The 57,671-nt window shown below is 70.4% G+C and carries 43 protein-coding genes (2 of these 43 running past the window's edge); 33 read left to right on the forward strand and 10 right to left on the reverse strand.

Annotated features, from left to right (window positions below; translation table 11 throughout):
- Both ACIQTO_RS02110 and ACIQTO_RS02115 read left to right on the forward strand, forming a co-directional pair.
- Nucleotides 1-35: the 3' end of a DUF4365 domain-containing protein gene (locus tag ACIQTO_RS02110; RefSeq protein ID WP_402381609.1), read on the forward strand. Its footprint begins 532 nt before the window's first position; only the last 35 of its 567 coding nucleotides appear in the window; its start codon lies off the left edge, out of view; its stop codon occupies nucleotides 33-35.
- Nucleotides 32-1,228: a hypothetical protein gene (locus tag ACIQTO_RS02115; protein WP_402381611.1), complete on the forward strand. Its 1,197-nt coding sequence runs from the start codon at nucleotides 32-34 to the stop codon at nucleotides 1,226-1,228. Before ACIQTO_RS02110 ends, ACIQTO_RS02115 begins: the two co-directional genes overlap by 4 nt.
- Nucleotides 1,229-1,373: 145 nt before the next feature.
- On the opposite strand, the gene ACIQTO_RS02120 is transcribed toward ACIQTO_RS02115, so the two are convergent.
- The 6 genes from ACIQTO_RS02120 to ACIQTO_RS02145 all read right to left on the reverse strand — a co-directional run bounded on the left by ACIQTO_RS02120 (nucleotide 1,374) and on the right by ACIQTO_RS02145 (nucleotide 9,882).
- A complete protein-coding gene (locus ACIQTO_RS02120) occupies nucleotides 1,374-3,350 on the reverse strand; it encodes a Druantia anti-phage system protein DruA (RefSeq protein WP_402381613.1) in 1,977 nt (658 codons plus the stop codon).
- Nucleotides 3,347-4,804: an ATP-binding protein gene (locus tag ACIQTO_RS02125; RefSeq protein ID WP_402381616.1), complete on the reverse strand. Its 1,458-nt coding sequence runs from the start codon at nucleotides 4,802-4,804 to the stop codon at nucleotides 3,347-3,349. The genes ACIQTO_RS02120 and ACIQTO_RS02125 overlap by 4 nt, the downstream gene beginning before the upstream one ends.
- An 88-nt stretch (nucleotides 4,805-4,892) precedes the next feature.
- Complete coding sequence (locus tag ACIQTO_RS02130; protein ID WP_402381617.1) at nucleotides 4,893-5,276, reverse strand: hypothetical protein; 384 nt, start codon at nucleotides 5,274-5,276, stop codon at nucleotides 4,893-4,895.
- A 1,198-nt stretch (nucleotides 5,277-6,474) separates the two neighbouring features.
- Nucleotides 6,475-7,593, reverse strand: a complete 1,119-nt coding sequence (locus tag ACIQTO_RS02135) for an NADH:flavin oxidoreductase (protein ID WP_402381620.1) — start codon at nucleotides 7,591-7,593, stop codon at nucleotides 6,475-6,477.
- Nucleotides 7,593-9,254 carry an MDR family MFS transporter gene (locus ACIQTO_RS02140; protein WP_402381623.1) on the reverse strand — a complete coding sequence of 554 codons (1,662 nt, stop codon included), beginning with the start codon at nucleotides 9,252-9,254 and terminating at the stop codon, nucleotides 7,593-7,595. Before ACIQTO_RS02140 ends, ACIQTO_RS02135 begins: the two co-directional genes overlap by 1 nt.
- Before the next feature lie 31 nt (nucleotides 9,255-9,285).
- Nucleotides 9,286-9,882 carry an NADPH-dependent FMN reductase gene (locus tag ACIQTO_RS02145; protein ID WP_402381626.1) on the reverse strand — a complete coding sequence of 199 codons (597 nt, stop codon included), beginning with the start codon at nucleotides 9,880-9,882 and terminating at the stop codon, nucleotides 9,286-9,288.
- Nucleotides 9,883-9,998: 116 nt separating this feature from the next.
- Here ACIQTO_RS02145 and ACIQTO_RS02150 point away from each other — a divergent pair, with 116 nt between their 5' ends.
- The 24 genes from ACIQTO_RS02150 to ACIQTO_RS02265 all read left to right on the forward strand — a co-directional run bounded on the left by ACIQTO_RS02150 (nucleotide 9,999) and on the right by ACIQTO_RS02265 (nucleotide 37,733).
- The gene (locus ACIQTO_RS02150; RefSeq protein ID WP_402381629.1) at nucleotides 9,999-10,757 is read left to right on the forward strand and encodes a TetR/AcrR family transcriptional regulator; all 759 of its coding nucleotides are present in this window, start codon (nucleotides 9,999-10,001) and stop codon (nucleotides 10,755-10,757) included.
- Nucleotides 10,758-11,166: 409 nt separating this feature from the next.
- A complete protein-coding gene (locus tag ACIQTO_RS02155) occupies nucleotides 11,167-11,802 on the forward strand; it encodes a hypothetical protein (RefSeq protein WP_402381632.1) in 636 nt (211 codons plus the stop codon).
- A 440-nt stretch (nucleotides 11,803-12,242) separates the two neighbouring features.
- On the forward strand, nucleotides 12,243-13,724 hold the full coding sequence (locus ACIQTO_RS02160; RefSeq protein WP_402381635.1) for an FAD-dependent monooxygenase: 1,482 nt from the start codon (nucleotides 12,243-12,245) through the stop codon (nucleotides 13,722-13,724).
- Nucleotides 13,725-13,743: 19 nt separating this feature from the next.
- Nucleotides 13,744-14,070 carry a TcmI family type II polyketide cyclase gene (locus ACIQTO_RS02165; RefSeq protein ID WP_402381638.1) on the forward strand — a complete coding sequence of 109 codons (327 nt, stop codon included), beginning with the start codon at nucleotides 13,744-13,746 and terminating at the stop codon, nucleotides 14,068-14,070.
- Nucleotides 14,067-15,347: a beta-ketoacyl-[acyl-carrier-protein] synthase family protein gene (locus tag ACIQTO_RS02170; protein WP_402381641.1), complete on the forward strand. Its 1,281-nt coding sequence runs from the start codon at nucleotides 14,067-14,069 to the stop codon at nucleotides 15,345-15,347. Before ACIQTO_RS02165 ends, ACIQTO_RS02170 begins: the two co-directional genes overlap by 4 nt.
- Nucleotides 15,344-16,567 carry a ketosynthase chain-length factor gene (locus ACIQTO_RS02175; protein WP_402381644.1) on the forward strand — a complete coding sequence of 408 codons (1,224 nt, stop codon included), beginning with the start codon at nucleotides 15,344-15,346 and terminating at the stop codon, nucleotides 16,565-16,567. The genes ACIQTO_RS02170 and ACIQTO_RS02175 overlap by 4 nt, the downstream gene beginning before the upstream one ends.
- 199 nt (nucleotides 16,568-16,766) lie before the next feature.
- Nucleotides 16,767-17,036 (forward strand): acyl carrier protein, encoded by a 270-nt coding sequence (locus ACIQTO_RS02180; protein WP_402381647.1) that lies wholly within the window; start codon nucleotides 16,767-16,769, stop codon nucleotides 17,034-17,036.
- A 182-nt stretch (nucleotides 17,037-17,218) separates the two neighbouring features.
- Nucleotides 17,219-18,004 (forward strand): 3-oxoacyl-ACP reductase FabG, encoded by a 786-nt coding sequence (fabG, locus tag ACIQTO_RS02185; protein ID WP_402381650.1) that lies wholly within the window; start codon nucleotides 17,219-17,221, stop codon nucleotides 18,002-18,004.
- Between the two features lie 22 nt (nucleotides 18,005-18,026).
- A complete protein-coding gene (locus ACIQTO_RS02190; RefSeq protein WP_402381653.1) occupies nucleotides 18,027-18,962 on the forward strand; it encodes an aromatase/cyclase in 936 nt (311 codons plus the stop codon).
- Between the two features lie 29 nt (nucleotides 18,963-18,991).
- Entirely contained in the window at nucleotides 18,992-20,968 is a 1,977-nt protein-coding gene (locus ACIQTO_RS02195) for an SDR family oxidoreductase (protein ID WP_402381656.1), read from the forward strand.
- Between the two features lie 8 nt (nucleotides 20,969-20,976).
- Nucleotides 20,977-22,224, forward strand: coding sequence for an MFS transporter (locus ACIQTO_RS02200; RefSeq protein WP_402381659.1), 1,248 nt, complete (start codon nucleotides 20,977-20,979; stop codon nucleotides 22,222-22,224).
- Between the two features lie 121 nt (nucleotides 22,225-22,345).
- Nucleotides 22,346-22,918 carry a dTDP-4-dehydrorhamnose 3,5-epimerase family protein gene (locus tag ACIQTO_RS02205; protein ID WP_402381662.1) on the forward strand — a complete coding sequence of 191 codons (573 nt, stop codon included), beginning with the start codon at nucleotides 22,346-22,348 and terminating at the stop codon, nucleotides 22,916-22,918.
- A gap of 107 nt (nucleotides 22,919-23,025) precedes the next feature.
- The gene (locus tag ACIQTO_RS02210; protein ID WP_402382717.1) at nucleotides 23,026-24,123 is read left to right on the forward strand and encodes a nucleotide disphospho-sugar-binding domain-containing protein; all 1,098 of its coding nucleotides are present in this window, start codon (nucleotides 23,026-23,028) and stop codon (nucleotides 24,121-24,123) included.
- A gap of 25 nt (nucleotides 24,124-24,148) precedes the next feature.
- Nucleotides 24,149-25,216: a glucose-1-phosphate thymidylyltransferase gene (locus tag ACIQTO_RS02215; RefSeq protein ID WP_402381665.1), complete on the forward strand. Its 1,068-nt coding sequence runs from the start codon at nucleotides 24,149-24,151 to the stop codon at nucleotides 25,214-25,216.
- On the forward strand, nucleotides 25,213-26,199 hold the full coding sequence (gene rfbB / locus ACIQTO_RS02220; RefSeq protein WP_402381668.1) for a dTDP-glucose 4,6-dehydratase: 987 nt from the start codon (nucleotides 25,213-25,215) through the stop codon (nucleotides 26,197-26,199). The genes ACIQTO_RS02215 and rfbB overlap by 4 nt, the downstream gene beginning before the upstream one ends.
- Nucleotides 26,186-27,226 carry an NAD-dependent epimerase/dehydratase family protein gene (locus ACIQTO_RS02225; RefSeq protein WP_402381670.1) on the forward strand — a complete coding sequence of 347 codons (1,041 nt, stop codon included), beginning with the start codon at nucleotides 26,186-26,188 and terminating at the stop codon, nucleotides 27,224-27,226. Before rfbB ends, ACIQTO_RS02225 begins: the two co-directional genes overlap by 14 nt.
- Nucleotides 27,223-28,527 carry a lipopolysaccharide biosynthesis protein RfbH gene (gene rfbH, locus ACIQTO_RS02230; RefSeq protein WP_402381672.1) on the forward strand — a complete coding sequence of 435 codons (1,305 nt, stop codon included), beginning with the start codon at nucleotides 27,223-27,225 and terminating at the stop codon, nucleotides 28,525-28,527. Before ACIQTO_RS02225 ends, rfbH begins: the two co-directional genes overlap by 4 nt.
- A gap of 35 nt (nucleotides 28,528-28,562) precedes the next feature.
- A complete protein-coding gene (locus ACIQTO_RS02235) occupies nucleotides 28,563-29,345 on the forward strand; it encodes an NAD-dependent epimerase/dehydratase family protein (RefSeq protein ID WP_402381675.1) in 783 nt (260 codons plus the stop codon).
- Nucleotides 29,345-30,757, forward strand: coding sequence for an NDP-hexose 2,3-dehydratase family protein (locus ACIQTO_RS02240; protein WP_402381678.1), 1,413 nt, complete (start codon nucleotides 29,345-29,347; stop codon nucleotides 30,755-30,757). Before ACIQTO_RS02235 ends, ACIQTO_RS02240 begins: the two co-directional genes overlap by 1 nt.
- Nucleotides 30,754-31,713: a Gfo/Idh/MocA family protein gene (locus ACIQTO_RS02245; RefSeq protein WP_402381681.1), complete on the forward strand. Its 960-nt coding sequence runs from the start codon at nucleotides 30,754-30,756 to the stop codon at nucleotides 31,711-31,713. The genes ACIQTO_RS02240 and ACIQTO_RS02245 overlap by 4 nt, the downstream gene beginning before the upstream one ends.
- 391 nt (nucleotides 31,714-32,104) lie before the next feature.
- On the forward strand, nucleotides 32,105-33,292 hold the full coding sequence (locus ACIQTO_RS02250) for a nucleotide disphospho-sugar-binding domain-containing protein (RefSeq protein ID WP_402381683.1): 1,188 nt from the start codon (nucleotides 32,105-32,107) through the stop codon (nucleotides 33,290-33,292).
- Between the two features lie 179 nt (nucleotides 33,293-33,471).
- The gene (locus tag ACIQTO_RS02255; protein ID WP_402381686.1) at nucleotides 33,472-35,058 is read left to right on the forward strand and encodes an FAD-binding oxidoreductase; all 1,587 of its coding nucleotides are present in this window, start codon (nucleotides 33,472-33,474) and stop codon (nucleotides 35,056-35,058) included.
- A gap of 104 nt (nucleotides 35,059-35,162) precedes the next feature.
- Entirely contained in the window at nucleotides 35,163-36,443 is a 1,281-nt protein-coding gene (locus tag ACIQTO_RS02260) for an activator-dependent family glycosyltransferase (RefSeq protein WP_402381689.1), read from the forward strand.
- 27 nt (nucleotides 36,444-36,470) lie between these two features.
- A complete protein-coding gene (locus ACIQTO_RS02265) occupies nucleotides 36,471-37,733 on the forward strand; it encodes a nucleotide disphospho-sugar-binding domain-containing protein (protein WP_402381691.1) in 1,263 nt (420 codons plus the stop codon).
- A gap of 262 nt (nucleotides 37,734-37,995) precedes the next feature.
- On the opposite strand, the gene ACIQTO_RS02270 is transcribed toward ACIQTO_RS02265, so the two are convergent.
- A complete protein-coding gene (locus tag ACIQTO_RS02270; protein WP_402381694.1) occupies nucleotides 37,996-38,682 on the reverse strand; it encodes a response regulator transcription factor in 687 nt (228 codons plus the stop codon).
- 905 nt (nucleotides 38,683-39,587) lie between these two features.
- On the opposite strand from ACIQTO_RS02270, the gene ACIQTO_RS02275 reads away from it, so the two are divergent.
- From ACIQTO_RS02275 to ACIQTO_RS02300, 6 genes are all read left to right on the forward strand, one after another.
- Complete coding sequence (locus tag ACIQTO_RS02275; RefSeq protein ID WP_402381696.1) at nucleotides 39,588-40,394, forward strand: thioesterase II family protein; 807 nt, start codon at nucleotides 39,588-39,590, stop codon at nucleotides 40,392-40,394.
- 299 nt (nucleotides 40,395-40,693) lie between these two features.
- Nucleotides 40,694-41,563 (forward strand): sterol desaturase family protein, encoded by an 870-nt coding sequence (locus ACIQTO_RS02280; protein WP_402381699.1) that lies wholly within the window; start codon nucleotides 40,694-40,696, stop codon nucleotides 41,561-41,563.
- 301 nt (nucleotides 41,564-41,864) lie between these two features.
- Entirely contained in the window at nucleotides 41,865-51,383 is a 9,519-nt protein-coding gene (locus ACIQTO_RS02285) for an amino acid adenylation domain-containing protein (RefSeq protein ID WP_402381702.1), read from the forward strand.
- Nucleotides 51,384-51,483: 100 nt separating this feature from the next.
- Nucleotides 51,484-52,674 carry a cytochrome P450 gene (locus tag ACIQTO_RS02290; RefSeq protein ID WP_402381705.1) on the forward strand — a complete coding sequence of 397 codons (1,191 nt, stop codon included), beginning with the start codon at nucleotides 51,484-51,486 and terminating at the stop codon, nucleotides 52,672-52,674.
- A 119-nt stretch (nucleotides 52,675-52,793) separates the two neighbouring features.
- Nucleotides 52,794-54,503 carry a phytoene desaturase family protein gene (locus tag ACIQTO_RS02295; protein ID WP_402381708.1) on the forward strand — a complete coding sequence of 570 codons (1,710 nt, stop codon included), beginning with the start codon at nucleotides 52,794-52,796 and terminating at the stop codon, nucleotides 54,501-54,503.
- Nucleotides 54,500-55,558, forward strand: a complete 1,059-nt coding sequence (locus tag ACIQTO_RS02300) for an MDR family NADP-dependent oxidoreductase (protein WP_402381710.1) — start codon at nucleotides 54,500-54,502, stop codon at nucleotides 55,556-55,558. Before ACIQTO_RS02295 ends, ACIQTO_RS02300 begins: the two co-directional genes overlap by 4 nt.
- A 45-nt stretch (nucleotides 55,559-55,603) precedes the next feature.
- On the opposite strand, the gene ACIQTO_RS02305 is transcribed toward ACIQTO_RS02300, so the two are convergent.
- Together ACIQTO_RS02305 and ACIQTO_RS02310 are read right to left on the reverse strand one after the other, a co-directional pair.
- Nucleotides 55,604-56,179: a TrmH family RNA methyltransferase gene (locus tag ACIQTO_RS02305; protein WP_402381712.1), complete on the reverse strand. Its 576-nt coding sequence runs from the start codon at nucleotides 56,177-56,179 to the stop codon at nucleotides 55,604-55,606.
- Entirely contained in the window at nucleotides 56,176-56,817 is a 642-nt protein-coding gene (locus tag ACIQTO_RS02310; protein ID WP_402381715.1) for a class I SAM-dependent methyltransferase, read from the reverse strand. Before ACIQTO_RS02310 ends, ACIQTO_RS02305 begins: the two co-directional genes overlap by 4 nt.
- Before the next feature lie 270 nt (nucleotides 56,818-57,087).
- Here ACIQTO_RS02310 and ACIQTO_RS02315 point away from each other — a divergent pair, with 270 nt between their 5' ends.
- Nucleotides 57,088-57,282 (forward strand): hypothetical protein, encoded by a 195-nt coding sequence (locus ACIQTO_RS02315; protein ID WP_402381718.1) that lies wholly within the window; start codon nucleotides 57,088-57,090, stop codon nucleotides 57,280-57,282.
- 79 nt (nucleotides 57,283-57,361) lie between these two features.
- Here ACIQTO_RS02315 and ACIQTO_RS02320 read toward each other — a convergent pair whose 3' ends face one another.
- Nucleotides 57,362-57,671, reverse strand: the 3' end of a protein-coding gene (locus ACIQTO_RS02320; protein ID WP_402381721.1) for a lysylphosphatidylglycerol synthase domain-containing protein. It continues 2,261 nt past the right edge of the window; only the last 310 of its 2,571 coding nucleotides appear in the window; its start codon lies beyond the right edge, outside the window; it ends in the stop codon at nucleotides 57,362-57,364.

Raw genomic sequence — 57,671 nt, forward strand, 5'->3', positions numbered from 1 at the left:
AGTCCATTGGCGATGCAGAGGAAGAGCAGAGGTGAGTCGGACGGCATTTGACGCGTACCGTGAGATCGCATCCTCGCTGACTCCGGCTGCAGTGTCTCAGTTTCTCGCTTCCCAAGATTGGGAACTGGAACAGCGTCAGTCGAAAGTCCGCGAAGTCTGGCGCTACCGCTCGGATGGTCCACTTCTGGCAGCGCCGCGGGTCATGATCCCTTTGGCTACGGATTTCGCCGACTTCACGCCGCGTTTCATCGATGCACTGGAATCGCTGGGGCACATCCACGACTGGGATGCAGGTCAACTTCTCGAGCATGTCCTGGCCACGCGCGCCGACCTGTTCTTCGTCCGCCTCGACCAGCGCATGACCGACGGCACGATCCCCTTCAAACAGGCCGAAAGGACCCTGCAGGGGATCCACAAGATGATGAAGGCATCGGCCACGACAGCCGCGGACCCCAACCACTCGCACAAGGGGCGCCGCCCGCAAGCGGTGGGAGAGTTCCTGGAGGAAGCTGTACGGCTCGGCCACACTAAGCGGGGCAGCTTTGTCTTCACCGTGGTGACGCGCCTGGGCGACGCCGATTCCCAGTCGGCGAATGGCCCCGAGCGGCTGACCACCACCTTCCCGCGGCGAGTAATGGAGACCCTAGCCAGAGGCCTGGAGGCCACAAGACTGTTGGCGCAAGCTGGGGGGCATCAATCCCTCATCTCTCCGGGCGGTTTGGGGCTCAGCGTGGGCCTCATCGAGTCGCTCGAAGACTTGTCGGCGCCGGAAAATCTGCAATCACTGGATTTGTCCTTTGAGTGGGCTGCTGCAGAACGAAGGCCGGACGTCGGGCTGGCAACGATTTCGTTCGACCGGGACTTGATTGTCGAATTCCCGCATATCCGGGAGCAACTCATCCGGAGGGATGAGCCCGTCCGCCGCGAAACGCTGGTGGGACTCGTTAAGTCCCTGGCACGAGACGAATCCACGCCTAGCGGCGAAGAGACGGCGATCGTCACCATCGCGGCGGAGGTGAATGGCAGGGCTCTGCGGGTTCAGGTTCCTCTTGCAGGGGACGACCACGGCTGGGCCATCATGTCGTACAAGCGTCAACTCCCCTTCACAGTCACCGGGGACTTGTCATACGAGCGCCGTGCTTGGCGCCTGACGGGCGACATCGTGGTCGATTCGAGTTTCCTGCGTCACATCTCAGGGTCTTCAGCTCCGGACTTGGGAGAAGCCTAGGGCTGGCGCGCGCATTGCCCGAACGGTTCCCGATCGATGCCCTCAGCACACCGATGCTCGCTGGCCGCTGGTTGCCGCACTATTGGAAGTTCGGGTGCGACAGCCAGCGACGAGGGCGATGCGCCGGCAACTGCGTGGACGCAAGCTAGTCGGCGAGAGGGAGCATCCCCTCGCCGACGGGCAGTTCTACGTCTCTGTGGGGGAGCGGCACGCGGGCACCGTGCTCAACTGGACGGACCAACCGGTGAGCGCGCATGGACTCAACGACTTCCTTGCGTCGTGCGCGTGGCCGACACCAGCGTTCGAGCCACCATTCGGCGACCTTGGCGTCAGCATCCGGGAGTTCTGGATCCAGCAGGTACTGCGGTTCTCCGTCGAGGCCGAGTGAGTAGTCGCGGAGGTTCTCGACCAGCGGAACACCGTAGAGGATGCGTTCCCGGCCGTGCCGGAGGAGTTCGTTGGCCGGCCATCCGAGTGCCGCGAGCCCCAGCCGCACCTTACGCAGACGAGGACTGACGCCCTCGCCGAAGAGGCTGTTCACGCGGACGAGCGAGCCGCGCAGCGCCGGCAGCCGGGTTAGGGCGTCGACGGTCTCCTCGGAGAAGTGGGAGGTTCCGAACGAGCGGGAACGTCCGAGTTCGTGGAAGCCCATCCGGGTAGTGCTGTCGCCCCCCATGACCTCGGCCGGCCAGAACAGCCGGTTGTACTGACTCGAGCCGGTGCCGTAGAGAGACGTGGTTCCAACAAAGGAGAGACGAGCCTCGCGCATGATCGGACGGCCTGCCATCGCGGATGCGATCTCACTCGGTCGCGCGTACTTCTCGCGGTATGCCGCGATCACAGGGGGTGAGACGGCCAACGCTCCTACCAGTTTGCCGGCGGCCAGTGCGCTGTACGGTGCCACGGCGCCACAGACCGTGAGGTCGGCGATGACAGTGCCAACTCGCTCTCCTCGTGCGCGACGGACCACACGACGCATCTGCGTACGCGCCTTCGGATCCGAGAAGGCCTTAGCGAGCCCTTCGGCGGTGGGCGGGGACAGGTAGGCCCCCAGCAGGGTCTCGATTTCCAGCGCATCTGCGAGGGCTGCCGAGCGCTTGCTCCGAAACAGGTCTGATTTGGCGCGCTCCACCCACGCATTGCGTCCGATATTGCGGACCTCACGGATCGTGGTTGTCTGGTGATGCCTCTGACGGTGCCGCTCAGCATCATCCCGCAGCCGCTTAACGGCCTCGGGGCCTGGTGCTACCAGGTCAGTGGGTTGGAGGACCCCGTCACGCAGGAGGTCGTCGAGGTAGATCTCACTTCGCTGAGCCTCAATCCGTTGAGCTAGCCATGAAGCGCCATCGTCCGTGGGCTCAGTGCGCAGGTGCTCAAGGAACTGATCGGTTTCCCAACCCATCCAATGGTCGCGCTCGGCAATCTGGACGATCGGGCTGGAGATCGCCGCCAGACCGATCACTGTATGAAATTCGGTGGCCGCGTCACGGATCAAGATCGGCATTGAGCGCCCGGGGACGGTGGCATAGGCGTTAGACCACGTGTGCCGGAAGTAGCGCCAGATGTCATGGAGCTTGAATCCGGTTCGTTCACACGTAGAGGAATCGACGACCTGCACGTAGGGCTTGATGGCGTCCGCGGCTGTAGCCGCGCCCTGAAGGGCGTCTGCCAACTCCCGGCCGTCTCGCATCAAGTTGAAAACGGAGACCAGCCGGTCGCCGTGCTCGTGCGCGCGCTCCATCCCCTCGACGAATCGTCGAACGCTACTTCTGCTGAGCTGTTCATCTCGACGGAGAAGTTCCTGGCGCCGGATCCGGGCCTTCTCCTTCGCGCGGTCAACATGTGCTGACGGGGGAGCGAAAACTGCCTTGGACCTCTCCACCTTGACCGTCCAGCCCTGGTCCACGAGATCGATGACGCAGTGAGCGGCCGCCGCGAGCATAGGCTGCTCATAGAGCTTGGTGATCTTGGCGGCTCGGATCCAGCGCTCATGGTCACCCACGTCCTTGCCGTCGGCCGCAACGCTCTCCAGCAGGGCGCAGAGGCGGGCGAAGCCTTGGTGTTCCTGGCGAGAGGCGTCGGTCGGCAGGCTGAGGGTAAGGAGTGCGGCCTTTTCTTTCATGACTTCTGGAGCATCCGTCCGTAGGTCCTGCTCCAAAGTTGCAGGAGAGTATCGCAGTTCTGGCCATCCCGGCCCAGGAGCGTCGTCGTGCGAGCGAACGACAAGAGGAAGAGTTCGAGGGCGACGCGCAGTTCTCCTGCCGCCTCGTCGCTCAGTGTCTGCAGCGGGTGGTAGAGCGCTGCAAAAGCAGGATGATCAACGTTCAGCGTCACGTCGAGCGTGCGCCGCTTCAAGGCCGAGGTGAACATGGTCCCGGCTGGGAGTTGCTGTGATCCAATCCGGTAGGACAAAGAGCCTGAACCCCTCCCTGTCCTCCGGATCACGGGCAGGTCGAGATCAGCGGCCTCGGCAATCCGGCACGACGTCTCCGTCGCCGCTCGGAACTTGACCTCCTCGAAGGCCTGACGTGCACGCGAGTTCAACAGTCGGGCAATCGACTCCAACTCCGGCGCGAGTGCTTCTTGGAGCACCTGGGAGGGCCGCACGCCTTGCTTGTTGATGGTGATGCCGAAGTGCTCATCGAGCACAGGGTCGAACTCGATCTCGCAGCGCCACCAGTCGTCATAGTTCTCCTTTCGCTTCCCGCCCATGAGGTGCCAGCCGCTTGCGATCTCGCGGCCAGCGCGGAGGATCGAGACACCAGCGCCGCCCACGATGCCGACACGTCGCTTGGTCATGTTGTCGAGGTGGTGCCAGTGATGAACTGGAAGCATGGCGAACCGAACTGTGACGAAGGCCGTTTCGCCTGAAGATGATGCGAGTTCGTAGCGGAGCGGCTCGAAGGCCATGCGTGCGCTGTGACCCTCGATATTGGCTGTGAGGAGCAGGGGGTCGACCGGGTCGACTTGCTTCCCGTTGATACTCAAGGTGACATCGCCGTTGCTGAGGAACCTTCGATACATGCGACCCAGGTCGCGGCGCAAGGCGCGCTCGAGCCAAGCGAGACGCTTGTACTCGATGCGGTCACAGTTCTGCCAGACTACAAGGCAGCCTGACCCCGTGGTGTCACCGCTCCGGCGGCGAGCACGAAGGTCGACCGGAGCGCCGGCGACGATCGCATCAACATCCAAGCAGACCTGGTGAGCGGCCTTGTTGCCTTGCCACGAGGTCACCTCGACTCGCCGAGCCTGGCTAAGGGACGCGGCAGGCAGGCCCATTCCGAACCGGCCGAACGACTTCCGCTCGTCGAAACGGGACGAACCGCCGAACCGTAGGCACGCCTCGAGTTCTGCGCGCGACATGCCCACCCCGTTGTCCTCGACCCGGATCTCCGGGAATCCGCCAGCCACGGGACGCGTGATTGTGACTGAGATCACCGTGGCGGCCGCCTGCAGGGAGTTGTCGACGAGTTCAGCGAGGGCCGTCGAGAGGCTGACGTAGCCCGACTCTCGGACTGCACGGATGAAGTTGTAGGAGACCAGGAGGTCGTCCTTGCGGTGGTTCTGCTGGGCCATGGCTCTCCCGATGACGTGCTCGATCCCTGCGTCGAGAGTAGCTGCACCGATGCCGCCTGGGAAGTTGATCGTTTCGATGCGGCGCAGATCATTCAGGCTGGGCTGAGATCGTGGCCGTGATCCGCTTCGTCTTCGCGGGCTCGGTGAGATCCAGGCCCGATCCGTCGTCCATGAGGAGGCGCACGGTGGGACGGGCGGTCCCGGCCACCAGACGAAATGGTTCCGCGGCCTCGTGCAGGATGACACGACCGGTCCGCTGAAGATCGAACGTGATGAGGTGGCCGGCAGTGTTGATGTTGATGGTTCGCTCGACGATCTCGACCGCCGTTACAACTTCACCAGCGAGTGCTTCTGGCGGCGGTGAAACGGACTTCAACGAGTTGATGCCGAGCACCTGCAGCGCTGTGATTGTCCGCCCCTTGAGGTGCGCCAAGAGGGGGTTGATCTCCGCTGCGGACTGGATGGTAGCCATGTGAGCATCATGGCTGAAGCCGGGGGACGTGTGCGCAACCCTCTGTGACAAATGGTGAAGATTCAGGCTCGCTGTTTGCTTTCGCAGGGAGTGGTCGGTGATGCGTCTCCTTCCGGTGGATGCCATCTGGCTCGGGGCGTTGCTGCACCAGAGGACCCGGGAGGGAGTGGGGGAGCGAAGTCGCGGGTGGGGTCGGCGCCGCCGGGCAGGGCGTAGTCGCGGGCGTCCAGGTAGCGGCCGGCGTAGTAGGCCTCCAGGACTGGGTGCCGCGGGTCCAGGCGGTCAGGTCGCTGGCGTCGATGGCGGCGGCGAGCGGGAGGGCTTCCTGGCTGTTGGTGCGGGCGACTGGCAGCCGTCCGGCGTCGACGGACATGTAAGCGAGTAAGCCCCGAGGTCTGCGGCGCGCGGTGGGGGTGAGGGAGGGCTGCCCCTCGGCCTCGTAGCAGGCGACGATGTCGTCGCAGCAGACGGCCAGTACGCCGAGGGCGGTGTCGTTGACGTTCTCGGCAACCAGGGTGCGAGCCTGACCAGCGACGCCGAGGGCGTTCTCCCGCCCGTTCACCGGCCGGAGTGGCTTGTGGGGGTCCCGCGGTCGGGGTAATGGGCGACAGGGGGAAGGGTGGCCCGCCGACGGTCTGCTGCCAATGAAGCTCAATTCAAGGTGCGTGCCTCGGACGCGGGCGTTTCTGCGTGAGCGATGCGTGAGCGGATGGGGCAGCATGTGCCGGTTCGGGCTGGATCGTGGATCACGGCGCAACGCTCTGACCTGCGGGTTCATCACCAAGTGATCTATAGCGGCAGCAGTCAGCATGATCACTCCCGGGCTCGTAATGCGTAGGTCATGGGTTCGAATCCCATAGGCGGCTCCGTGAAAGCCCCAGGACTCACTCGCCGTGACCTGGGGCTTTTGCCTTTGCCGCGGCCAGGGCGGGTTGGCCGTTCGCCCGGCCGGCGCCGGCGCCTCCGCCTGCCGGTGTTCCCACAGCACCGACTGACGTTGACCCAGGCTTCGGAGCCGTCGGGTTCGGCGTACCGGCAGGTGTGGAAGAGCCTCCGGGCCTGGGAGGGTCGAGCTGCGAGCGCGACCTGGTGGTTTGGCGCGTGCTCGGTTGGAGCGGGTCGGGCAGCAGTGCCTGAGCAGCCCCTCCCCGTGGGGGGAGGGGCTGCTTGCGCCGGAGCGTTCCGGTCCTCCGGGAGGTCAGTGCAGCGTGCCCAGTAGGCCCACGTGGAAGGGCTTGAGCTCGTCCGAACGGTCACTCAGGACCTTGGCCAGCCAGTCGGGGTCGCCCAGGAGCGCGCGACCGACCGCCGCCAGGTCGAACTCGTCGCGCTCCATGCGGTCCAGCAGCCCGTCGATGCCGGTGACGCTGCCCTGCTGGCCCTGGAAGACCTGGAGGAATTCGTTGTCGAGGCCGACCGAGCCGACGCTGATGGCGGGCTTGCCCGAGAGCTTCTTCGCCCATCCCGCGAGGTTGAGGCCGGAGCCCTCGAACTCGGTGAGGTGGAAGCGGCGGGTGGAGCAGTGGAAGGCGTCGACGCCCGCGTCGGCCAGCAGCCCGAGGATGATCTCCAGCTCCTGGGGCGTTTCGGCGATCTTCGCCTGGTAGTGGTGCATCTTCCACTGGGACATGCGAAAGAGGATCGGGAAGTCCTCGGACACGGCCTCCCGGCAGGCTCGGACGACGTCGGCGGCGAAGCGGGTGCGGGAGGCCGTGTCGCCGCCGTACGCGTCGGTGCGCCGGTTCGTGTGGGCCCAGAGGAACTGGTCGATGAGGTAGCCGTGGGCGCCGTGGATCTCGACGCCGTCGAATCCGAGCGCCTCGGCGGCCGAAGCGCCGGCGGCGAAGGCCCCGATCACGTCGTCGATGTCCGTCCGGGTCATCGACGTGCCCGGCGGTGAATCGTCGAGGGGGGTTCCGGAGGGACCGATTCGCGGGGCCCCGGGGACCGGCGGTGCGCCGGCGGCGCGGTCCATGCCCACGTGCCACAGCTGCGGAACGATCCTGCCGCCCGCCCGGTGGACCTCGTCCGCCACCGCGGACCAGCCCGCGAGCGCCTCGTCGCCGTGGAACCGGGGGACCCGGGCGCTGGTGCCCGCCGACGCGTGACCGACGTACGTTCCCTCGGTGATGATCAGACCGACACCGCCCGCCGCGCGACGGGCGTAGTACTGGGCGACATCGTTGCCGGGAACGCCGTCGGGGGAGCACTCACGCGTCATGGGTGCCATGACGACGCGGTTGGGCAGCGCGAGGCTCCCCAAGGCGAAGGGACGCAGCAGTATGTCCCGGGCGCGTTCGGCAGATTGTGCGGACATCAGGTATTCGCCTTCGGTAGGTGGCTGCGGCCGGCTTCGGGGCGCAGCTCGTCAGTCGGATCACGCAGGGTTCCCGGGGCAGCGGGGGCCCGTTCCACGGTGCCGTCCGCACCGCTGGCGGTGGTTCCGGAGCTCCCGGAGCCGTCGGCCGTCGGCTCGACGGCAGGGGTCGCACGCACGAACCACGCCGTGGCGAAGGCGACGACGGACAGGGCGGAGGCGCTGACGACGACCCCGTGCAGACCGCTGGTGATGGCTTCCTGGACGGCGTCGCGGACGGTCGAGGCCATGTCCTTCAGCAGCGCGGGGGTGAACTGGCCGCCGGAAGTGAGGCTCTGTTCGGCATCGGGACCGAGCCGATCGGCCAGCACCTCGCTCATGCGGCTGGTCTGGACGGCCCCGAGCAGGGCGACTCCCAGGGAGCCGCCGATGGTGCGGGTGAGGGTGACCGTCCCGGTGGCGGCACCCATGTGGCGCTTCGGGGCGTTGTTCATCGTGGTCAGCAGGGTGCTCTGCATCAGGACGCCGACGCCCACCCCCAGGACGGCGGTGAGACCCGAGGCGAGGGCGACCGGGGTGTCCGTACCGAGCAGGAGCAGCAGTAACGCGCCCAGGACCATGACGGCGCTGCCCGCGATCGGCAGGATGCGGTCGAGGCCACCCCGGTCCAGCATCCGTCCGGTGGCCAGCTGGGCCGCCAGCATGCCGATCATCATGGGCAGGATCAGCATGCCGCTGGCCGTGGACGAGGCGCCCTGGACGAACTGCATGTACTGCGGGAGGTAGTTGAGCACGGCGACCATGACGGCGCCGACCAGGAAGCTGATCACCTGGGCAAGGGTGAACTCCCTGTTGCGGAACAGCCCGAGAGGTGTGATCGGCTCCTCCGCGCGCCGTTCCACGCGGACGAACCAGGCCAGGGACGCGATGGCCAGTGCGCCGAGTCCGAGGATCTGGAGCGACAGCCAGGCGTAGGTGCCGCCGGCCCAGGTGCCCACCAGGGTGATGGCCAGGATGCCCGTGGTCAGCAGAGCCGTGCCGAGATAGTCGATCCGCCCCTTGGTGCGTTCGCTGTTCACGTGCACGCCCCGGGCGACGGCCAGCAGCACGATCGCGCCGACGGGGACGTTCACGTAGAACGCCCAGCGCCAGTGCAGGTAGTCGGTGATGAATCCGCCGAGCAGGGGCCCGCCGACGAAGGCGACCGGCAGCATCACGCCGATCATCGACTGGATGCGCCCCCGCTCGTTGGGGGCGGCCAGGGCGCCGATGACCGAGAGCGCCCCGACCATCAGGCCGCCCGCGCCGAGACCTTGGAGTGCCCGGAAGGCGATGAGCTGTGGCATGTCCTGGGCCAGGCCGCACAGGATCGACCCGGCCAGGAAGAGCCCCACGGACGCCATGAAGGCGCCCTTGCGGTTGTAGAGGTCGCCGATCTTTCCCCAGATCGGCGTGGCGGCGGACATCGCCAGCAGGTACGCCGTCACCACCCAGGAGAAGTGGTTCAGGCCGCCGAGATCGCCCACCACCGTGGGCAGCGCGGTACTGACGATCTGTCCGTCGAGCGTCGCCAGGACGATGCCGAGCATCAGCCCGAAGAGGCCCAGGCGCGGTAAGCCTTGGTGGGCGGGTTCGGCCGGCTCGGCCGCTTGGTCTTTCATCGCTGCCCCCAGAGGTGCGCGTGACGGGACGTCAGACGGTGTACGGGCGAACGCGCTTGGCGTCGCGCAGGGACTCGCCCCACCAGGCCAGCTGGTCGAGCATGCCCTTGGCCGCGACGTCGGACGCGGGATCGGTCGTCCGCCCCTCGGCGTCGAAGAGCTGACCGTAGTTGTGGAAGCTGACGGTGTTGCGAATCGTGGTGGCGTGCACCTCGGCGAGGACGACCCGCAGCTGCTCGACGGCGCGCAGGCCTCCGCTGAGGCCCCCGTAGGACACGAAGCCGACCGGCTTGGCGTGCCACTGCTCGTTGTGCCAGTCGATGATGTTCTTCAGCGGAGCCGGAAAGCTGTGGTTGTACTCCGGGGTGACGAGGACGAACGCGTCGGCCGCGGCGAGCCGGGGCGCCACGGCGCCGACCAGGGAGGTGACCTCCTCGGACGGCGGCTTGTCGAAGGCCGGGAACTGCGTCGGCAGGGGCGTCTCCACGAGGTCGACGAGGTCCGCCGTCATGTCCTCGCGCTGCGAGATGTGAGAGATCAGCCAGTTGGCGACGACAGGGCCGAACCTCCCGTTCCTCGTGCTGCCGATGATCACCGCGACCTGAAGGGGGCTGTTCTGTTCGGTCATTGGAGTGTCTCCAAGGTTATGGCTGCCACGTCTGTGTCGTACAATGTACACAGCAGTGTGTACGTCGTCCACTCTAGATACCTTGTATACAACAATGCGGAGTAAAGGAGTCCCTGATGACCGACCGGGACAAGCCGGAGCAGGACGAGGAGAAGGTGGGCGTCACGCTGTGGGAGCGGTTGGAACGCCCGGCGCCCGCGCCCCGCGCGCCGTTGAACCCACGGCGGATCGCCGAGGCCGCGGTGGCGATCGCCGACGCCGACGGCCTCGATGCCGTCACCATGCGGCGCCTGGCCTCGGCGCTGGGTGTCGCTCCGATGGCCGCGTACCGGTACGTCTCCTCCAAGGACGAACTCCTGGAGCTGATGGTCGACCATGTGTACGGCGAGCTGGAGCTTCCCACCGGCCGGTGCGACTGGCGGAAGGTCATGCGGGAGCTCGCCATGAGCCTCCTGGAGGTGGGGCGGAGGCACCAGTGGATGACCCGGGTGAACTGGTGCGGGCCGACCCCGAACCAACTCGCCGTGCCTGAGGCGGCGTTGGCCGCACTCGCCGGTGGCGATCTCGACGCCGACGCGGCCATGGCCGTGTACAGCACCGTCACCTCCTACGCGTGGGGCGCCGTCAGCTCGGAGATCAGCCTGACGCAGATGCTGCAGGCGCGGGGCTGGTCCAGCTTCGAGGAGGCGCGCTCCGGCTTGGCTCCGCAGATGACCTGGCTGGTGAAGACCGGCCGGTATCCGATGTACACGCGCTACCTGGGCGAGGCCACGCGCAAGGGCGATCTGCAATGGCAGTTCGAGATCGGCCTCGATTGCGTCCTCGACGGCATCGCCTGTCGGCTGAACATCGACTCCACGTCGACCGACGCGTGATGCGGGGCGCTTCGCGCCCGCTGATCGACATCCACGGGAAAGCTTCATCAGATGGACTGAATGTCCACTACAGAGAAACGACAGAGGCCGGACATTTCCTTGCCCGCCGCTGAATCCGCGAAATAGATTTGCCGCCTCCGAGACGGCGGGAAATATGACACGCGAATCCAGCGGCACGGCACGGATGATCGACGCGACAACGGATCTCGCGGTGTGCGAGGGCATCGCATGCCGCAGCGGCGAGGCGGCCGGGCGCCCCAGGCAGCTCGCGGTGGCGGGGACCAGGTTCTGTCCGGCCTCTCGCCTCCGCCTCACGAGCGGTCTGCTGCAGTTGCCCCGACTGTACGACGACTGCGGTCTGCTCCTCGGTGGGTCCGATCGGCCACGCGACCGTGCGTCCGGCGGGTCGTTGCCGGGGCTGCCCTTCAACACCGCGGCAGCCGAGGCCCGCTCCACGATCCTCGGCGTGCTGCGGGCCTGGGCAGGGCTGGTGGCCGGGGAACGGGCCTTCGCCGTCCCGCGGGACACGGCAGCCGGTATCGCCGAGTTCCTGCTACGCCACAGCGAGTGGCTCGTCGCCCACGAGGCCGCGGGCGAGCTGTCGGAGGAGGTGGCGCGAGCGGTACGCCGGGCGCAGCACGTGATCGATCCCTCCCAGCGCCGTCACCTGCGCGTCGGGACCTGTGTGGAGGCGGACTGCGGCGGCACTCTGACGGCCACGGTGCTGAGCGACCGGTCCCGCCCCGGGGTGGAGGTCGCCTGCGACGCCGACACCTCGCACCGCTGGTCCGCGCAGGAGTGGATGCGATCGAGCCGCGCCGTGCCGGTGTCCCGGACGGAGCCGGCCGGCCCCCTGCCCCTCACGTCGGCCGTGCGGTGGCTGGGGGTCCGCGACATCTCCCTGCTGTGGGGAATCGCCTCCGGCAGCGTCTACCGCCACGCCAGCCAACAGCGGTGGCGGCGCCGTACGGACAACGGCCGCGTCTCCTACCACGAGGAGGACGTCCTCCGGTCGCTCGGCGCAGGCGCCGTCGGCCGGGGCTGACGGTCGGCCGGGAGCGGCACTGCGCGGGAGGCGCCGCGTGCGGTGCCCGCCGGGTGGCGGGCACGGCGACGACGGGTGGGCACGGCCTGGAGGCCGTGCCCACCCGTGTTTTCGGTCCGGCCGCGTGCACGGACGGACCGGCACCCATCCGTGCCCTGATCTGGTGGGGCCTGCGATCCGAGGAGCGGTGTCTGACCATTCTCTGACTCGGCTCTGTCATTGCGTCGGAAAACTGACGTTGACATCTGCGGAGCCCTCGAAGAAGCTGTTCACTAACTTCCTCAGCACTGTGTCGACCGACCGGCAGGGGGCTCCAGAGAGAGCTTCACCCCCCCTGTCGAAGACAGAATCAATTCCTTCTTCAGCGGCGCACCGATGACGGATTCCGGTGCGCCGCTTTTGCGTACCGTCCCATTTCGATGTCCCCGGAGGACACATCCATGGACGCATCAGTCATCGTCGCCGGAGCGGGTCCGGCCGGTCTCATGCTCGCGGGGGAACTGCGACTCGCGGGGGTCGACGTCATCCTGCTGGATCGCCTGGCGCGGCGCACCGGCGAGTCCCGCGGGCTCGGCTTCACCACACGGACGATGGAGGTCTTCGACCAGCGCGGACTGCTGCACCGCTTCGGCGACATCGGCACCAGCAACGCGGGTCACTTCGGCGGCCTGCCGGTGGACTTCGGGGTGCTCGACAGCATCCACCAGGCGGCGAAGACCGTACCGCAGTCCGACACCGAGACCATGCTCGAGGCGTGGGTCCACGAGCTGGGGGTCGATCTCCGGCGCGGCCACGAGCTGGTCACCCTGGACGACTGCGGGGACCACGTGGAGGTCGGGGTACGCGGCCCGAGCGGCCAGGAGATCCGGCTGACGGCGTCGTACCTCGTGGGCTGTGACGGTGGCCGCAGCGTGGTGCGCAAGGCCGCCGGCTTCGACTTCCCCGGTACCGCGGCCACCCTGGAGATGTACCTGGCCGATATCAGGGGAGTGGACCTGGAACCGCGTCTCATCGGCGAGACGTTCCCCGGCGGCATGGTCATGTGCGGTCCGCTCGGCGACCGCGGTGTCACCCGCATCATCGTCTGCGAACGCGGCACCCCACCCCGCAGGCGCTCCGAGCCACCGACGTACGCCGAGGTCGCGGCGGCCTGGCAGCGGATCACCGGCATCGACATCTCGCACGCCGACCACGAGTGGGTCAGTGCCTTCGGCGACGCGACCCGGCTGGTCACCGAGTACCGCCGGGGCCGGGTGATCCTGGCAGGGGACTCCGCGCACATCCATCTGCCGGCCGGCGGCCAGGGGATGAACACCGGTATCCAGGACGCGGTCAACCTGGGCTGGAAGCTGGCCGCCGTCGTCAACCGCACCGCCCCGGAATCACTGCTCGACACCTACCACCTGGAGCGCCACGCAGTCGGGGAGCGGCTGATGATGAACACCAGGGCCCAGGGCCTGCTGTTCCTCAGCGGCGAGGAGGTGCAGCCGTTGCGCGATGTGCTGGCCGAACTCATCAGGTACGAGGAGGTCAGCCGTCACCTCGCCGGGATGGTGAGCGGTCTGGAGATCCGCTACGACGTCGGTGCCGGAAGCCACCCCCTGCTGGGTCTGCGCATGCCGCACGTGGAGTTGGTGACCGGTACCCGAAAGACCAGCAGCACCGAGGAGCTGCGCGCGGGGCGAGGCGTCCTGCTCGATCTGGAGGACAACGCCGTCCTCCGCGGCAGGGCATCCGGTTGGTCCGATCGCGTGGACATCGTGACCGCCGCCCCGCACGGCCTGCGGCCCGGCAGTCCGGTCGTGGGGACGTCGGCCGCCCTCGTACGTCCTGACGGGCACGTGGCCTGGGCGGCGCCCGGCAGCCACCACGACCTGCCCGCAGCACTCGAGCGCTGGTTCGGACCCTCCCGAAACCGTTAGTCCCGACAAGGAGATGTGGATGCACAGCACGTTGATCGTCGCTCGGATGGAAGCCCACTCGGCCACGGAGGTCGCCCACCTCTTCGAGGCGTTCGACGGCACGGAGATGCCCCATCGGATGGGAACCAGGCGCCGGCAGCTCTTCTCGTACCGCGGCCTCTACTTCCATCTGCAGGACTTCGAGGGTGAGGACGGCGGCGAGCGCATCGAGGGGGCCAAGACGGACCCCCGGTTCGTCGGCATCAGCCAGGACCTCAAGCCGTTCATCAGTGCCTACGACCCGACCACCTGGCGTTCTCCCGCCGACGCCATGGCGCAGCGCTTCTACCACTGGACAGCGCGGTGAGCGGCCCGACCGGCCGGCGGGTCGTCATCACCGGTATCGGGGTCACCGCTCCCGGCGGCGTGGGTGCCAAGAACTTCTGGTCCCTGCTGACCGACGGTCGGACCGCGACCCGGCGCATCAGCTTCTTCGATGCGAGCCAGTTCCGTTCGCAGGTCGCCGCGGAGGCCGACTTCGACGCCGAACTCCTCGGGCTGAGCGCCCAGGAGATCCGGCGGATGGACAGGGCGGCGCAGTTCGCCGTTGTGACGGCACGTGAGGCGGTGGCCGACAGTGGGCTGAACTTCACCTCCCTCGAACCGCACCGCACCGGCGTGACGATCGGCAGCGCGGTCGGTGCCACGATGGGGCTGGACGCGGAGTACCGGACTGTCAGTGACGGCGGACGGCTCGAACTCGTCGACCACAACTACGCCGTCCCGCACCTCTACAACTACCTGGTGCCCAGCTCCTTCGCCGCGGAGGTGGCGTGGGCCGTGGGCGCCGAGGGCCCCGCCAGCGTGGTCTCCACCGGCTGCACCTCGGGGATCGACGCGGTCGGCTACGCCACCGAGCTGATCCGCGAGGGATCGGCCGACGTCATGGTGGCCGGCGCGGCGGATGCCCCCATCTCGCCGATCACGGTGGCGTGCTTCGACGCCATCAAGGCGACGACACCGCGCAACGACGACCCCGAGCACGCCTCGCGCCCGTTCGACGGCACCCGCAACGGGTTCGTCCTGGGCGAAGGGTCGGCCGTCTTCGTCCTGGAGGAGCTGCACAGCGCCAGGCGCCGCGGAGCACGCATCTACGCCGAGATCGCCGGTTACGCCACCCGCAGCAACGCATTCCACATGACCGGCCTGCGCCCCGACGGGCGGGAGATGGCCGAGGCGATCCGGGTCGCCCTGGCCGAGGCCAGGCTCAATCCCGACGACATCGACTACGTCAACGCGCACGGCTCGGGCACCAAGCAGAACGACCGCCACGAAACGGCGGCCTTCAAGCGCAGCCTGGGCGAGCATGCCTACCGGGTGCCGGTCAGCTCGATCAAGTCGATGGTCGGCCACTCGCTGGGTGCCATCGGCTCGATCGAGATCGCGGCCAGCGCGCTCGCGATGGAGAACGGCGTCGTGCCACCGACTGCCAATCTGCACACGCCCGATCCCGAGTGCGACCTGGACTACGTGCCGTTGACGGCCCGGGACTGGAAGACCGACGCGGTGCTCTCGGTGGGCAGTGGCTTCGGCGGGTTCCAGAGCGCGATCGTGCTGGCCCGCCCGGAAAGGAGCGCGGCATGAGGGACGGTACGGTCAGGGCCGTCGTCACCGGTCTGGGGCCGGCCGCGCCCAACGGCTGCGGCACGGAGGCGTACTGGGCGGCGACCCGGACGGGGACCAGCGGCATCGGCCGGGTCACGCGGTTCGACCCCGCCCAGTACCCGGCCCGGCTGGCGGGCGAGATCGCCGGGTTCATCGCCGAGGACCACCTGCCCGGGCGGCTGCTGCCGCAGACTGATCGGATGACCCAGATCGCTCTGGCGAGCGCCGACTGGGCGTTCGCCGACGCCGGTGCCAGCCCGGGCGAGCTGCCCGAGTACGACATGGGCGTGATCACGGCCAGCTCGTCGGGCGGGTTCGAGTTCGGCCAGCGGGAGTTGCAGGCGCTGTGGAGCAAGGGCAGCCGGTATGTCAGCGCCTACCAGTCCTTCGCCTGGTTCTACGCGGTCAACAGCGGCCAGATATCCATCCGCAACGGCATGCGCGGCCCGAGCGGGGTGGTCGTCAGCGACCAGGCCGGAGGGCTCGACGCGATCGCCCAGGCCCGACGTCAGATCCGGAAGGGCACCGCGCTGGTGATGTCGGGGGGCGTGGATGCGTCCATCTGCCCGTGGGGCTGGGTGGCCCAGATGGCCGGCGACCGGCTGAGCACCAGTGACGACCCGGAGCGGGCCTACCTCCCCTTCGATGCCGCCGCCCGGGGGCACGTACCCGGGGAAGGCGGGGCCCTGCTGGTCCTGGAGGACCTGGAACGGGCACGTGCCCGTGGTGCCCGGCAGGTGTACGGAGAGATCGCCGGGTACGGCGCCACCCTGGACCCCCGGCCCGGCAGCGGCCGGCCCCCGGGGCTGCGCAAGGCCATCGAGCTGGCCCTGGCCGACGCGGGGACGGCGCCGGAGGAGATCGACGTGGTGTTCGCCGACGCGGCCGCGGTCCCCGAACTGGACCGGATCGAAGCCGAGGCGATCGCCGGCGTCTTCGGTCCGCGGGCGGTGCCGGTCACCGCGCCCAAGACGATGACCGGACGCCTGTACTCGGGTGCGGCGCCCCTGGACGTGGCCGCTGCGGTGCTCACCATCCGTGACGGGGTCATCCCGCCGTCCGTCGGCGTCACTCCCGTGGCCGCGTACGACCTCGACCTGGTCGTCGGGAGGGAGCGGACCGCGACGGTGCGCTCCGCTCTGGTGATCGCGCGCGGTCACGGCGGCTTCAACTCCGCACTGGTGGTCACCGCCGTCTAGCGCCCGGAGCCCTTGCCCCGTCGGCGGCGGGCAGCCACGCGTCATCGGGCCGGTGGAGTCCGGAACCCGCCGTCGCCCGCCCTTGAGCGTGCCGGTGGCCGCCACGGGCTCTTCGATTTTCAGTGCTTCCGGGTCGTCTCCCGCCCGCGGAAGGCCACCCGTGGAAGACCCCCACCGAGAAGAAAGAGGACAGTCAGCTATGTCTGCTCAGGCATTCACCCTGGACGACCTCAAGCGCATCCTGCGCGAGGGAGCCGGCACGGACGAGGGCGTCGACCTCGACGGCGACATCCTCGACACGGAGTTCGACGCGCTGGGCTACGAGTCGCTGGCGATGCTGGAGACCGGTGGCCGCATCGAGCGCGAGTTCGACGTGACCCTGGACGACGGCGCACTCATCGACGCCAGGACGCCCCGTGCCCTGATCGAGGTCGTCAACACCCTGTTGGTCCCGGCCGGGATCGTCTGAGGCCGGCCCCCTGATCGCGCACCGCCGGTTCGCCGATCGACTGTCGATGCCCCAACGGGTTCCGGCGGTGCGCCTGCTCCACTCACCCACCCGTACGCCCATGCCGCTGCCGCCGCGCACCCCGTTCGTGGCGGCGGAGGCAGGGGCGGTGCGTTGCCCATCAACGCCTTCAGGAGAGACATATGACGGAGCTGAACCCGAAGGTCGCCATCGTCACCGGTGCGACCAGCGGCATCGGCCTTGAGTCGACCAGGCTGCTGGCGCGCCAGGGCCACCGCGTGTTCGTCTGCGCCCGTACCGAGGAGAACGTGGCCCGGACCATCAAGGAGCTGACCGACGAGGGGCTGGACGTGGACGGCGCCTCGTGCGACGTCCGCTCCGCACCGGACATCCAACGCTTCGTCCAGCGGGCGGTCGACCGCTTCGGCCGAATCGACGTGCTGGTCAACAACGCGGGCCGGTCCGGTGGTGGGGTCACCGCGGACATCACGGACGAACTCTGGCTCGACGTCATCAACACCAACCTCAACAGCGTCTTCATGATGACCCGGGAGGTGCTCACCGCCGGCGGCATGCGGCACATGAACCGCGGCCGGATCATCAACATCGCCTCCACCGCGGGGAAGCAGGGTGTGGTTCTCGGCGCCCCCTACTCGGCCTCGAAGCACGGCGTCGTCGGCTTCACCAAAGCGCTGGGCAACGAGCTGGCTCCGACGGGCATCACCGTGAACGCGGTATGTCCCGGCTACGTCGAGACGCCGATGGCGCAACGCGTGCGCCAGGGATACGCGGCGGCCTACAGCACCGACGAGGAGGCCATCCTCCAGAAGTTCCAGGCGAAGATCCCGCTGGGCCGTTACTCCACTCCCGAGGAGGTCGCCGGTCTGGTCGGCTACCTGGCCTCCGACATCGCCGCCTCCATCACCGCGCAGGCACTGAACGTCTGCGGCGGCCTGGGCAACTTCTGACACCCCCGGAGAAGAGAAGACCATGACGACCCGACAGGTCGAGCACGAGATCACCGTCGGCGCCCCGGCCGCCGCGGTCTACCGGCTGATCGCCGAGGTGGAGAACTGGCCCAGGATTTTCCCGCCGACCGTCTACGTCGACCGTCTGGAGCGAGGCGTCGGCGACGAGCGGATCCGGATCTGGGCCACCGCCAACGGCACGGCCAAGCAATGGACGTCGTACCGCACCCTGGACCCGCAGAAGATGCGGATCACCTTCCGGCAGGAGGTTTCCAGCCCGCCGGTCGCGGCCATGGGCGGGACCTGGATCGTCGAGTCGCTGTCCGACTCGGAGTCCCGGGTGCGACTGCTGCACGACTACCGTGCGATCGACGACGACCCCGAGGGCCTGCAGTGGATCGACGAGGCAGTCGACCGGAACTCGCGGACCGAGCTCGCCTCGTTGAAGCAGAACGTCGAACTCGCCCGTGCCACGGAGGAGGTCACCTTCTCCTTCGAGGACACCGTTCAGATCGACGGCCGCGCCAGGGACGTCTACGACTTCATCAACGAGGCCGGGCTGTGGGCGCAGCGGCTGCCGCACGTGGCGAGTGTTCGCCTGGAGGAGGACACTCCGGGCCTGCAGGCCCTGGAGATGGAGACGCGCGCCAAGGACGGCTCCACGCACACCACCAAGTCGTACCGGGTGACGTTCCCGCACCACAGGATCGCGTACAAGCAAGTCACCCTGCCGGCGCTGATGACGCTGCACACCGGCTACTGGACCTTCGCGGAGAACGAGCGGGGCATCGCCGCCTCCTCGCAGCACACCGTGGTCCTCAACACCGACAACATCACCAAGGTCCTGGGGGCCGGGGCGAGCGTCGCGGACGCACGGGAGTACGTCCGCAACGCCCTGAGCACCAACAGCCGCGCCACACTCGGCCACGCGAAGGACTACGCGGAGAGCAGGCGCTGAGCATGGCCCCGCACTCTTCGGAGAACGAGATGATCGACACCGATGTGATCGTCGTGGGCGCCGGGCCGGTCGGGCTGCTGCTCGCCGGGGAACTGCGGACCGGCGGAGCACGGGTGATCGTGCTGGAGCGGCTGGCCGAACCCACCACTGAGTCCCGGGCGTCGATCCTGCACGCCCGCACGATGGAGATCCTGCGGGACCGGGGCCTGGTGGAGCGGCTCGGGCCGCCACCGGACGCCGGGCCCGGGCACTTCGGCGGGATGCGGCTCGACCTGACGGCCGCCGGGCCGAGTCCGTACGCGGGACAGTGGAAGGCTCCGCAGACCCGCGTCGAGGCGGTGCTGCAGGAGTGGGCGACCGGCCTCGGCGCCGAGGTGCGGCGCGGCCACACGGTGACCGGGCTGGTACCGGCCGCGGACCGGGTCCACGTCGTCGCGCACTCGCCCCGGGGCACCCGGCTGCGACTGAGCTCCTCCTACGTCGTCGGCTGCGACGGTGAGGAGAGCGAGGTACGACGGCTCGCCGACTTCGAGTTCCGCGGGCCGGGCCCCACAAAGGCACTGCTGCGGGCGGACCTCGCAGGAATCGAGATCCCGGAACGGCGCTTCGAGCGGTACCCGAACGGCGTGGCCAACGCCCGCCGGGGTGCGGACGGCATCACCCGGATCATGGTGCACGAATTCGGCCACCCGCCGGAAAGCCGGCGGGATCCGGGCTTCCCCGAGGTCTGCCGGGCGTGGGCGCGGGTGACGGGCGAGGACATCGGCGGCGCCGAGCCGATCTGGCTCGACGCCTTCCACAACGCCCGTCGTCAGGTGACCCGTTACCGCAAGGGGCGCGTGTTCCTCGCGGGTGATGCCGCCCACGTCCAGTTGCCGGTCGGCGGCCAGGCGCTGAACCTCGGGCTGCAGGACGCCGCGGACCTCGGTCCCAAACTCGCGGCGCGGACGACGGGTCGGGGCGACGAGGAGTTGCTCGACACCTATCACACCGTGCGTCATCCGGTGGGCGCACGGGTGCTCGGAAACATCGAGGCACAGGCCCTGCTGCTGTTCGGGGGCCCCGAAACGGACGCGCTGCGCTCCGTGTTCGAGGAACTCCTCGCCCTCGGAACGGTCCGAAGCCACCTCGCCGCCGTGATCAGCGGGCTCGACGGTGGCCGGCCCGAGGCGCTGGCCACCGAGCCGGCCGGCGCCCGCCCCGACTCACCGGGACGACGACACACCACACACAGGAGGACGGACATGGGCCAGCTCACCGGAAAGACCGCACTCGTCACCGGGTCCAGCCGTGGCATCGGCCGGGCGACGGCCGTCCGGCTGGCGCGGGAGGGCGCGCTCGTCGCGGTGCACTGCTCACACAACCGGGAGGCCGCCGACGAGACGGTGGTCAGGATCGAGAAGGAGGGCGGCCGAGCCTTCGCGGTGTCGGCCGAACTGGGAGTCCCCGGCGACGTCCACGAGCTCTTCCTGGCCCTGGAGAAGGGGTTGAAGGAACGCACGGGCGGGACGACGCTCGACATCCTGGTGAACAATGCCGGCGTCATGGGTGGCATCGCCCCCGAGGAGGTCACGCCCGAACAGTTCGACCGGCTCTTCGCCGTCAACGCAAAGGCCCCGTTCTTCATCGTGCAGCGGGCCCTGGGGCTGATTCCCGACGGTGGACGCATCATCAACATCTCGTCCGGGCTCACCCGGGTCGCCAACCCGCAGGAAGTGGCGTACGCCATGACCAAGGGCGCCGTCGACCAGCTGACACTGCACTTCGCCAAGCACCTGGGCCCCCGCAACATCACCGTGAACAGTGTGGGGCCCGGCATCACGGACAACGGGACGCCCATCTTCGACAACCCCGAGGCGGTGGCGGCGATGGCGGGCTACTCGGTGTTCAACCGGGTCGGACAGACCCGGGACGTCGCCGACGTCGTGGCCTTCCTCGCCGGGGACGACTCCCGCTGGATCACGGGTTCCTACCTCGATGCCAGCGGTGGCACCCTGGTCGGCTGAGCCGGCCGATGACGACTCTCTCCTCCCACCCCGGCCCGCCCGCGCCCGCCTCCGACGGACGGCGCCACCGGGCGCTGCTGGCCGTGCTCGCCGGGAACATGCTGATCGACGCCCTGGAGGTCTCGGTCCTGCTGGTCGCGCTGCCGGCCATCGGCGACGACCTCGGTCGGAGTCCCTGGCAGACCCAGTGGGTGATGAGCGGCTTCGCCCTCGGGTTCGCGGCCATGCTCGTGCTGGGCCCGCGCCTCACCGCCCGCTGGGGGCGCCGAAAGGTCTATCTCGCCGCGCTGATCGTCCTCCTGGGCGCGTCGGTGGCGGGCGGACTCGCCGACAACGGCGGGCTGCTCGTCCTGGTCCGCGTGGTCAAGGGCATGTGTGCCGCGCTCACCGCCCCGACCGGACTCGCGATCATCAGTGCGACGTTCCGCGAGGGAGCCGACCAGCGCAGAGCGGTGTCGACGTACTCCCTCTTCGGCGCTGCCGGGTTCACGATCGGTCTGCTGTCGTCCGGAGCGCTCACCGGCCTGAGCTGGCGCTGGGACCTGGTGCTTCCCGCACCGGTCGCTCTGCTCCTGCTCGTCGCCGGGTGGCGGCTCGTCCCCGACGACCGCGGCCGGCTCCGCGAGGGTGCGGGTGCGCGGGTGCCCCTCGCCGCCCTGCTGGGCAACGGCCGGCTCGTCCGCGGCGCGGTGTGTGCGGCCACGCTCAACGGCACCTACCTCGGCCTGCTGCTGTTGGTCACCTACCAGCTGCACCGGGAGCACGGTTGGGACTCCTGGGCGACCGCTGTCGGCTTCCTTCCCGCGTGCGTGCCCCTGGCTGTCTCCTTGCCCTTCGCCGGGCGCATGATCGGACGATTCGGCACCGACCGGCTGATCGTGACCGGTGCGGTGACGTCGGGCCTCGGCTGCACGGCCTACGCGCTGCGGGGTGCGCCGGACTCCTACGTCCTCGGGATACTGCCGACCCTGCTGCTCATGGAGGCCGGCTTCGTGCTCTCCTTCGCGGCGCTGAACATGAGTGCCGTCAGCGGGGTGCCCGACGCACAGCGCGCACGGGCGGTACGGCTCTACCAGACGGCCGTTCAGCTCGGGGCGGTGCTGGTGCTGCCGGCGGTCGCTGTGCTGATCGGCCCGACGGAAGGCGGCGGCGGATACCGGGCGGCGGCGCTACTGCTCATGGCGGTCGGGGGCATCGGCGCGCTGGCGGCCCTGACGGGGGCGCGGTCGCGTCCGTCCCCGCGGCCCGGCCGCTGACCCGCCGGTCCCGGGTCTCCGCGCGCCGGCCCGGCCCGGGCGAACGGACCTGGACGGTTCGGCCGGTGCACCGGCCGGGACGAACAGCCCTGAACGAACTCACGAGAGAGGCCGACCAAGCGTGCGAATCGAGGAGATGAGCATCTCCGGTACCTTCCTGATCACGCCGGACCACCTGCCGGACGAGCGCGGCTCGTTCTACGAGTCCATGCGCTGCGACGAACTGGAGCGCGCGACGGGTGCCTCCTTCCAGCCGAAACAGATCAACTATTCGGTGTCGAAGCGCCACACGCTGCGAGGTGTCCATAGCGTGAGCATCCCGCCCGGGCAGGCGAAGTTCGTCACCTGCGTGCGGGGCGCGCTGCGCGACATCGTGGTGGACCTGCGCGTCGGATCCCCGACGTTCGGCCGGCACCAGGTGAACGAGATCGACGCCGATTCGGGCCGGTCCGTCTACGTCCCGGAGGGGGTCGGGCACGGATTCCTCGCGCTCACCGACGACGCCTGCATCTGCTACGTCGTCTCCAGCGCCTATGTGCCGGGCACCCAGATCGACATCAACCCGCTGGACACCCAACTCGACCTGCCCTGGAACTGTGCCCAGGAACCGCTCATCTCGGCCAAGGACGCGAAGGCGCCGAGTCTGGCACAGGCGCTGGCCGCAGGAATCCTTCCTCGATTCCAGGGGCGTTGACCCCGCGTTCACAGGAACGACGTACCCCCCACCTCCTGCCTGGAGTACTCGAAAGAGGCCGAGAGACCGTGAGAATTCTTTTCGTTGCCGCCGGCAGCCCGGCGACGGTGTTCGCCCTGGCCCCGCTGGCCACGGCCGCCCGCAACGCCGGGCACCAGGTCGTCATGGCCGGCACCGCGGACATGGGACCCGTCATCACCTCCGCGGGGCTGGCGGGGATCGCCACCACGGAGCTGCCGATCCGGCACTTCATCACCGCCGACCGGAACGGCGACCCCGAGGCGATTCCCACCGACGGCGCCGAGCAGGCCCTGTTCACCGGGCGGTGGTTCGCCCGCATGGCCGCCTCCTCGCTGCCCCGCATGCTGGAGTTCTGCCGAGGCTGGCGGCCCGATCTCATCGTCGGTGGCACCATGTGCTACGTCGCCCCGTTGCTCGCACTGCACCTGGGTGTGCCCCATGTGCGTCAGGCCTGGGACGCCGTCGACGCCGGCGGCATCCACCCCGGCGCCGATGCGGAACTCGGGCCGGAGCTGGCGGAGTTCGGTCTTCCAAAGCTCCCCGATCCGGACCTCTTCATCGACATCTGCCCGCCGAGTCTGCGCCCTGCGGACGGTGCGCCGCACCAGCCGATGCGCTACGTCCCGGCGAACAGCCAGCGGCCACTGGAGCGGTGGATGTACGAGCGCGGCGCGCGCCGCCGCATTCTCGTGACGTCCGGCAGCCGGGTCGCCAAGGAGAGTTACGACAAGAACTTCGACTTCCTGAGAGGGCTCGCCAAGGACGTCGCCCGGTGGGACGTCGAGCTGATCGTCGCCGCCCCGGACGGGGTGGCCGACTCCCTGCGCGCCGACCTGCCGGACGTCAGGGTCGGTTGGGTGCCGCTGGACGTCGTGGCCCCCACCTGCGATCTGCTCATCCATCACGCGGGTGGCGTGAGCACGTTGACCGGACTGAACGCCGGAGTGCCTCAACTGCTCATTCCCAAGGGTTCCGTTCTGGAAATACCGGCCCGCCGCATCGCCGCGTACGGGGCGGGCGTCACCCTACTGCCGGGCGAGGAGTCGCCCGAGGCGATCGCCGACGCCTGCCGGGAACTGCTGGAGAAGGACGAATACAGCCGCCGGGCGCGCGCGATCTCGTCGGAGATCTCCGGCATGCCGTTGCCCGCAGCGGTGGTCACCGTGCTCGAACAGCTGGCATGAACACCTGAACCGAGAGGACCTCCCAATGAAGGCTCTGGTACTCGCAGGCGGATCCGGTACCCGTCTGCGACCTTTCAGCTATTCGATGCCCAAACAGCTCATCCCCATCGCCAACGAGCCCGTCCTCGCCTATGTGCTGCGCGCCGTCCGGGAGCTCGGGGTGACCGAGGTGGGCCTCATCGTCGGCACCCGCCGGCCCGAGATCGAAGCCGCACTCGGTGACGGATCCCGTTACGGCGTGCGCCTGACCTACCTTCCTCAGGACGCGCCACGTGGGTTGGCCCACACGGTGTCCATCGCCCGGGACTTCCTCGCCGACGACGACTTCGTCATGTACCTCGGCGACAACATGCTGCCCGACGGTGTGGTCGACATCGCGCGGGAGTTCACCGCACGCCGGCCGGCCGCCCAGGTCGTCGTGCAGAAGGTGGCGGACCCCCGCTCGTTCGGTGTCGCCGAACTGGGCCCCGACGGTGAGGTGCTGCGGCTCGTGGAGAAGCCGCGTGAGCCGCACAGCGACATGGCCCTGATCGGTGTCTACTTCTTCACTGCGGCGATCCACGAGGCGGTGGACGCCATCAGGCCCAGCGCCCGCGGCGAGCTGGAGATCACCGACGCCATCCAGTGGCTGGTCTCCTCCGGTGCCGAGGTCCGCGCCAGCCAGTACGACGGGTACTGGAAGGACACCGGGAACGTCGAGGACGTCCTGGCGTGCAACCGGCACCTGCTCGACGGTCTGAGCTCGCGCGTCGACGGCGAGGTCGACCAGGAGAGCGTCCTGGTGGGCGAGGTCAGGATCGAGCGAGGCGCCCGCGTGGTGCGCTCCCGGGTCGAAGGGCCGGTGATCATCGGCTCCGACACGATCGTGGTGGACAGCCAGATCGGCCCGTACACCTCCATCGGGCGCGGCTGCGTGGTGACGGACAGCCGGCTGGAGGAGTCCATAGCCCTGGACGAGGCGTCGATCACCGGCGTCCGCGGCCTGCGCGGATCCCTCATCGGACGGGCCGCCACCGTCGGCATCAGCGACCAGGGCACGGACCACTTCCGCCTGGTGGTCGGCGACCACGCCCGAGTGGAGGTCGCGGCATGAGGATCCTGGTCACCGGGGCGGCCGGCTTCATCGGCTCGCACTTCGTCCGAAGCCTGCTGGCCGGCCACTACGCCGGCTGGGAGGAGGCGCGGGTCACCGCATTGGACAAGCTGACCTACGCGGGCAACCGCGCCAACCTGCCGGCGTCGCACCCGCGCCTGCGGTTCGTCCGGGGCGACATCTGCGACCGCGCCCTGCTTCGCGAGCTCGTACCCGGCCACGACGCCGTCGTCCACTTCGCGGCCGAGTCCCACGTGGACCGTTCCCTGGAGGGCGCGGGCGAGTTCTTCCGCACCAACGTCCTCGGAACCCAGACCCTGCTCGACGCCGTGCTGGAAGGAGGCGTCGAGCGGGTGGTGCACGTCTCCACGGACGAGGTGTACGGCTCGATCGGGGAGGGCTCCTGGACCGAGGACTGGCCGATGCAGCCCAACTCGCCCTACGCCGCGTCCAAGGCCGGTTCGGACCTCGTCGCCCGGGCCTACTGGCGCACGCACGGATTGGACCTGTCCATCACGCGCTGCTCCAACAACTACGGTCCGTACCAGCACCCCGAGAAGGTCATCCCGCTGTTCGTCACCAACCTGCTCGAAGGGCATCGGGTCCCGTTGTACGGCGACGGCCGCAACGTCCGCGAGTGGCTGCACGTGGACGACCACTGTCGGGGCATCCACCTGGTGCTCACCCGGGGGCGGGCCGGTGAGATCTACAACATCGGCGGCGGCAACGAGTACACGAACCTCGCCCTCACCGAGAAGCTGCTCGAACTGACCGGCGCGGGCCGGGACATGGTCCGCCGGGTCGCCGACCGCAAGGCGCACGACCTGCGGTACTCCATCGACGACTCCAAGATCCGTGAGCAACTCGGCTACGCGCCCCGGACCGGCTTCGAGCAGGGACTGGCGGAGACCGTCGCCTGGTACCGCGACAACCCGGCCTGGTGGAAGGTCACCAAGTACGGAGCGGACCGTGCGGGGAACTGACGTCGGGGCGAGGAGCGGTCCGTCGGTCGTCGTCCTGGGAGGTACCGGCTTTCTGGGCCGGCACCTCGGGGAGGCGTTCGCGGCACTGGGCTCCCAGGTGCACCGGGTGGCACGCGGTGGCCCGGACCGGCCGCCGGGGGACGCCGGGATCGTCCGGCTCGATCTGCTCACCGCCGCGCCGCAGGAGATCGCCGAGTTCCTCGGCTCGGTGCGCGCCGAGGTGATCGTCAACGCCGCCGGCCGGGCCTGGCAGGCCGACGAGGCCGAGATGACCGCCGGCAATGCCGTGCTGGTCGAGCGGCTCGTCGACGTGATCTCCCTGCTGCCCGGGCCGTCGGTCCGGCTGGTGCAGCTCGGCAGCGTCCACGAATACGGGGCCGGGGCGTCGGACGCCGGAACCACCGAGGAGCACGAGCCGGCTCCGGTCACCGCCTACGGCCGTACCAAGCTCCTCGGCACGCGTGAGGTCCTGCACGCCGCTGAGCACCGCGGCATCGACGGGGTCGTGCTCCGGCTCGCCAACGTGATCGGGGCCGGGGCCCCGGCGGGCAGCCTCTTCGGGCGGGTGGCCGCACACCTGGCCGAGGCCGCACGTGCCGACGCCCGCGGGGAAAAGGCCGCCGCGCTGCGACTGCCCCCGCTCCGGGCCGCCCGCGACGTGGTGGACGCGGGCGACGTCGCCGCGGCGGTGGTGGCCGCGGCCACCGCGCCCGGAGCACGGGTCACCGGCCGTGTGATCAATGTGGGGCGGGGGCAGGCCGTCCCGATGCGTCGGCTGATCGACCGGATGGTGGCGCTCAGCGGGCTGGAGGTTCCGGTGACCGAGGACGACGCGGTCGGGACGTCACGCACCGATGTGGACCGCCAGCGGCTGGACATCTCGCGCGCCCGCGAACTCCTGGGCTGGCGGCCGCGGCGAAGCCTGGACGCTTCGCTGCGCGAGCTTCTCGCGGCCGGACTTCCTCCGCACGACACACCTTCAGGCACGCACACCGACATGCCGGTCAACGAAAGGGAACGACCATGAGCGACCGCAAGGAACTGGTCCTCGACGAGGTCCGCCGGTATCACCGGGAGGCCTCCGTCCCACGGGAGTTCGTTCCCGGGACCACGGAGATCTGGCCGTCCGGCGCGGTACTGGAGGAAGCCGACCGGGTGGCCCTGGTGGAGGCCGCGCTGGACCTGCGCATCGCCGCCGGGACCAGCTCCCGGAAGTTCGAATCGGCCTTCGCCCGCAGGCTCAAGCGCCGCAAGGCCCACCTGACGAACTCAGGCTCCTCGGCGAACCTCCTGGCCGTGTCCGCCCTCACCTCGCATGTCCTGGGGGAGCGCCGACTGCGGCCGGGCGACGAGGTGATCACGGTGGCGGCGGGCTTCCCCACCACCGTCAACCCGATCCTGCAGAACGGCCTCGTCCCGGTGTTCGTGGACGTGGACCTGCGTACCTACAACACCACCGCCGACAGGGTGGCGCAGGCGATCGGCCCCAAGACGCGGGCCATCATCATCGCGCACGCCCTCGGCAACCCCTTCGAGGTCGCCGAGATCGCACAACTCGCGGTGGACCACGAGCTGTTCCTCATCGAGGACAACTGCGATGCGGTGGGAGCCACCTACGACGGCCGACTCACCGGTAGCTTCGGCGACATGGCCACGGTGAGCTTCTACCCGGCCCACCACCTCACGATGGGCGAGGGTGGCTGCGTCCTCACCTCGGACCTCGGGCTGGCCCGGATCGTGGAGTCGCTGCGGGACTGGGGCCGGGACTGCTGGTGCGAGCCCGGTGAGAACGACAGGTGCCTCAAGCGCTTCAAGTACCAGATGGGCACCCTGCCCGCCGGATACGACCACAAGTACATCTTCTCGCACGTCGGGTACAACCTGAAGGCGACCGACATCCAGGCGGCCCTCGGCCTGACCCAGCTCGCCAAACTGGATGACTTCATCGAGGCACGGCGGCGCAACTGGCGCAGGCTGCGCGAGGGCCTGGACGGAGTGCCCGGACTGCTGCTCCCGGAGGCGACCCCGCGTTCCGAGCCCAGCTGGTTCGGCTTCGCGATCACCGTCACCCCCGACGCCCGGTTCAGCCGAGCGGAACTGGGCGACTTCCTGGAGGGCCGGAAGATCGGCACCCGCCGGCTGTTCGCCGGCAACCTGACCCGGCACCCGGCCTACGTGGACCAGCCGCACCGCGTCGTGGGTGACCTCACCAACAGCGACATCATCACGGAGCAGACCTTCTGGATCGGCGTCTACCCGGCGCTCACCGACGAGATGATCGATTACATGACCTCGTCGATCAAGGAGTTCGTGGCGGCGCGCGGCTGAGGCGCCGCTCTTCCTTCCAGAGATCAGGACGACACATGGACATTGTGGGAAACGGGTTCCTGGCACGGAACCTGCGTCCGCTGACCGACAGGCACCACGACGTCGTCGCCCTCGCGGCCGGCGTCTCCTGGGCGAGCGGCACCTCGGAGGCCGACTTCGCCCGGGAGACGGCACTGCTGCGGGACACGGCCGAGAAGTGCGCGGCGGACGGGCGGAAGCTGCTGTTCTTCTCGACCGCCGCCACGGGCATGTACGGGCTCGCCGAGGGTCCCGGCCGCGAGGACGACCCGGTGACGCCGTGCACTCCGTACGGCGCGCACAAGCTGGCACTGGAGGAACTGCTCCGCGACTCCGGTGCCGACCATCTGATTCTGCGGCTCGGCCATCTCGTCGGACCCGACCAGCCGGATCACCAGCTCCTGCCGACGCTGGTGCGGCAGTTGCGCGAGGGCGCGGTGCGAGTGCACCGAGCGGCCGCCCGCGACCTCATCGACGTCAGGGACGTGGTGGCCGTCATCGACCGGCTGCTCGCCCTCGACCTGCGGGCCGAGACGGTCAACGTGGCGTCGGGATCGGCCATGCCCGTGACGGACATCGTCGACCGCCTGCGCAGCGGCCTCGGCCTGGAAGCCGTCTACCAGTTCCAGGACGCGGGGGGCCAGCACGTCATCTCCGTCGAGAAGCTGCGCGCCCTCGTGCCGTACGTCGACAGCCTGAACTTCGGGGCCGACTACCACCGGCGGATACTCGCCGACTTCACCCGAACCTTCGTGTCCGGCCACGGCGGTCCGGTGCACGGGACCAAGGGAGTCATCTGATGTTGTCTCCGTCTCTTCCCCGCCCGCTCCAGCCGCGCGCCAACGAGGTGCTGCCGGCCCGCCTCGCGCTGTCCGCGGCCGCCGCTGCCGAAGGCATCCAACTGCTCACCCGGGACTTCGCCCCGTGGCTGGCCGAGCGCGGCCGGGCCAACGAGTTCCGGGTGGACCGGATACCGTTCGCCGACCTGGACGGCTGGTCGTTCGACGAGGAGTCCGGCAATCTCGCGCACCGCAGCGGCCGGTTCTTCAGCGTCGAGGGGCTGCACGTCACGGAGGAGGGCCAGCCCTACGGGGACGGTCCGTACGCCGACTGGCACCAGCCCATCATCAAACAGCCCGAAGTGGGCATCCTGGGCATCCTCGTCAAGGAGTTCGACGGCGTGCCGCACTTCCTCATGCAGGCGAAGATGGAGCCGGGCAACCCGAACCTGCTGCAGTTGTCGCCCACGGTGCAGGCCACCCGCAGCAACTACACCAAGGTTCACCGGGGAGCCGACGTGAAGTACATCGAGTACTTCGTCGGCCCGCGCCGCGGCCGCGTCATCGCCGATGTCCTGCAGTCCGAACACGGATCGTGGTTCTACCGGAAGTCCAATCGCAACATGGTCGTGGAGGCGACCGGGGACGTGCCGTTGCGCGAGGACTTCTGCTGGCTCACGCTCGGCCAGATCAATGAGCTGCTCCACCGGGACAACCTGGTCAACATGGATTCGCGCACCGTGCTGTCCTGCCTGCCCCACCCGGACGCCGGCGCGGGCGCGCTGCTCAGCGACGTCCAGCTGCGTTCCTGGGTCACCGGCGAGCGGGCCCGGCACGATGTGCGGGTCGAGCGCGTCCCGCTCGCCGGCATCCCCCGCTGGAAGCACGGCGAGAGCACGATCGAGCACGAGGACGGCCGCTACTTCAAGGTGGTGGCCGTGTCCGTACGGGCGGGGAACCGCGAAGTCACGGGCTGGACCCAGCCGCTCTTCGAACCGGTGGGACTGGGCGTCACCGCCTTCCTCACCCGCGAGTTCGAAGGAGTGCCCCATGTTCTGGTGCACGCCCGGGTCGAGGGCGGGTTCGTCGACACCATCGAACTCGGCCCCACCGTCCAGTACACCCCGGACAACTACGCCCACCTCGGGGAGCAGGGCCGGCCGCTCTTCCTCGACACGGTGCTGCGGGCGCGCGGGGACCGCGTTCGCTACGAGGCCGTGCACTCGGAAGAGGGTGGACGCTTCCTCAACGCCGAGAGCCGCTACCTGATCGTGGAGGCGGACGAGGCCGACGCACCACAGGATCCGCCGCCCGGGTACGCCTGGGTCACCCCGGCGCAGCTCACTTCCCTGGTCCAGCACGGCCACTACGTCAACGTGCAGGGCCGTACCCTGCTGGCCTGCCTCAACGCCACGGCGGTGAAGGGCGCATGAGCGACCGCGTGCGGATCGGGGTGATCGGTTGCGCGGGAATCGCCGTGCGCCGGATGCTTCCGGCCTTCGCCGCCGATCCCGGCGTCGAGATCGTCGCGATCGCCAGCCGCACCCGGGAGAAGGCGGAGCGGGTCGTGGAGCGCTTCGGCGGCCGAGCGGTGCAGGGCTACGCCGCGCTGTTGGAACTCGACGAGGTGGACGCCGTCTATGTGCCGCTGCCCGCTTCGCTGCACGCCGAATGGGTCGAGGCGGCTCTCGGTGCCGGTAAGCACGTGTTGGCGGAGAAGCCCTTGGCGGCGGATGCCACACGAACCGGGCAACTCCTCGCGCTGGCCGGGGAGCTCGGGCTGGCACTGATGGAGAACGTCATGTTCGTTCACCATCCGCAGCACGAGGCGGTCCGGCGGCTGGTGGCCGACGGGGCGATCGGAGAACTCCGGGCGTTGCACGCGGCGTTCACCGTCCCGGCGCTGGCAGAAACCGACATCCGGTACCGGGCCGAACTCGGCGGGGGTGCGCTGGCGGACGTCGGTGTCTATCCGCTCCGTGCCGCCCTGCACTTTCTCGGACCCGGGTTGGAGGTCGTCGGAGCCCGGCTCGCGCGGGGGCACGGCCGCGGCGTCGAGACGTCGGGCGCCGCGCTGCTGAGCACGGCGGAGGGCATCGTCGCGCAGCTCACCTTCGGCATGGAGCACGCCTACCTGGCCAGGTACGAGCTGTGGGGCAGCGAGGGCCGCGTCACGGTGGACCGTGCCTTCACACCGCCGGCGGACTTCGTACCGGCGGTCGGGCTGGACCGCGGTGGGGCTCGCGAGGAGATCCGGCTGGATCCCCACGACCAGGTGGCAGCGCTGGTGACCGCCTTCGTCGCCGCCGTGCGCGCCGGAGCGGCTCCGCACGAGGAGACACTGCGGCAGGCCCGGTTGCTGGACGACGTACGCCGCCTGGCCGCATGAGCGCTTCGTGGGCGTCGAGCACCACCGGAACGAACTGACGCACTCTGGCCGCGCGGCCCGAGCGCGGCCCCGTGGCCGAGGTCATCGACCGGGCCCGGACCCGCCGGGCCCGGACCCGCCGGGCCCGGACCCGCCGGGCCCGGACCCGCCGGGCCCGGACCCGCCGGGTCCGGGCCCGGTCGCCGGCCGTGCCGCCCGGGAACCGGGCGCGGACCCGCCGAACCGCGGGCGCGGCAGCCTGTCGCGAGACCACGGCCGAGCCGTGCCCTGACGCCGTGCCCTGACGCCGGGGCCGACTCCGCCGGGCCCGGCTCCGCGCGCGTATGAACGTGGTGCGCTTCCTGGCGGAGGCCCCGCGACCACCATCGTCACCGATCCTTGGAGCAGACAGATGCGTGTCCTGATGATGTCGACCCCGGTGCCCACGCACTTCACCCCGCTGGTCTCGCTGGCATGGGCCTTGCGGGCCGCGGGGCACGAGGTGATGGTCGCCTCCCAGCCCGATGCGATGGGGGCGATCGCGTCGGCCGGACTCAACGCCGTGAGCATCGGCGACTGGTACCACGTCAACGACATCCTGATCGCCGGGCTGCCCGAGGGGAAACGCCCGTTGGAGGTCCGTCCCCGCCCGGTGCCGGAGGTGGTGAGCGGGTACGGGCACCTGTGGATGACGCACGCGCGCTACATGGTCGGGCAGTATCTCGACTTCGCCCGGTCCTTCCGTCCGGATCTGATCGTGTCCGATCCGCTGGAGTACAGCTCGCTGCTGGTCGGGGGAGTGCTCGGAGTGCCGGTGGTCCAGCAGCGCTGGGGCGTCGACATGATCTCGGGCCCGGCCCGCCGGGAGGTGCGGCCGAAGTTCGGGCCGCTGTGCGAGCGCCTGGGGCTGCCCGAGCTGCCCGATCCGACCCTCCTGCTCGACCCGTGCCCGCCGTCGTTGCAGGCACCGGACGCCGACCCGGGACGGCCGATGCGGTTCGTTCCGTTCAACGGTAACGGAGCGCTGCCCTCCTGGCTGCAGGCGTCGCCGGCCACGGACCGCCCCCGCGTGGTTGTCAGCCTGGGCAGCCAGACCCTTGCCCTGAGCGGTGTGCCGCTGATGCGGGGCATCCTGCGGGCGTTCGAGGCCTTCCCGGGCGTGGAGGCGGTGGCCACCGTGGACGAGGCCTTCCGGGCGGAGATCGGCCCGGTGGCGCCGAACGTGCGCATGGTGGACCCGGTTCCCCTCCACCTGTTGCTCGATGGCTGCGCGGCCGTCGTGCACCATGGCGGCGCGGGCACCACGATGACCGCCTGCGCCTTCGGGTCGCCGCAGTTGGTGCTTCCCCAGGTGGCCGACCAGTTCGCGCACGGCGACCGGGTGACCGCGACCGGGGCCGGCATCGCGTTCGACGATGCGGAGAGCCAGAACGACCCCGGCCTGCTGGCCGTGGAACTGAGCCGGCTGCTGAGCGAGCCGGACTTCACCAAGGCCACCCGGGTACTGGCCGACGAGATCCGGGAGATGCCCACCCCCGCCGAGGTCGTCACCGACCTCACCCGCCTCGTCCGCTACCCGGATGCTCCCTCGCGCCGCTGAGCGCCGGGCACTCCGTGGCCCCTGTCCTCCCGTGGACGTGCGAAGTCTCAAGTTTCGCTTCGACGTACGACAAGTTGACGTCAACCGTGTGATCGCGAGCCCCGCCGACTGCTTGGCTGCAACCGCTCCGGGCCCTCCAGGCACCACACGGCGCTAACTTCAGAAAAGGCAGGTGCAACATGATTTCCCGACGCAGACTCCTGGTCTCGGCGGCCGCGGTGGCGGGTGTCACCTCGGGTTTCTCCCTCTCGGCCGAGTCCGTGGCCCGAGCGGCGCGGAACGTCGCTCCCGAGCTGATCGTCAGACCGGGTGATGCCCGATACGCGGAGCTGTCCGGCCGGGGGCACAACACCCGCTTCCTGGCCGCGCCGGACGAGATCTGGCTGGTTCACAGCGCCGCCCAGGTGGAGAAGGCGGTGAACCAGGCGACCGCGAGGAATCAGCGCATCACCGTGCGCAGCGGCGGCCACTGCTTCGAGGGCCTGGTGGACGACCCGCAGTTCCGTCTCCTGGTCGACACGTCGGAGATGAAGGGCATCACCTTCGACTCGACGATGAACGCGTTCGCGGTCGAGGCCGGCGCGACACTCGGTGAGGTCTACAAGGCCCTCTACGAGGGCTGGGGCGTCACCGTTCCCGGCGGTGTCTGCCCCGAGGTCGGTGTCTCCGGCCACGTCTCCGGTGGCGGGTACGGCCCGCTGTCACGCCGGTTCGGACTCTCGGTGGACCACCTGTACGCGGTCGAGGTCGTCGTGGCGGACTGCGGCGGCAGGGCGCGTACGGTGATCGCCACGCGGAACGCCGGCGACCCGAACCGGGGTCTCTGGTGGGCCCACACCGGCGGCGGCGGTGGCCAGTTCGGGATCGTGACGCGGTTCTGGTTCCGTACGCCGGGTGCCGTGGGCGCCCCCACGGCGCTGCTTCCCAAGCCGCCCCAGCGGATGCGCAAGACCCTCGTGTCCTGGCCGTGGGCGCAACTGACCGAGGCGAACTTCACCCGTCTCGTCCTCAACCACGGCGCCTGGCACGCCGCGAACAGCGCGCCGGGATCCGCGTACTCGGTGATGCACAGCTCACTGCAGCTCAACACCCTGAACGTGGGGTCGGTCAAGATGGAGATCCGGATCGACGCCACGCTGCCCAACGCCTCGCAGCTCCAGGACGATTACATCCGTGCTCTCTCGGTCGGCGTCGGGGTGGATCCGACGATCACCGTCCAGGAGGGGACATGGCTGGCGATAGCCCTGGAGCCCACCCCGTCCTACGGCCCCTTCACCCGGAACAAGTCCATGGGCGGACACCTGCGCAAACCACTGACCGCCGGCCAGATCGACGCGGTGTACCGCTCGCTGACCGATCCGAACCGCACCGGCTTCGGTCTCGTGTACCTGGCGGCCTACGGATGCGCGATCAACTCGGTGGGGTCGGCCGACACGGCGGTGGCCCAGCGGGACTCCGTCTTCAAGCTCTGGTACTCCAACAACTGGGCGGATCCGGCGCAGGATGCGAACGAGGTCGAGTGGATCCGGACGCTGCGGAAGGCGGTCCACGCCTCGACCGGGGGTTTCCCCGTTCCCAACGACCAGCAGGGCGGCGGCTACATCAACTACCCGGACGTGGACATGCGCGATCCCGGGCAGAACACCTTCGGCGTCCCCTGGTACACGATCCTCTACAACGACAACTACCCCCGGTTGCAGCGGGTGAAGAGCACCTACGACCCCGGGAACGTCTTCCGGCACGCCCTGTCCATCACGCCGTCCTGACGGCCGCCCGGTCGGCACGCGTGCGTGCCTGCGCGCGTGCCGACCGGGCGAGTGCGCCAGTTCGCGGGCCGTGCGGCGTGCACGGCTGAAGATCGGAGATTCTGATGCGTGTCCTCTTCACCGTCATGCCGGCCGCCGCCCACCTGCAGCCCGTGGTTCCGCTGGCCTGGGCGTTGCAGAGCGCCGGCCACGACGTGTGCGTCGCCAGCCACCCGAACATGGCCGATCTCATCACCGCCGCGGGTCTCACCGCGGTGTCGGTGGGCCAGGTGGACGACCTGGGTGCCCTCATGCGGGGCGCGGCCGACGACCAGGTGCTCGAATCGATCACCGCCTCGTTGCGGGCGGACCCCGAAGACCTGAACATCCGAAACGCCTTCCGCTACTACCAGTTGGCCGCCTTCTCGCTGTACTACCCGACCCGCCCGCGCGACCACGGCTACCGGCCGATGGTCGACGACCTGATCACGTTCGCCCGCGCCTGGCGGCCGGACCTGGTGCTGTGGGATCCGCTGAGCTTCCCCGGGCCCATCGCCGCGCGCGCCTGCGGAGCCGCGCACGGCCGCCTCCAGTACGGGCTGGACTACACCGCCTGGGCCAGGCAGCGGCTCGCCGAGCTGAACTCCGCCTCCGACGGGCCGGCGGTCGAGGACTTGATGGCGCTGGCCATGCTCCCCGAACTCGAACGTTTGGGCGAGGAGTTCGACGAAGAACTGGTGCAGGGGCAGTGGACGGTCGATCTCGTCCCGCCCGGGATGCGACTGCCGCTCGATCTGTCGTACGTACCCATGCGCCGCGTGTCGTACGACGGCGCGCATGTCTTCCCGACGTGGCTGCGGCGGCGACCGGATCGGCCCCGGGTGTGCCTCACCCTCGGCCTCAGTACCAGGAAGTTCCTGGCGGCCGACAGCGCGGCACTCGTGGGGGACCTGCTGGAGATGGCGGCGCAGACTGATGCCGATTTCGTCGCCACCCTGAACGCGACGCAGCTGGAGTCGGTCAGCAGCGTCCCCGCCAACGTGTCAGCGCTCGACTACGTGCCCCTGAGCCTGCTGCTGCCCACGTGCTCGGCGATCGTGCACCACGGGGGTGGCGGCACCTTCGCGAGCGCCGTCGCGCACCGTGTCCCGCAGATGGTCCCCGCGCCCGGCGAGGGCGGCGACCGACTCGCCTTCGCCAGGTACGTCCACGAGCGCGGAGCCGGCCTGATGCTCGGGCGCGAGGAGGTCACGGTGGAGACGCTGCACCGGCAGATGGCACTTCTGTTGCACGATCCCACCTTCCGGCAGGGAACCGACCGACTTCACGCCGACATGGTGGCCATGCCGACACCGAAGGAAGTCGTGCCCGTGCTGGAACGGCTCACCGCCGATCACCGAAGCTGACGGCTACTGTCCCGGAAGGCCAGGCACATGCGGGTTCTCTTCGTTGTCTTCCCCAGCGTTTCCCACCTCTACCCGGTCGTGCCGCTCGCACGGGCCCTGTGGGCGTCCGGGCACGAGGTGTGCGTCGCCTCGCACGCCGGTATCGCTGAGGGCGACATGTCCGACGCGATCAGGGCCACGGGTCTGACCGCCGTACCGCTCGGGCCTCGTGAGGAGTTGCACGAGGCGGTGGCCGCGCATCGGCGGTCCGCTCCCGGGGCGGCGCGGGAGGTCCTGGCGTTTGACCCGCAGGGCGGCGGGGACTGGCGCACCGTCAGGAACGTCCTCCTGGGCATGTTCGACATGTACTACCCCGCTCGCTCCGAGGCGGATGGGCCCTGGCCGATGCTCGACGCACTGGTGGAGTTCACCCGCGACTGGGAGCCGGACCTCGTACTGTGGGACCCGCTGTGTCCTCCTGCGGCCGTCGCGGCGCAGCTGAACGGGGTTCCCCATGCCAGGGTGCTGTGGGGTCTGGACAGCGTGGGCTGGATCCACGGTCAACAGGGCCCGGGCGACGACCGGTTCGCCGAGTGGATCCGGCCGCACCTGAAGCGGTACGGCCTCGGCTTCTCCTCCGAGCAGATACTGGGTCAGTGGAGCCTGGACCTGGTCCCGTTCGGGACGCAGCTTCCCTTCGAAGGAGTCTCCGTACCGGTCCGACGCGTGCCCTACACCGGCGCCTGCACCTTGCCCGAGTGGCTCCACGCCCGGCCCGAACGACCCCGGGTGGTCCTGTCCCTCGGTATGAGCGCCCGCCGTGACCCCGAGGGAATGAGCGGTCTGCCGCTCACGGAGATCCTGGAGAAGGCCGCGGGGCGGGACTTCGAGCTGGTGGCGACGCTCGATCCGGCGGAACTGGGCTCCGGCGTACTGCCCGACAACGTCCGGGCGGCGGGATACGTACCGCTCGATGTGCTGCTGCCCGGGGCCTCGGCCGTCGTGCACCACGGTGGCGGCGGTACCTTCGCGGCAGCGGTGGCCCATCGTGTGCCGCAGATCATCGTCCCCGTTCCCAAGTGGGACGAGCGGGTCACCGGGCGGTACGTCCAGGAGCACGGCGCCGGAATCGTGCTCGATCGCGCGAACCTGTCCGTGAACGAGCTGTACCTCGGTATCGAGCAGGTGGTGAAGGACCGCGCGTTCTCCGAAGGGGCCCGCGCGCTGCGTCGTCAGTCGCTTGCTCTGCCGGGTCCGCTGGAGGCGGTGGCACTGCTGGAGCGGCTCACGCAGGGGCGGTCGCGCCGCTGAGACTGCGCGGCGCGGGGGGGGCCCCCCCCCCCGGGGGGGGGGGCCCGCCCCCCCCCCGCCGGGGGGGGGGGGGGGGGGCCCCCCCCCCCCCCGCCCCCCCCCCCCCCGGGGGGGCGGGGGGGCCGGTTGGTGGGGGGGGCCCGGCGGGCGCGGCCCCCGCGGGGGGGGGCGGCCGGGGGCGAGGGCGCGGCGCCGGGCCGCAAGCCGACGAGGGCTTGCGGCCCGGCGCCGCGCAGTCGTGGTCGAAGGTGTTGTCACCGACCTACGCGGAGTCCGCGACCGGGCTGGTGCTTCGGGGGCGCGGAGGAACCCCCAAACGGAATCCGACGCCGCGCACGGTGGTGATCCAGTTACTGGAACCGAGTTTGCCCCGCAAACTGCTGACGTGCGTGTCTATCGTCCGCCCCGGCTTCGACCCCGCGTCACTCCATACCTGGGCCATGATCTGCCGGCGCGAAACGACGCTTCCCGGACGTGAGGCGAGCAGGTACAGCAGGTCGAACTCCTTTCGGGTCACCTCCACCGGCATGTTGTCCAGAAGGATCTCCCGGGCGTGGAGGTCGATGCGCAGCGAGCCGACCGTAATGATGTCCTCTGCGGCGGACGACTGAAGTCGGACTCGGCGCATGACGGCTTCGATTCGGGCGATCAGCTCGGCCAGGCTGTACGGCTTGACCACGTAGTCGTCCGATCCGGCGCGCAGACTGAGGACTCTGTCGAGTTCCGTGTCACGAGCGGTCACGACGATGATGGGGACGTCGCAGGAAGCTCGAATGATTCGGCACAGTTCCACGCCTTCCAGATCCGGAAGATCCAGGTCCACGAGGAGCAGGTCGGCCTTCTGGTACTGCTGGAGAGTCTCGGCGCCGGTGTCGACCGCCACGGCGTGGTACCCGTGTCGACGCAGCCCCATCATGAGGAATTCCGCCGCGTGGGGCTCGCTCTGCACGGTGAGTACGCGTACGGCCGTACGAGGGTCCTGGAATCCCGTGCGTGGTGACGTAATCACTCTGGGTAAGTGGCGCGAGATGCGCGGCTCCATAAGCCTTGTCGACTGTTGGTCCATACCGAGATACCCTCCACTTTCATCCAATGAAACGGAGCTTGAGTCAGCATCTTCAAACGCGCATGGGGGATGCACATCGACCCGTTTTGGATCGACGGCGGGCGGTTGACAAACGGTGAGGACCGAAGTGCCGGTAATCCGTCGGCAGGGCGCGAATGCCGACGGAAATCAGGGTCGGGAGGTGATCTACCCGCGCCGATCGACATGTCGGTAATAGCCCATGAAACAAGACATTCCCCGTGACCCCCGTCGGCCGAGCACTATGCTTCACTCTACATTGACTACGAATACAATAGTACAGTGGAGCATCTCGTACAAACAGTGTACAGGTAGGGGGTACGTTGTACACGGGTGTTATGGCGCGAGAATGCGACTGCGCTGGAACATCGCCTGTGACCTGCCGGAGGAGCGCCGTGTCGCCCGTGCGCCGGACGCCCGGGTCGACGAAGTGGTGCTCGCTGCCGGGGGGCGGACGCGCGCCGGCGCCCCCGTCGACGTCCTGGCCGCCGCTTCCGACAAGTCGGGAAGCGGCGCGGGCGACGAGGCCGGGCCCCGGGAACCGCTCCGCGACGGAAGGCCCGGTCGGATTGGTCCGGCCGGGCCTTTTGTGTTCTCCGGGGGTGGGTGGGGGGGGTGATGCGGCGTCATGGGGGCGGTGGTCAGGGGGTGGGTAGGGGTGGGGCGGGGCGTATGAGGGGGATGGGCATCTGGTCCCGGTGCGGCGGCGGGGCTTGAATGGCAGCCAGGTGGGCCGTCTCGGGTGGCCCGAGGGAGGGTGAGGGATGGGAATGCCACGGTACGCAGCGGCACCGGAGCGGAGCAGTCTCTGGATCCGGCGGTTCCAGCCGGCGCCCGCCGCGCCGGCGCAGTTGGTCTGCTTTCCTCATGCCGGCGGTTCGGCAGGGTACTTCCTGCCGGTGGCGCGGGCGATGCCCACGTCGGTGGACGTGCTCGCGGTGCAGTATCCCGGGCGGCAGGACCGGGCGGGGGAGGCCTGCGTCGAGGATGTGCACCAGCTCGCGGACCAGGTGGTGCGGGAGCTGCTGCCGTGGGCGGACCGGCCGTTCACGCTGTTCGGGCACGGCCTCGGGGCGTCGGTGGCGTTCGAGGTGGCGGTCCGGATGGAGCGGGCCGGGATCGTGCTGCAGGGGGTGGTGGTCTCGGGGCGGCGGGCGCCCTCGCGGCCGCGGGACCCGGCGCAGGACGTGCACCGGGCGGACGACCGGACGCTGATCCGGGACGTGGAGCGGTTGAGCGGGACGGATCCGCTGATGCTGCGGGACCCGGAGCTCCTGGAGATGGTGCTGCCGTCGGTCCGCGGCGACTACAAGGCCGCCGAGACGTATCGCAGCCGTCCCGGCCGGGATCGTGTCGGGCAGCCCCTCCTGGTGCTGACCGGGGACGCGGATCCGCAGGTCACGGCGGTGGAGGCGGAGGCCTGGGCCGAGCACACCACCGCCGGCTGCTCGGTGCGGACCTTCGCGGGTGGGCACTTCTTCCTCAATGACCACTCGCTGTCGGTGCATTCGGCGATCAGCGCGTTCATCGCCGGTCGGAACCTGCCGGCGCGGCTCGGGCAGGGCCGGCTCGGGTAGGGCGCGGCTCGGGTGGGGCCGGGGCGGGGCCCGGTGCCTCCTGCCGGGGTCGCGCCGGCCCCGGGCCGCCCCGGGGCGGTGGCGTGGGAATGACATCGACAGATCCTCTGATCCGATGATGAGAATTCCCGGCGGAATTCAGGCGGCCCGCAGGCGGGTTATTCGACTGCTTATAATCCGACAAATGGCGCAGCTTGTGATTCTTTTCAAAAATGCCTCGCGTCCCCTTCCGGCCACCGTTAGTATCAGAACGAATGCTTTCGGTGATCGTTCGATGGTGGATCGCGAAGGGGGTGGCCATGGGCGAGCAGCTGCGCTCCGTGCTGCGTCACGTCGCCTACCCGTTCCTACTGGTCACGCTGGTGTCGATAGCGACGGCGGCCTTGCGCTGGCGCTGGGATCTCGGTCGGGTGAGCCAGTTCTTCCTGATCGGAACGATCGGCTATCTGACGGTTCTGGAATGGTTGATTCCGTACGAACCTGAATGGCGGCCGAGCGCCGGCGAGTGGGGCTGGTACGGCACCTACTTCGTGCTGACGATGATCGGCGGGGCACTGTCGCAGGTGCCGGTGTCGGCCGTGGTCGGGTGGGCGGCGCCCTTGCATCCGGTGCTGCCGCTCCAGGTGGAGATCCCGGCGGCGCTGCTGCTCGGCTCGCTGGCCAACTACCTGATGCACCGGTGGAGCCACGCCAATCGTTGGCTCTGGCGGCTGCACGGAGTGCACCACGTGCCGGACAAGGTCAACGTCGCCAACAACGGGGTCAACCACATCGTCGATGTGGTGCTCACCCAGGGGGCGGTGCAGCTCTCGCTCGCGCTGGCGGGTTTCTCGGTCGAATCGGTCTTCGTCGTGGGTCTGTTCGTGGTCGCCCAGGGCTACTTCGTGCACGCCAATGTCGATGTCCGGATCGGTGCGCTCAACCATGTCTTCGCCGGCCCGGAGCAGCACCGGCTGCACCACAGCGTCGACCTGGCGGAGGCCGGGCACTACGGGTCCGACCTCTCGGTCTGGGACCACGCCTTCGGCAGTTTCACCTGGCAGCCGGGTCGCCGGCCGGCCGCGGTGGGGCTGCGGTACCCGTCCGACTTCCCCCGGACGCGTGAGGTGATCGCCAGTCATCTCCAGCCTTGGCGCCGCCCGGTGCGGGCCGACGACTCCCCGGCCTGACGTCCCGCTGCCCGTGCCTCCCGTCCGGGACTTCTCCGACATTCGCCCGAGATCCGATCCGACCTTCCGTTCGTAGCTTCCGACTTCTGCCGGCCTTCGCGATTCCGAACGCGTTCCGGTGGTGCCGTCCCGCGCTGCCGCCGTCCATCTGTCCGCTCACTCCCCGGCCCTCGGCCTGTCCCCTTCGGCCGGTCCGGTCTCCGGCCTGCCCGGAGCCGGTCCGCAGCCGCCGTCCCCACGCCCGTGCGGTGCTCCCACGCCCGTGCCGCGCGCGCGAACGCAGCGACACAAGGACTCGACCATGACGGATTCATGCCCCGCCGCCTTCCCCGATCCCACTGACGCATCGACCGCCTCCGACACCCTCTACGCCACCGCCGCCCCTGCGGCCCTCTCCGCCCCGACCGGTGCCGGGCCGCTCGCCGGTGAGCCCGGCGGTGGTCCGGAGAAGATCGCGATCATCGGAATCGGCTGTCGGTTCCCGGGCGGTGCCGGCGACCACCGGTCGTTCTGGCAGAACCTGGTCGAGGGCAAGGACTGCATCACGCCGACCCCGCCCAGCCGGTACGACGTGGCCACCCTGGGCAGCCGGGACAAGGCCAAGCCCGGCCGGCTGGTCGGCGGCCGGGGCGGCTACATCGACGGCTTCGACGAGTTCGACCCGGCGTTCTTCGGGATCAGCGGCCGGGAGGCCGACCACATGGACCCGCAGCAGCGGAAGCTGCTGGAGGTGGCCTGGGAGGCCCTGGAGGACGGCGGGCAGAAGCCGGGCGAGCTGGCGGGGCGTGACGTCGGCGTCTACGTGGGCGCGTTCACCCTGGACTACAAGATCGTCCAGTTCTCGGACCTCTCCTTCGAGACCCTGGCCGCGCACACCGCCACCGGCACCATGATGACGATGGTGTCGAACCGGATCTCGCACTGCTTCGACTTCCGGGGGCCCAGCGTCTCCCTCGACACCGCCTGCAGCTCCTCGTTGGTCGCCGTCCACCTCGCCGCCCAGAGCCTGCTGCGGGGCGAGACCGACCTCGCGCTGGCCGGCGGCACCCTGCTGCACATCGCGCCGCAGTACACCATCGCCGAGACCAAGGGCGGCTTCCTCTCCCCGGAGGGGCGCTCGCGCACCTTCGACGCCTCGGCCGACGGTTACGTCCGGGCCGAGGGTGTCGCGGTCGTCGCGCTCAAGCGGCTCTCCGACGCCCGGCGCGACGGGGACCCGATCCACGCCGTCATCATCGGCAGCGGGGTCAACCAGGACGGCCGCACCAACGGGATCACGGTGCCCAACGCGGATGCCCAGGTCACCCTGATCGAGCGGGTCTGCGCCGAGGCCGGCATCACGCCGGGCACCCTCCAGTACGTCGAGGCGCACGGCACCTCCACCCCGGTGGGGGACCCGATCGAGGCGAACGCCCTGGCGCGGGCGCTGGCGGTCGGCCGCCGCCCCGGCGACAAGTGCTACGTCGGCTCGGTCAAGACCAACATCGGGCACACCGAATCCGCCTCCGGCCTGGCCGGGCTGATCAAGTCCGCGCTGGCGCTGAAGCACCGGCTCATCCCGCCGCACATCAACCTGGAGCGGCTCAACCCGGCGATCGACCCGGCCACCCTGCCGTTCGAGATCCCGACCGAGCTCACCCCCTGGCCCGCCCACCGGGGGCCGGCCCGGGCCGGGGTGAACTCCTTCGGGTTCGGCGGCACCAACGCCCACGTGCTGCTGGAGGCGGCTCCCGAGCCGGCGCCCGCCGAGCAGCGGCCCGCGCCGGCGGGCGGTCCCACCGTCCTCCCGCTGACGGCCCGGGACGCCGCCGCGCTGCCCGAGCTGGCCGCCGGGATCCAGGGCGAACTGACCGGAGCGCGCGGCGGCGTCCCCGCCCGGACGGTCGACCTCGGTCACACCCTGGCCCACCGCCGCCAGCACCTCGACGCCAGGCTCTCCGTGGTCTACGACTCGCGCGAGTCGTTGGACGAGGCGCTCACCGCCTATCTGCGCGGCGAACCGCACCCCCGGGTGCTGACCGGCCAACGGCGCGAGGCCCGGCACCGCCGGCTGGCCTGGGTCTTCACCGGCATGGGGCCGCAGTGGTGGGGGATGGGCCGCCGGCTCTTCGCGACCGAGCCGGTCTACCGCGAGGCCGTCGAGCGCTGCTCCGAGCACCTGGCCGAGCTCACCGGCTGGTCGCTGACCGACGAGCTGGCCGCCGACGAGGCGCACTCCCGGATGGCCGAGACCTGGCTCGCCCAGCCGGCCAACTTCGCCGTGCAGGTCGGCCTCGCCGCCCTCTGGCGCAGTCGCGGGGTGCGTCCGGACGCCGTGGTCGGCCACAGCACCGGCGAGGTCGCCGCCTTCCACGAGGCCGGCGTCTACGACCTGGCCGACGCGGTCAAGGTGGTGGTGCACCGGAGCCGGCTCCAGCAGAAGCTGGCCGGCACCGGCGGCATGCTCGCGGTCGCCCTCACCGAGGCCGAGGCGGTCCGCCGGATCCGCCCGTACGGCGACGCGGTGTCGGTGGCCGCGATCAACAGCCCGGCCTCGCTCACCCTCGCCGGGGACGAGACGGTGCTCGCCGAGCTGGCCGCCGCGCTCACCGCCGAGCAGGTCTTCGCCCGGTCGCTGACCGTCGAGGTGCCGTACCACAGCGCCCGGATGGAGTTGATCAAGGACGAGCTGCTGGAGTCGCTCGCCGACCTCAAGGCCCGCCCCGCCCGGGTGCCGCTCTACCTCACCGGCCGGGAGGGCACCGCGCACGGCACCGAGCTGGACGCCGCCTACTGGTGGCACAACGTCCGGGACAGCGTCCGCTTCCAACAGGCCGTGCAGCGGCTCGGGGACGACGGGTACAGCCTCTTCCTGGAGGTCGGGCCGCATCCGGTGCTGGGCCGCTCGATCCAGGAGACGCTGGAGGCCCGCCCCGGCGGGGCCGACCGCCCCGAGGTCCGCACCCTGCCGTCGATCCGCCGTCAGGAGGACGAGCGGACCACCTTCACCGCCTCGTTGGCCGCCCTGCACAACCTGGGCGTCGAGGTCGACTGGTCGGTGCTGCAGCCCGCCGGGCGCCCGGTGCCGCTGCCGCGTTACCCCTTCAAGCGGGACCGGCACTGGGTCGAGCCCCGGTCGGTGGAGCAGGTCCGCCGGGGCCGGCTGGACCACCCGCTGCTCGGCCGTCGTCTCGCCGGTGCCGAGCCCGCCTGGGAGGCCAGGCTGGACGCCGAGGCGCTGCCCTACCTGGAGGACCACCGGATCCAGGGGCAGGTGCTGTTCCCCGCCGCCGGGTACCTGGAGATGGCCGTCCAGGCGGTCCGCGCGCTGACCGGCGGTGCCGACGCCGCGCTGGCCGGCATCGAGCTGCGCAAGGCGCTCTTCCTGCCCGACGAGGAGAGCCGGGCCGTCCGGCTCACGCTCTCCGCCGAGAACGGCTCGTTCACCATCAGCACTGGCACGGCCGGCCCCGCGGACGGCACCGGCGGAGCCGGGCCCGAGCGCACCGTGCACGCCGTCGGCACCGTCCGCCCCGGCCAGCGCCGCCGGCCCGGCCACCGGCTGGACGCCGAGCGGATCCGCGGCCGTGCCGCACGCCACCTGGCCGGTCCGGACTGCTACACCGCCCTGGCCGGCCTCGGCTACCACTACGGCCCGGCGTTCCAGGGCATCGACGAGGTCTGGATCGCCCCGGGCGAGGCGCTGGCCGTGGTCCGGCCGACCACGGCGATCGCCGGGCAGGGCGCCGGGCACCAGGTGCACCCGGTGCTGATGGACGCCTTCTTCCAGACCCTGCTGACGCCGCAGCTCCTGGTCGACGGCCCGGCGGGCACGGGCATCAAGCTGCCGCTCGCCGTCGAGGAGGTCCGCCTGGAAGCGGTCGGTGAGCAGCCGCTCTGGGTGCACGCCACCGTGACCCGCGACGACGGGGACGAGATCGTCGGGGACATCGCCGTCTACGACGGGAGCGGCGCCCCGCTCGGCGGGATCACCGGCTTCCGGGCGGCCGACGTGGAGAAGGCCTCCACCGCCGTCGGCCTCGCCACCATCGACGGCTGGCTCGTCGAGCCCTCCTGGGAGGCACTGCCGGACGCGGTGGACACCCCCGACCTGCTGGCCGAACACCCCGACCACTGGCTGCTGTTCGCCGACGGCCAGGGCGTCGCCGAGGAGCTGGCCGCCCGGATCGCCGGGCGGGGCGGCAGTTGCCACCTGGTCCGTCCGGGCAGCGGCTACCGGCCGGCCGCCGACGGGGGCGCGTCCACCGTCGAGCCCGGCTCCGCCGCGGACCTCGGCCGGCTGCTGGCCGACCGGCGGGCCGCCGGCGCGCCCGACCCGGCCGCCGTGGTCCACCTCTGGAACCTCGACCGGCCCGCGCTGGCCGGCGCCGATCACGCCACCGTGGCCGGCCACACCGGCGCCGGCGCGTACAGCCTGATCACGCTGGCCGCCCTGCTCGGCGCCGAACTGCCCGACAGCAGGCTGCACATCGTCACCCGGGCCGCCCAGGCCACCGCCCCCGGCGAGCCGGTCGAGCCGCTCGGCGCGCCCGCCTGGGGGATCGGCCGGGTGCTGCGCCACCAGGAGCTGCCCGGCCACCCCGGCAAGCTGATCGACCTCGGCCCGGCCGGTCCGGCGGCCGAGGAGGCGGCCGCGTTGCTGCGCGAGTTCGCGCTGGCCGACGAGGACGAGATCGCGTTGCGGGCCGGGCGCCGGCTGACCAACCGGCTGCGCCCCGCCGAGGGCCTGACCGGGCCGCTGCCGCCCAGCCTGCGCCCGGACGGCAGCTACCTGGTGACCGGTGCGTTCGGCGCGCTCGGCCGGCTGCTCTGCCGCACCCTGGTCCGCCGGGGTGCCCGGCGGCTGATCCTGGTCGGCCGCAGTCCGCTGCCCCCGCGCGAGCAGTGGCGCGGGCTCGACCCGGCGAGCCCCGCCGGTCGCAAGGCCGCCTTTCTGCGCGAGCTGGAGGCGCTCGGCGCCCAGCCCGTTCCGGTGTCGCTGGACATCACCGACGAACGCGCGCTCGCGGACTGGCTCGCCGCGTACCGGGCGCTGGACCCGCCGCCCGTCCGGGGCGTGTTCCACCTGGCCGGCCAGGTCCGCGACACGCTGGTGCCGGAGCTGGACCGGGAGGTGTTCGACGCGGTGCACGGCCCCAAGGTGCTGGGAGCCTTCGCCCTGCACCGGCAGCTGGCGGGGGAGCCGCTCGACCACTTCGTGCTGTTCGCCTCGATCGCCTCGCTGCTGACCACCGCCGGCCAGACCAACTACGCGGCCGGCAACGCCTTCCTGGACGCGCTGGCGCACCACCGCCGGGCCCTCGGCCTGCCCGCGCTCAGCCTGGACTGGGGGCCCTGGGCCACCGGCATGATCGAGGAGCTCGGCCTGATCGAGCACTACCGCAACAGCCGCGGGATGAGCTCGCTCGCGCCCGAGAGCGGGATGGCCGTGCTGGAGCGGGTCCTGGGGCAGGACCGTGCCCAGTTGCTGGTCGCCACCGTGGTCGACTGGCCGGTCTTCCTCTCCTGGTACCCGGCGCCGCCGCCGCTGGTCGCCGGCCTGGCGGCGGCCGCCCGGGAGAACGCCCCGGCGCCGCGGCAGAGCAGTGTGCTGGAGGCGCTGCGGGCGGCCGACGAGGAGGAGCGCCGGGCCCTGCTCACCGAGCGCTTCGTCGCGCTGGCCGCGACCGTGCTGCGGGTGCCGGCGGAGCAGATCGGGCCCGGGACCGGTCTGAGCGCGCTCGGCCTGGACTCGCTGCTCGCGATGGAGCTGCGGGCCCGGCTCAACACCGAGCTCGGTACCGCCCTTCCGGTGGTGGCGCTGCTCTCCAACGCGCCGGTGGCCGAGCTGGTCGCCCAGCTGTACAGCGGCCTGGCCGAGCTGATCGAGGACGAGGACAGCGGTGCCGCGACGGCCGAGGTCGAGCGGTACGAGGACGAGGCGTACCACCCGCTGACGCAGAACCAGAAGGCGCTCTGGTTCCTCAAGCAGCTCAACCCGGACGGCTTCGCCTACAACATCGGCGGCGCGGTCGAGGTCCGGGTCGAGCTGGAGCCGGAGCTGATGGCCGCCGCCTTCCGGACGCTGGTCGGGCGCCACCCCAGCCTGCGGGCCAACTTCGTACTGGACGGCGGGCACGCCGTCCAGCGGGTCCGCGCCGAGGTCGAGCCGGACTTCGGGGTCTTCGACGTCCAGGGCCTGGAGTGGGCCGACGTCCACGACCTGATCGTCCGTGAGTACCGCAAGCCGTACGACCTGGAGCGCGACCCGCTGGTGCGGTTCCGGCTGTTCAAGCGCGGGCCGGAGCGCTGGGTGATCATGAAGGCCGTCCACCACATCATCTCGGACGCGATCTCCACCTTCACCTTCATCGAGGAGCTGCTCGCCGTCTACGAGGGGCTGCGGCAGGGCCGGGCGCCCGAGCTGCCGCCGGTCACCGCCCGCTACCTGGACTTCCTCAACCGGCAGAACGAGTTCCTGGCCGGCCGCGAGGCGCCGCGGATGCTCGACTACTGGCGCTCGCACCTGCCCGCCGAGGTGCCGATCCTCAGCCTGCCCACCGACAAGCCGCGTCCGGCGGTGCAGACCCACAACGGCGCCTCCGAGTTCTTCGTGCTGGACGAGGAGCTCAGCGCCCGGGTGCACACGCTCGCCCGGGAGCACAACGTCACCGTCTTCATGGTGCTGCTCAGCGCCTACTACCTGCTGCTGCACGCCTATTCCGGGCAGGACGACATCATCGTCGGCAGCCCGGTGACCGGTCGCACCGACGAGGAGTTCGCCTCCGTCTACGGCTACTTCGTCAACCCGCTGCCGCTGCACGCCTCGCTGGCCGGGGCGCCGACGGTCGCGGAGCTGCTGGCCCAGGTGCGCACCACCGTGCTGGGCGGGCTGGACAACCAGGAGTACCCGTTCGTCCTGCTGGTGGAGAAGCTCGGGCTGCAGCACGATCCGAGCCGCTCGGCGGTCTTCCAGGCGATGTTCATCCTGCTGCACCACAAGGTGGCCACCGAGAAGTACGGCTACCACCTGGAGTACATCGAACTCCCGGAGGAGGAGGGGCAGTTCGACCTCACGCTGTCCGCCTACGAGGACGAGGCGGAGCGTCGCTTCCACTGCGTCCTCAAGTACAACACCGACCTCTTCCTGCCCGAGACGATGGCCCGCCTGGCCGGGCACTACCGCCATCTGCTGGAGGGGCTGACGGCGGCGGACGCCGACCAGCCGGCCACCCGGCTGGAGCTGCTCGGTCCGGTGGAGCGGGCCCGGACGCTCCAGCGGTGGAGCGGTGCCGATCGGCGGGTGGCCCACGAGGAGCCGGTGCACGAGCTGATCCTGCGGGCCGCCGCCGCCGACCCGGACGCCCCGGCGGTGGTGGTGCCGGCGGAGTCCGGCCCGACCGCCCGGCTGAGCTACGGCGAGCTGGCGCGGCGTTCCCGGACGGCGGCGGCCCGGCTGCGGGCGCTCGGCGCCGGGCCGGGCTCGGTGGTGGCGCTCTGCCTGGACAAGTCGCCGGAGCTGGTGGTCGCCCTGTTGGCGGTGCTGCGCACCGGCGCGGCCTACCTCCCGCTGGACCCGAGCCACCCGGCGGACCGGCTGGCGGACATGATCGAGCGGGCCGGTGCCGGTCTGCTGGTCGGCGATCCGGAGCGGCTCGGCGGGCTGCCGGCCAGGATCGTCGGGCCGGCCGAACTCACGGGGCCGGCCGGACTCGCGGAGCCCGGCGAAGCGGCTGAGCCGGGTGGGCCCGCCGGGTTCACCGACGAACCGGTCGACCCCGACAGCCCCGCCTACGTCATCTACACCTCCGGCTCCACCGGCCGGCCCAAGGCCGTCCAGGTCTCGCACCGCAACCTCGCCTCGGCCTTCCAGGCCTGGCGCGCCGAGTACCGGCTGGACACCGACGCCCGGGTCCACCTCCAGATGGCCAGCCTCTCCTTCGACGTCTTCACCGGGGACTACGTCCGCGCGCTCTGCTCGGGAGCGACCCTGGTGCTGGTCGGCCGGGAGCTGCTGTTCAACACCGCACGGCTCTACGAGGTGATGCGGACCGAGCGGGTGGACGCCGGCGAGTTCGTGCCGGCGGTGGTCCGTACCGTGGTCGGCCACTGCGAACGGTCCGGCCTCCGGCTGGACTTCATGCGGTTGCTGGTGGTCGGCTCGGACGTCTGGAAGGTGGAGGAGTACGAGCGGCTGCGCGCGCTCTGCGGGCCGCGGACCCGCCTGATCAACTCCTACGGCCTCACCGAGGCCACCATCGACAGCGCCTACTTCGAGGGTCCGGCCGACGGCCTGGAGCCGAGCCGGATGGTCCCGATCGGGCGGCCCTTCCCGAACAGCGCCTTCTACCTGCTGGACGGGCACGGTCGGCCCGTCCCGCCCGGCGTACCGGGGGAGCTGTGGATCGGGGGCTCCGGCGTGGCCCTCGGCTACCTCGGCGACGAGGAGCAGACCGCGCGCCGCTTCGCCACCCTGCCGCTCGGCGGGGCCGACGGCAGTGAGCCGGTCCGGCTCTACCGCACCGGCGACCTGGCCCGCTGGGACGCCGGGGGCGGGGTGCACCTGCTCGGCCGGGCCGACTCCCAGATCAAGGTGCGCGGCCATCGGATCGAGCTCGGCGAGATCGAGACCCAGCTCGCCGAGTGGCCCGAGCTCGGCCAGGCGGTGGTCACCGTCCGGCCCGACCGCAGCGGTGAGAACGTGCTCTGCGCCTACTGCGTCCCCGCCCCGGGCCGGACGCTCGACCGCCGGGAGCTCCGCCGCCACCTGGCCGGCTACCTGCCGACCTTCATGATCCCGACGTACTTCGCGGAGCTGCCCGCGCTGCCGCTCACCGCCAACGGCAAGGTGGACGTCGCCGCGCTGCCCGAGCCCCGGGCGGAGGCCGGGGGCCGGGTCGTCGAACCCCCGGTCACCCTCTACGAGATCCGGATGGCCGACCACTGGCGGGCGCTGCTCGGCGTCGAGGAGTTCGGCCTGGAGCACGACTTCTTCGAGTCGGGGGGCAGCTCGATCAAGCTGATCGAGCTGATCCACGGGCTGCAGGCCGAGTTCAACATCCGGATCCCGGTCAGCCAGCTGTTCAAGGTCACCACCCTGCACGGGATGGCCAGGACGCTGGAGCACATCATCACCGGTCGGCTCGACGGTGCCCAACCGTACCTCTGGTTCAACCAGGAGCAGCAGCAGACGATCTTCTGCTTCCCGCCGGCCGGTGGCCACGGTCTGGTCTACCGGCAGTTCGCGGCGCACCTGCCGGAGTACCGGATGGTCGCGTTCAACTACGTCGCGGGGGACGACAAGGTCGTCTGCTACGCCGATCTGATCGACACCATCCAGCCGGACGGGCCGTGTGCCCTGCTCGGTTACTCGCTGGGCGGGAACCTCGCCTTCGAGGTGGCCAAGGAGCTGGAGCGGCGCGGCCGGGCGGTGCCCAATGTGGTGATCATGGACTCGCACCGGATCCTGGAGTCCTTCACGCTCGGCGACGAGCACGTCCAGGCCTTCGAGCACGAGCTGGCCGAGCACCTGCAGCGGCACACCGGTTCGGAGATCGTCGCCCAGGAGACCCGCGAACAGGCCAGGGACTACCTGCAGTTCTGCAGCCGCACGCCCAACCTGGGGGTGATCGCCGCACCGGTCAGCGTGATCTCCGACGACGCGAAGGTGGCCCTCTACGCGGCCGGCGAGAACGGTGCCTGGCACGGCAGTTCGGCCACCGGCACGGCGGTGTTCCGCGGCTTCGGCACCCATGCCGAGATGCTCGACCACGAGTACATCGCGCGCAACGCCGGACTGGCCAGGGAGATCCTCACCGGGGTGGCCGCCGATGTGTCCTGAGGCCCGCGTCGCCCCGCCCGGGCCCGGTGACCCGGGCGGCCCCGACGGCGTTCGCACCAGCAGTGGTTCCGGCAGTCCCACACGAGAGGTGGACCACGTCATGCTCAGGCAGCATCAGCCGCTGTCCTACCCGTTCGAGGCGCGCGGCCTCGATCTCCACCCCCGCTACGCCGAGTTGCGGGAGCAGCCACTGCCCCGGATCCGGTTGCCCTACGGCGACGGGGCCTGGCTGGTCACCCGCTACGAGGACGTGCGGACGGTGCTGGCGGACCCGCGCTTCAGCCTCGCCGAGGCGATGGGCCACGACCAGCCCCGGATGCGTCCGGTCGCCCGCAGTGGCGCCGGTCTGTTCTCCACCGAGCCGCCGGAGCACACCCGGCTGCGCTCGTTGGTGGCCAGGGAGTTCAGCGCGCGCCGGGTCGAACGGCTGCGGGTCCGGGCCCGGGAGCTGGCCGACGAGCTGGTCGACGGCATGCTGGCGGCCGGGCGGCCGGCCGACCTGGTCGAGGACTTCGCGATCCCGATGCCGACCACGATCATCTGCGAGGTCCTCGGCATCCCCGCCGAGGACCACCGGATGCTCTGGCAGTGGGCGGAGACGGTGCTCTCCGCCGTCACCCCGGGCGAGGTGCTCGCCGTGGAGGGCCAGGCGTTCATCGAGTACATGGCCGGCGTGCTCGATCTGCGCGGCCGCGAGCCCGGCGAGGACCTGCTGACCGTCCTGGTCCGGGCCTGCCGCGAGCAGGAGCTGATCGGCGAGGACGAGCTGCTCTCGATCGCCTGTGACCTGCTGATCGCAGGGTTCGTCTCCACCACCAACCAGATCGGCAACTTCTTCCACCAGCTCCTGGTCAACCCGGAGGAGTTGCGACGCCTGCGGGAGAAGCCCGAGCTGATCCCGAAGGCCGTCGAGGAGCTGATGCGGTACGTGCCGCTGCTCACCGGCTTCAGCCTGCCCCGCTACGCCACGGCCGACGTCGAGCTGGGCGGGGTGACGATCCGGGCCGGTGACGCGGTGATGATCGCCACCGCCGCGGCCAACCGCGACCCGGAGGTCTTCGAGGAGCCGGAGCGCCTCGTCCTGGACCGTCAGGCCAATCCGCACATCGGCTTCGGGCACGGCGTGCACTACTGCATCGGCGCGCATCTGGCCCGGCTGGAGCTCCAGGTGGCCATCGAGACGGTGCTGGACCGGCTGCCCGGCCTGCGGCTGGCCGTCCCCGAGGACGAACTGCGCTGGAAGGCGGACGCGATGGTGAACGGGTTGCAGGCGCTCCCGATCGCCTGGTGAGCGACTCCGCCCGACAGCGGCCCACGGCAAGCGACACGCGCGACAGCAACGGCACGACCACGAGGAAGGCCAGGGAATTGGCACGGCAAACACCGTCGGCGGGGCGCCGACGAGAAACGATGATCATCGTGGGCGGCGGCCTCGGCGGCCTCTCCACCGGCTGCTACGCCCAGATGAACGGGTACCGCACCCAGGTCTTCGAGATGCACGAGATCCCCGGCGGCTCCTGCACCGGCTGGGACCGCAGCGACTTCACCTTCGACTGGTGCATCAGCTGGCTGCTCGGCAACGGCCCGGGCAACGAGATGTACCAGATCTGGCTGGAGCTCGGCGCCCTCCAGGGTAAGGAGATGCGGCACTTCGACGTGTTCAACATCGTCCGCGGCCGGGACGGCCGGGCGGTGCACTTCTACTCCGACCCCGACCGGCTGGAGGCCCATCTGCTGGGCATCTCGCCGGCCGACGCGGCCCCGATCCGGGAGTTCTGCGACGGCATCCGGACGTTCCGCAAGGCGTTGGCGGTCTACCCGTTCCTCAAGCCGGTCGGGCTGATGGGCCGGGTCGAGCGCTGGCGGATGCTGGCCTCGTTCCTGCCGTACTTCACCACCATCCGGAAGTCGATCACCGTCCTGATGACCGACTACGCGCAGCGGTTCCGCGACCCGCTGCTGCGCGAGGCGTTCAACTTCATCCTCTACGAGAAGCACCCGGCCTTCCCGGTGCTGCCCTTCTACTTCCAGCTCGCCTCGCACGCCAACCAGGCGGCCGGGGTGCCGGAGGGGGGCTCGCTCGCGCTGGCCCGGTCGATCGAGCAGCGCTACCGCAAGCTCGGCGGCGAGGTGACGTACAACGCCAAGGTCGAGGAGATCCTGGTCGAGGACGACCGGGCGGTGGGCGTCCGGCTGAGCGACGGGCGGGAGTTCCGCTCCGACATCGTGGTCTCCGCCGCCGACGGCCACACGACGGTGATGAAGCTGCTCAAGGGCCGCTACCTGAACGACACCTACCGCCGGCTCTACACCTCGCTGATCGACGAGCCGGGCCAGCTGTCGCCCGGCTACGTCTCGCTCTTCCTGGGCCTGCGCCGGCCCTTCCCGGAGGGCGACCCGTGCACCACCTACCTCCTGGACGAGCGGCAGGCCGCCGAACTCACCGGCATCCGCTGCCCGAGCATGAACGTGCAGTTCCGCACCCGGCACTACCCGGAGCTGGCGCCCCGGGAGTCCACCGTGGTGTTCGCCACCTACTTCTCCGACATCGACCCCTGGCGGGAGCTGCACGACGGCCCCGAGCAGTCCTCCCGGGTGCGGCGCGGCGAGGAACTGCACACCCTTCCGGTCAAGCACGGGCGGGAGTACATGGCGGCCAAGCGCAAGGTCCGCAACGGCATCGTCGCCTTCCTGGACGAGCGCTTCCCCGGTTTCAAGAGCGCCGTCTCGGTGGCGGACGTCTCGACCCCGCTCACCCAGGTCCGCTACACCGGCGTCTACGACGGCACGTTCCCGGGCTGGAACCCGTTCGTCGAGGGCAGCGAGACGGTGGAGCAGGAGATCAAGAAGAACGGTCCGGTGCTCCCCGGGCTCTCCGACTTCTACCTCTCCGGGGTCTGGGCCACCATCGGCGGCCTGATCCGGGCGGCCGCCGCCGGCCGGCACGTGGTGCAGTTCATCTGCCGGGACGACGGGCGGGACTTCCACGCCGAGATCGACGTGAGCGCGCCGCCGCCGACCCATCTGATCCTCCCCGTCGGCCGGCCGCCGAAGCAGCAGAGCGGGCCGGTCGAGGAGATTCCGTCCACCAGCACCGTCGCGACAGGGGCCCTGGCATGAAGATCGAGAAGTGGGTGGTCCGCGAGCACCTCGACGGGGTGCCGGACGTGAACCGGATCTACCAGAAGGTGGTCGAGGAGGTCGAGATCAGGCTCCGGCCGGACGAGATGCTCTTCCGCACCCGGTACGTCTCGGTCGACCCGTACCAGAACGGCCTGGCACTGGAGACGCCGATCGGTCACCACATGGGCGCCGACTCGATCATGGAGGTGCTGGAGGCCGGGCCGGAGGCGGCCTTCCGGGTCGGTGACCTCGTCCAGGGCTTCGGCGGCTGGCGCAGCCACGTCGTCCACAACGGCGCCGAGGAGCTGTGGAAGACCGGCATCTTCCCGATGCTCTTCCCGGCCTACCGCCGGCTCGACCCGGCCCACTACGGCGAGGGGCTGCCGCTCAGCACGGCGCTCGGCATCATGGGCGCGCCGGGGATGACCGGCTGGGGCACCATGACGAAGTTCCTGGAGGTCCGGCCGGGCGACACCGTGGTGATCAGCGGCGCCTCCGGCTCGATCGGCACCCTGGTGGCCCAGTTGGCCAAGCGCGCGGGCGCCGCCCGGGTGGTCGGCACCACCGCCTCGGAGGGCAAGGCGGCGTACCTGAAGGAGCTCGGCTTCGACGAGGTGGTGCTCTACGACCAGGCGGACGACGCCGAGAAGGTCCGCGAGGCGCTGCTGCTCGCCGCCCCGGACGGCGTCGACCGCTACTTCGACAACCTCGGCGGCACCGTCACCGACGCGGTGTTCACCATGCTCAACGTGAACAGCCGGGTCGCGGTCTGCTGGCAGTGGGCGACCACGGTGAACGGTGAGCTGACCGGGCCCCGGCTGCTGCCGTACATCATGTTCCCGCGCACCACCATCCGCGGGATCTTCGCCCAGGAGTGGTTCGACGAGCCGCAGTTGGCGGCGATGCACGAGGACCTCGGCGGGCTGGTCCGCAGTGGTGAGATCCGCTACCACCAGACCGTCCACAAGGGATTCGACGAGATCCCGAAGGCCTACCGGAGCCTCTACGTGGACCGGGAGGCGAACCGGGGCAAGGTGTTGGTCGAGGTGTGACGGCGGTGGGGGAGCGGGCGGCCCGCCCGCTCCCCCACCCGGTGCTCACTCGTCGTCGAGGTCCAGGCCGCCCGGGTCGCTGCCGTCCGGGGTGCCGCTGATCGCGTACCCCTGGCGGCGCGCCTCGTAGCAGGCCACCGTGGCGGCGGCGGAGACGTTCAGCGAGCCGACCCGGCCCAGCTGCGGGACGAACACGACCTGGTCGCAGAGCGCGAGCGCGTCGGGGGTGATGCCGCGGTCCTCGTGGCCCAGCACGAAGGCCACCGCCGGGGTCAGCTCGGCGGCGAACATCGGCACCGCGTCGTCGGCGAGCTCCAGCCCGACCACCTTGAAGCCGTCCGCCTTGGCGGCGGCGACCGCCTCGGCGACGGTGGGGAAGTGCTCCACCTTCAGGTACTTGTCGGTGCCCATCGCGGCCTTCTGGGCGCCGGAGGAGCGCACCGACGGGGTGTCGCCGGTGAGGTACAGCTTCTCGGCGCCCATCGCGGCGCCGGTCCGGACGACCGAGCCGACGTTGAACGGCGACTGGAGGTTCTCCAGGATCAGCGCGAGCCGGAACTCGTTGCTGCGCCGCCACTGGCGGTGCAGCCGCTTCAGTTCGGTCCCGCGGAGCTGCTTCACGACGTCGTACCTCGTCCACTTTCGGGGCCCGCGCCCTCCGGGCGGGGCCGCGCTTCCAGAATTCGGAACCCGTTGACCGACGTGACGCGGGTGGTCGGGTAGCCCTGGTCGTTCAGCCACTGCTGCAGCGAGTCCGAGCCCAGGTGCTTCTGGACCACCAGGAACGCCGAGCCGTCCGGGGTGAGCCGGCCGAGCCACTGGTGCAGCAGCCGGCGCAGTTCGGCCTTGCCGACCCGGATCGGCGGGTTGGAGTAGATCGCCGCGAACCGCTGGTCCGCGGGGACGTCCTCCGGCAGCGCCGCCCGGACGTTGCCCAGGCCGAGCGTCTCCGCGTTGAGCCGGACCAGCTCCAGCGCGCGGGTGTTCACGTCCACCGCCCAGACCGGCAGCCGCTTGCGCCTGGTCGCCCAGGTCAGCGCGATCGGGCCGTAGCCGCAGCCGACGTCCAGGATCGGGCCGCGCACCCGGGGCGGCGGCGCGTGCTCCAGCAGGATCCGGGTGCCCGGGTCGAGCCGGCTACGGGAGAACACACCGGCGTCGGTGGTCAGTTCCAGGGTGACGTCCGGCAGGGAGACCGTGATCGGACGGCGCTCGCTGGCGACCTCGGGTGCACCGGTGAAGTAGTGCGAGCCGGACATGATTTCCCCGTCGTTCGGTAGGGCTTCGGGGCCACCGGGTGGGTGTGGGTAAGCCCTGCTGGTACGGCACTGATCGTACCCCCGGTGGCCGGGGCCCCGTTTTGCCCGCCGACGGCGGGGCAGGCGGGAGCCGGTCCGCGACCCGCGGACCGGGACCGGACAACACGCCGAAGGCCGGGCGGCGCATCGCGTCCGAGCGGCCGCCGACGGATACTTCCAGTACCCCCCAACGGGCCCCGTGGGAGCCTCCGAGCAGCGAGGACGGACGCCATGCCGCAGAATCACGAGGACTACCCGGCCGAGGTCGCCGAGGCGGTGGAGCCGGACGACGAGCCGGGCGAGGGCGACGAGTACGACGAGCTGGCCGAGCGGCGGGCACTCGGCGCGGATCCGGCCACCGAGGTCGCGGACGTCGCCGAGCAGAGCCGGGTCGTCGAACTCGACGAGGACGAGTACCGGGAGTAGCCGGGCCGCGCGAAGGGCCCCGAGAAGGGCCGCGAGCCGGGCCGCGCGAAGGGGAGCGCCGCCGCGTGGTCCCGGGCGGTCAGAGCGCCCCGCGCCGCTGCAGCCAGGCGAAGGCCGCCCAGCCCGGCAGGACCGGCAGCACCAGGGTGAGCAGGCGGAAGAGCGCGACGGCCGCCAGCGCGCCGCCCTCCTCCATCGACGCGGTGTGCTCCAGCAGCGTCACCAGGGCGCTGTCCACGGCGCCGGCCCCGCCCGGGGTCGGCGCCGCGTTGCCGACCGCGTTGCCGATCAGGAAGACCACCGCCACCGAGGCGAAGGCCGGTTCCCGGCCGACCGCCCGGACACAGCAGTACAGGCAGGCGACCAGGCAGAGCGAGACCAGCAGCTGC

The organism is Kitasatospora sp. NPDC091207, from assembly GCF_044768625.1.
GTDB lineage: Bacteria > Actinomycetota > Actinomycetes > Streptomycetales > Streptomycetaceae > Kitasatospora.

What these genes read in the sequence shown, in the direction of transcription:
- ACIQTO_RS02120 (WP_402381613.1), bottom strand. Translation starts at nt 3,350, where the DNA reads ATGAAAGAAAAGGCCGCACTCCTTACCCTCAGCCTGCCGACCGACGCC.
- ACIQTO_RS02125 (WP_402381616.1), bottom strand. Translation starts at nt 4,804, where the DNA reads ATGGCCCAGCAGAACCACCGCAAGGACGACCTCCTGGTCTCCTACAAC.
- ACIQTO_RS02130 (WP_402381617.1), bottom strand. Translation starts at nt 5,276, where the DNA reads ATGGCTACCATCCAGTCCGCAGCGGAGATCAACCCCCTCTTGGCGCAC.
- ACIQTO_RS02135 (WP_402381620.1), bottom strand. Translation starts at nt 7,593, where the DNA reads ATGTCCGCACAATCTGCCGAACGCGCCCGGGACATACTGCTGCGTCCC.
- ACIQTO_RS02140 (WP_402381623.1), bottom strand. Translation starts at nt 9,254, where the DNA reads ATGAAAGACCAAGCGGCCGAGCCGGCCGAACCCGCCCACCAAGGCTTA.
- ACIQTO_RS02145 (WP_402381626.1), bottom strand. Translation starts at nt 9,882, where the DNA reads ATGACCGAACAGAACAGCCCCCTTCAGGTCGCGGTGATCATCGGCAGC.
- ACIQTO_RS02150 (WP_402381629.1), top strand. Translation starts at nt 9,999, where the DNA reads ATGACCGACCGGGACAAGCCGGAGCAGGACGAGGAGAAGGTGGGCGTC.
- ACIQTO_RS02160 (WP_402381635.1), top strand. Translation starts at nt 12,243, where the DNA reads ATGGACGCATCAGTCATCGTCGCCGGAGCGGGTCCGGCCGGTCTCATG.
- ACIQTO_RS02165 (WP_402381638.1), top strand. Translation starts at nt 13,744, where the DNA reads ATGCACAGCACGTTGATCGTCGCTCGGATGGAAGCCCACTCGGCCACG.
- ACIQTO_RS02175 (WP_402381644.1), top strand. Translation starts at nt 15,344, where the DNA reads ATGAGGGACGGTACGGTCAGGGCCGTCGTCACCGGTCTGGGGCCGGCC.
- ACIQTO_RS02180 (WP_402381647.1), top strand. Translation starts at nt 16,767, where the DNA reads ATGTCTGCTCAGGCATTCACCCTGGACGACCTCAAGCGCATCCTGCGC.
- fabG (WP_402381650.1), top strand. Translation starts at nt 17,219, where the DNA reads ATGACGGAGCTGAACCCGAAGGTCGCCATCGTCACCGGTGCGACCAGC.
- ACIQTO_RS02190 (WP_402381653.1), top strand. Translation starts at nt 18,027, where the DNA reads ATGACGACCCGACAGGTCGAGCACGAGATCACCGTCGGCGCCCCGGCC.
- ACIQTO_RS02195 (WP_402381656.1), top strand. Translation starts at nt 18,992, where the DNA reads ATGATCGACACCGATGTGATCGTCGTGGGCGCCGGGCCGGTCGGGCTG.
- ACIQTO_RS02200 (WP_402381659.1), top strand. Translation starts at nt 20,977, where the DNA reads ATGACGACTCTCTCCTCCCACCCCGGCCCGCCCGCGCCCGCCTCCGAC.
- ACIQTO_RS02215 (WP_402381665.1), top strand. Translation starts at nt 24,149, where the DNA reads ATGAAGGCTCTGGTACTCGCAGGCGGATCCGGTACCCGTCTGCGACCT.
- rfbB (WP_402381668.1), top strand. Translation starts at nt 25,213, where the DNA reads ATGAGGATCCTGGTCACCGGGGCGGCCGGCTTCATCGGCTCGCACTTC.
- rfbH (WP_402381672.1), top strand. Translation starts at nt 27,223, where the DNA reads ATGAGCGACCGCAAGGAACTGGTCCTCGACGAGGTCCGCCGGTATCAC.
- ACIQTO_RS02235 (WP_402381675.1), top strand. Translation starts at nt 28,563, where the DNA reads ATGGACATTGTGGGAAACGGGTTCCTGGCACGGAACCTGCGTCCGCTG.
- ACIQTO_RS02240 (WP_402381678.1), top strand. Translation starts at nt 29,345, where the DNA reads ATGTTGTCTCCGTCTCTTCCCCGCCCGCTCCAGCCGCGCGCCAACGAG.
- ACIQTO_RS02245 (WP_402381681.1), top strand. Translation starts at nt 30,754, where the DNA reads ATGAGCGACCGCGTGCGGATCGGGGTGATCGGTTGCGCGGGAATCGCC.
- ACIQTO_RS02250 (WP_402381683.1), top strand. Translation starts at nt 32,105, where the DNA reads ATGCGTGTCCTGATGATGTCGACCCCGGTGCCCACGCACTTCACCCCG.
- ACIQTO_RS02255 (WP_402381686.1), top strand. Translation starts at nt 33,472, where the DNA reads ATGATTTCCCGACGCAGACTCCTGGTCTCGGCGGCCGCGGTGGCGGGT.
- ACIQTO_RS02260 (WP_402381689.1), top strand. Translation starts at nt 35,163, where the DNA reads ATGCGTGTCCTCTTCACCGTCATGCCGGCCGCCGCCCACCTGCAGCCC.
- ACIQTO_RS02265 (WP_402381691.1), top strand. Translation starts at nt 36,471, where the DNA reads ATGCGGGTTCTCTTCGTTGTCTTCCCCAGCGTTTCCCACCTCTACCCG.
- ACIQTO_RS02275 (WP_402381696.1), top strand. Translation starts at nt 39,588, where the DNA reads ATGCCACGGTACGCAGCGGCACCGGAGCGGAGCAGTCTCTGGATCCGG.
- ACIQTO_RS02280 (WP_402381699.1), top strand. Translation starts at nt 40,694, where the DNA reads ATGGGCGAGCAGCTGCGCTCCGTGCTGCGTCACGTCGCCTACCCGTTC.
- ACIQTO_RS02285 (WP_402381702.1), top strand. Translation starts at nt 41,865, where the DNA reads ATGACGGATTCATGCCCCGCCGCCTTCCCCGATCCCACTGACGCATCG.
- ACIQTO_RS02290 (WP_402381705.1), top strand. Translation starts at nt 51,484, where the DNA reads ATGCTCAGGCAGCATCAGCCGCTGTCCTACCCGTTCGAGGCGCGCGGC.
- ACIQTO_RS02295 (WP_402381708.1), top strand. Translation starts at nt 52,794, where the DNA reads ATGATCATCGTGGGCGGCGGCCTCGGCGGCCTCTCCACCGGCTGCTAC.
- ACIQTO_RS02300 (WP_402381710.1), top strand. Translation starts at nt 54,500, where the DNA reads ATGAAGATCGAGAAGTGGGTGGTCCGCGAGCACCTCGACGGGGTGCCG.
- ACIQTO_RS02310 (WP_402381715.1), bottom strand. Translation starts at nt 56,817, where the DNA reads ATGTCCGGCTCGCACTACTTCACCGGTGCACCCGAGGTCGCCAGCGAG.
- ACIQTO_RS02315 (WP_402381718.1), top strand. Translation starts at nt 57,088, where the DNA reads ATGCCGCAGAATCACGAGGACTACCCGGCCGAGGTCGCCGAGGCGGTG.